Origin of the sequence: Marinobacter sp. (genome assembly GCF_044799475.1) — a bacterium.
Classification (GTDB): Bacteria; Pseudomonadota; Gammaproteobacteria; order Pseudomonadales; family Oleiphilaceae; genus Marinobacter.
In genome coordinates this window covers 1,426,474-1,483,877 of sequence record NZ_CP085217.1, presented here as the reverse complement: position 1 = coordinate 1,483,877, position 57,404 = coordinate 1,426,474, and the positions used below count along the sequence as shown (strand labels likewise).

The 57,404-nt window shown below is 60.0% G+C and carries 53 protein-coding genes (2 of these 53 only partly in view); 20 read left to right on the top strand and 33 right to left on the bottom strand.

Annotated features, from left to right (window positions below; genetic code table 11):
* A protein-coding gene (locus LG327_RS06915; RefSeq protein WP_404367650.1) for an ATP-binding protein crosses the window boundary here: on the bottom strand, positions 1-1,955 show its 5' portion. The gene continues 832 nt to the left of window position 1, outside the view; 1,955 of the gene's 2,787 nt are visible here — the first part of the coding sequence; it begins with the start codon at positions 1,953-1,955; the stop codon falls past the left edge of the window.
* A 95-nt stretch (positions 1,956-2,050) separates the two neighbouring features.
* On the opposite strand from LG327_RS06915, the gene LG327_RS06910 reads away from it, so the two are divergent.
* Entirely contained in the window at positions 2,051-2,284 is a 234-nt protein-coding gene (locus LG327_RS06910) for a DUF2789 domain-containing protein (protein WP_404367647.1), read from the top strand.
* On the opposite strand, the gene LG327_RS06905 is transcribed toward LG327_RS06910, so the two are convergent.
* The 7 genes from LG327_RS06905 to LG327_RS06875 all read right to left on the bottom strand — a co-directional run bounded on the left by LG327_RS06905 (position 2,278) and on the right by LG327_RS06875 (position 11,158).
* Positions 2,278-3,987: a diguanylate cyclase gene (locus LG327_RS06905; RefSeq protein ID WP_404367644.1), complete on the bottom strand. Its 1,710-nt coding sequence runs from the start codon at positions 3,985-3,987 to the stop codon at positions 2,278-2,280. The two genes, LG327_RS06910 and LG327_RS06905, sit on opposite strands and share 7 nt — an antisense overlap.
* Positions 3,988-4,053: 66 nt before the next feature.
* Positions 4,054-5,049: a tyrosine recombinase XerC gene (gene xerC, locus LG327_RS06900; RefSeq protein ID WP_404367642.1), complete on the bottom strand. Its 996-nt coding sequence runs from the start codon at positions 5,047-5,049 to the stop codon at positions 4,054-4,056.
* A 2-nt stretch (positions 5,050-5,051) separates the two neighbouring features.
* Positions 5,052-5,798, bottom strand: a complete 747-nt coding sequence (locus LG327_RS06895) for a DUF484 family protein (RefSeq protein WP_404367639.1) — start codon at positions 5,796-5,798, stop codon at positions 5,052-5,054.
* A gap of 45 nt (positions 5,799-5,843) precedes the next feature.
* Positions 5,844-6,758 (bottom strand): diaminopimelate epimerase, encoded by a 915-nt coding sequence (gene dapF / locus LG327_RS06890; RefSeq protein WP_404367636.1) that lies wholly within the window; start codon positions 6,756-6,758, stop codon positions 5,844-5,846.
* Complete coding sequence (lysA, locus tag LG327_RS06885; protein ID WP_404367633.1) at positions 6,755-8,020, bottom strand: diaminopimelate decarboxylase; 1,266 nt, start codon at positions 8,018-8,020, stop codon at positions 6,755-6,757. The genes dapF and lysA overlap by 4 nt, the downstream gene beginning before the upstream one ends.
* A 38-nt stretch (positions 8,021-8,058) precedes the next feature.
* A complete protein-coding gene (locus LG327_RS06880; protein ID WP_404367630.1) occupies positions 8,059-8,226 on the bottom strand; it encodes a lipoprotein in 168 nt (55 codons plus the stop codon).
* Between the two features lie 49 nt (positions 8,227-8,275).
* Positions 8,276-11,158, bottom strand: a complete 2,883-nt coding sequence (locus LG327_RS06875; RefSeq protein ID WP_404367627.1) for a class I adenylate cyclase — start codon at positions 11,156-11,158, stop codon at positions 8,276-8,278.
* A 96-nt stretch (positions 11,159-11,254) separates the two neighbouring features.
* Here LG327_RS06875 and LG327_RS06870 point away from each other — a divergent pair, with 96 nt between their 5' ends.
* Complete coding sequence (locus tag LG327_RS06870) at positions 11,255-13,708, top strand: EAL domain-containing protein (protein ID WP_404367624.1); 2,454 nt, start codon at positions 11,255-11,257, stop codon at positions 13,706-13,708.
* Here LG327_RS06870 and argH read toward each other — a convergent pair.
* Positions 13,705-15,102, bottom strand: a complete 1,398-nt coding sequence (argH, locus tag LG327_RS06865; protein WP_404367622.1) for an argininosuccinate lyase — start codon at positions 15,100-15,102, stop codon at positions 13,705-13,707. The genes LG327_RS06870 and argH overlap by 4 nt on opposite strands.
* A 94-nt stretch (positions 15,103-15,196) precedes the next feature.
* On the opposite strand from argH, the gene LG327_RS06860 reads away from it, so the two are divergent.
* The 6 genes from LG327_RS06860 (at position 15,197) to LG327_RS06835 (ending at position 21,287) form a co-directional block, all read left to right on the top strand.
* Positions 15,197-16,291, top strand: a complete 1,095-nt coding sequence (locus LG327_RS06860) for a sensor histidine kinase (RefSeq protein WP_404367620.1) — start codon at positions 15,197-15,199, stop codon at positions 16,289-16,291.
* Positions 16,288-17,034: a LytR/AlgR family response regulator transcription factor gene (locus LG327_RS06855; protein ID WP_404367617.1), complete on the top strand. Its 747-nt coding sequence runs from the start codon at positions 16,288-16,290 to the stop codon at positions 17,032-17,034. Before LG327_RS06860 ends, LG327_RS06855 begins: the two co-directional genes overlap by 4 nt.
* Before the next feature lie 93 nt (positions 17,035-17,127).
* Positions 17,128-18,069, top strand: coding sequence for a hydroxymethylbilane synthase (gene hemC / locus LG327_RS06850; RefSeq protein ID WP_404367615.1), 942 nt, complete (start codon positions 17,128-17,130; stop codon positions 18,067-18,069).
* Positions 18,050-18,865 carry a uroporphyrinogen-III synthase gene (locus LG327_RS06845; protein WP_404367612.1) on the top strand — a complete coding sequence of 272 codons (816 nt, stop codon included), beginning with the start codon at positions 18,050-18,052 and terminating at the stop codon, positions 18,863-18,865. The genes hemC and LG327_RS06845 overlap by 20 nt, the downstream gene beginning before the upstream one ends.
* 65 nt (positions 18,866-18,930) lie before the next feature.
* The gene (locus tag LG327_RS06840) at positions 18,931-20,055 is read left to right on the top strand and encodes a uroporphyrinogen-III C-methyltransferase (RefSeq protein ID WP_404367609.1); all 1,125 of its coding nucleotides are present in this window, start codon (positions 18,931-18,933) and stop codon (positions 20,053-20,055) included.
* Positions 20,052-21,287 (top strand): heme biosynthesis HemY N-terminal domain-containing protein, encoded by a 1,236-nt coding sequence (locus tag LG327_RS06835; protein WP_404367607.1) that lies wholly within the window; start codon positions 20,052-20,054, stop codon positions 21,285-21,287. Before LG327_RS06840 ends, LG327_RS06835 begins: the two co-directional genes overlap by 4 nt.
* Positions 21,288-21,313: 26 nt before the next feature.
* Here the strand turns inward: LG327_RS06835 and LG327_RS06830 are convergent, their stop codons facing one another.
* From LG327_RS06830 to rho, 3 genes are all read right to left on the bottom strand, one after another.
* Positions 21,314-22,348, bottom strand: a complete 1,035-nt coding sequence (locus LG327_RS06830; RefSeq protein WP_404367604.1) for a 2Fe-2S iron-sulfur cluster-binding protein — start codon at positions 22,346-22,348, stop codon at positions 21,314-21,316.
* A 12-nt stretch (positions 22,349-22,360) separates the two neighbouring features.
* On the bottom strand, positions 22,361-23,851 hold the full coding sequence (ubiD, locus tag LG327_RS06825; RefSeq protein ID WP_404367602.1) for a 4-hydroxy-3-polyprenylbenzoate decarboxylase: 1,491 nt from the start codon (positions 23,849-23,851) through the stop codon (positions 22,361-22,363).
* A gap of 112 nt (positions 23,852-23,963) precedes the next feature.
* Complete coding sequence (gene rho / locus LG327_RS06820; RefSeq protein WP_404367600.1) at positions 23,964-25,226, bottom strand: transcription termination factor Rho; 1,263 nt, start codon at positions 25,224-25,226, stop codon at positions 23,964-23,966.
* 346 nt (positions 25,227-25,572) lie between these two features.
* Here rho and moaB point away from each other — a divergent pair, with 346 nt between their 5' ends.
* From moaB to LG327_RS06800, 4 genes are read left to right on the top strand one after another with little or no spacing between them, the layout of a single operon-like run.
* Entirely contained in the window at positions 25,573-26,139 is a 567-nt protein-coding gene (gene moaB / locus LG327_RS06815) for a molybdenum cofactor biosynthesis protein B (RefSeq protein ID WP_404367597.1), read from the top strand.
* On the top strand, positions 26,139-27,356 hold the full coding sequence (gene glp, locus LG327_RS06810; RefSeq protein WP_404367594.1) for a gephyrin-like molybdotransferase Glp: 1,218 nt from the start codon (positions 26,139-26,141) through the stop codon (positions 27,354-27,356). Before moaB ends, glp begins: the two co-directional genes overlap by 1 nt.
* Before the next feature lie 8 nt (positions 27,357-27,364).
* On the top strand, positions 27,365-27,655 hold the full coding sequence (gene moaD, locus LG327_RS06805) for a molybdopterin converting factor subunit 1 (RefSeq protein WP_404367591.1): 291 nt from the start codon (positions 27,365-27,367) through the stop codon (positions 27,653-27,655).
* Positions 27,656-27,658: 3 nt separating this feature from the next.
* The gene (locus LG327_RS06800) at positions 27,659-28,153 is read left to right on the top strand and encodes a molybdenum cofactor biosynthesis protein MoaE (RefSeq protein WP_404367588.1); all 495 of its coding nucleotides are present in this window, start codon (positions 27,659-27,661) and stop codon (positions 28,151-28,153) included.
* Between the two features lie 59 nt (positions 28,154-28,212).
* Here the strand turns inward: LG327_RS06800 and mobA are convergent, their stop codons facing one another.
* The gene (gene mobA, locus LG327_RS06795) at positions 28,213-28,806 is read right to left on the bottom strand and encodes a molybdenum cofactor guanylyltransferase MobA (RefSeq protein WP_404367585.1); all 594 of its coding nucleotides are present in this window, start codon (positions 28,804-28,806) and stop codon (positions 28,213-28,215) included.
* A gap of 91 nt (positions 28,807-28,897) precedes the next feature.
* Positions 28,898-29,224, bottom strand: coding sequence for a thioredoxin TrxA (trxA, locus tag LG327_RS06790; RefSeq protein ID WP_404367583.1), 327 nt, complete (start codon positions 29,222-29,224; stop codon positions 28,898-28,900).
* 378 nt (positions 29,225-29,602) lie between these two features.
* On the opposite strand from trxA, the gene ppx reads away from it, so the two are divergent.
* On the top strand, positions 29,603-31,117 hold the full coding sequence (ppx, locus tag LG327_RS06785) for an exopolyphosphatase (protein ID WP_404367580.1): 1,515 nt from the start codon (positions 29,603-29,605) through the stop codon (positions 31,115-31,117).
* Here ppx and LG327_RS06780 read toward each other — a convergent pair whose 3' ends face one another.
* Complete coding sequence (locus tag LG327_RS06780; protein ID WP_404367577.1) at positions 31,118-33,067, bottom strand: ATP-binding cassette domain-containing protein; 1,950 nt, start codon at positions 33,065-33,067, stop codon at positions 31,118-31,120. It lies immediately after the preceding gene.
* Between the two features lie 151 nt (positions 33,068-33,218).
* On the opposite strand from LG327_RS06780, the gene LG327_RS06775 reads away from it, so the two are divergent.
* The 3 genes from LG327_RS06775 (at position 33,219) to LG327_RS06765 (ending at position 34,977) form a co-directional block, all read left to right on the top strand.
* Positions 33,219-33,779: a TIGR02444 family protein gene (locus LG327_RS06775; RefSeq protein WP_404367574.1), complete on the top strand. Its 561-nt coding sequence runs from the start codon at positions 33,219-33,221 to the stop codon at positions 33,777-33,779.
* A complete protein-coding gene (locus tag LG327_RS06770) occupies positions 33,776-34,159 on the top strand; it encodes a DUF4124 domain-containing protein (RefSeq protein WP_404367571.1) in 384 nt (127 codons plus the stop codon). The genes LG327_RS06775 and LG327_RS06770 overlap by 4 nt, the downstream gene beginning before the upstream one ends.
* A gap of 116 nt (positions 34,160-34,275) precedes the next feature.
* Positions 34,276-34,977 (top strand): FKBP-type peptidyl-prolyl cis-trans isomerase, encoded by a 702-nt coding sequence (locus LG327_RS06765; protein ID WP_404367568.1) that lies wholly within the window; start codon positions 34,276-34,278, stop codon positions 34,975-34,977.
* A 55-nt stretch (positions 34,978-35,032) separates the two neighbouring features.
* Here the strand turns inward: LG327_RS06765 and rsd are convergent, their stop codons facing one another.
* Positions 35,033-35,515: a sigma D regulator gene (rsd, locus tag LG327_RS06760; RefSeq protein ID WP_404367565.1), complete on the bottom strand. Its 483-nt coding sequence runs from the start codon at positions 35,513-35,515 to the stop codon at positions 35,033-35,035.
* Positions 35,516-35,609: 94 nt separating this feature from the next.
* Positions 35,610-36,119: a disulfide bond formation protein B gene (locus LG327_RS06755; protein ID WP_404367562.1), complete on the bottom strand. Its 510-nt coding sequence runs from the start codon at positions 36,117-36,119 to the stop codon at positions 35,610-35,612.
* Positions 36,120-36,253: 134 nt separating this feature from the next.
* Between LG327_RS06755 and LG327_RS06750 the strand changes: the two genes are divergently transcribed.
* On the top strand, positions 36,254-36,706 hold the full coding sequence (locus LG327_RS06750; RefSeq protein WP_404367559.1) for a flagellar basal body-associated FliL family protein: 453 nt from the start codon (positions 36,254-36,256) through the stop codon (positions 36,704-36,706).
* 36 nt (positions 36,707-36,742) lie between these two features.
* On the opposite strand, the gene rmf is transcribed toward LG327_RS06750, so the two are convergent.
* The 4 genes from rmf to LG327_RS06730 form a co-directional block, all read right to left on the bottom strand.
* Positions 36,743-36,955, bottom strand: coding sequence for a ribosome modulation factor (gene rmf, locus LG327_RS06745; protein WP_404367557.1), 213 nt, complete (start codon positions 36,953-36,955; stop codon positions 36,743-36,745).
* Between the two features lie 137 nt (positions 36,956-37,092).
* On the bottom strand, positions 37,093-38,646 hold the full coding sequence (gene gshA, locus LG327_RS06740) for a glutamate--cysteine ligase (protein ID WP_404367554.1): 1,554 nt from the start codon (positions 38,644-38,646) through the stop codon (positions 37,093-37,095).
* 75 nt (positions 38,647-38,721) lie between these two features.
* A complete protein-coding gene (locus LG327_RS06735) occupies positions 38,722-41,067 on the bottom strand; it encodes a Tex family protein (RefSeq protein WP_404367551.1) in 2,346 nt (781 codons plus the stop codon).
* A gap of 86 nt (positions 41,068-41,153) precedes the next feature.
* On the bottom strand, positions 41,154-42,869 hold the full coding sequence (locus tag LG327_RS06730) for an EAL domain-containing protein (protein WP_404367549.1): 1,716 nt from the start codon (positions 42,867-42,869) through the stop codon (positions 41,154-41,156).
* Between the two features lie 193 nt (positions 42,870-43,062).
* Here LG327_RS06730 and rep point away from each other — a divergent pair, with 193 nt between their 5' ends.
* Positions 43,063-45,081 carry a DNA helicase Rep gene (gene rep, locus LG327_RS06725; RefSeq protein WP_404367546.1) on the top strand — a complete coding sequence of 673 codons (2,019 nt, stop codon included), beginning with the start codon at positions 43,063-43,065 and terminating at the stop codon, positions 45,079-45,081.
* A gap of 83 nt (positions 45,082-45,164) precedes the next feature.
* Here the strand turns inward: rep and LG327_RS06720 are convergent, their stop codons facing one another.
* A complete protein-coding gene (locus LG327_RS06720; protein WP_404369270.1) occupies positions 45,165-45,578 on the bottom strand; it encodes a c-type cytochrome in 414 nt (137 codons plus the stop codon).
* A gap of 205 nt (positions 45,579-45,783) precedes the next feature.
* Here LG327_RS06720 and LG327_RS06715 point away from each other — a divergent pair, with 205 nt between their 5' ends.
* Together LG327_RS06715 and LG327_RS06710 are read left to right on the top strand one after the other, a co-directional pair.
* Positions 45,784-46,125: a hypothetical protein gene (locus LG327_RS06715; RefSeq protein ID WP_404367544.1), complete on the top strand. Its 342-nt coding sequence runs from the start codon at positions 45,784-45,786 to the stop codon at positions 46,123-46,125.
* 22 nt (positions 46,126-46,147) lie between these two features.
* Positions 46,148-47,275, top strand: a complete 1,128-nt coding sequence (locus LG327_RS06710) for a phospholipase A (RefSeq protein ID WP_404367541.1) — start codon at positions 46,148-46,150, stop codon at positions 47,273-47,275.
* A 53-nt stretch (positions 47,276-47,328) separates the two neighbouring features.
* On the opposite strand, the gene LG327_RS06705 is transcribed toward LG327_RS06710, so the two are convergent.
* The 11 genes from LG327_RS06705 to LG327_RS06655 all read right to left on the bottom strand — a co-directional run.
* On the bottom strand, positions 47,329-48,687 hold the full coding sequence (locus tag LG327_RS06705) for a phosphomannomutase (RefSeq protein WP_404367539.1): 1,359 nt from the start codon (positions 48,685-48,687) through the stop codon (positions 47,329-47,331).
* 176 nt (positions 48,688-48,863) lie between these two features.
* Positions 48,864-49,340: a bacterioferritin gene (bfr, locus tag LG327_RS06700; RefSeq protein ID WP_404367536.1), complete on the bottom strand. Its 477-nt coding sequence runs from the start codon at positions 49,338-49,340 to the stop codon at positions 48,864-48,866.
* Between the two features lie 158 nt (positions 49,341-49,498).
* Positions 49,499-49,705 (bottom strand): bacterioferritin-associated ferredoxin, encoded by a 207-nt coding sequence (locus LG327_RS06695; RefSeq protein ID WP_404367533.1) that lies wholly within the window; start codon positions 49,703-49,705, stop codon positions 49,499-49,501.
* A 119-nt stretch (positions 49,706-49,824) separates the two neighbouring features.
* Complete coding sequence (locus tag LG327_RS06690) at positions 49,825-50,862, bottom strand: threonine aldolase family protein (protein ID WP_404367531.1); 1,038 nt, start codon at positions 50,860-50,862, stop codon at positions 49,825-49,827.
* Between the two features lie 22 nt (positions 50,863-50,884).
* Entirely contained in the window at positions 50,885-52,177 is a 1,293-nt protein-coding gene (pepQ, locus tag LG327_RS06685) for a Xaa-Pro dipeptidase (protein WP_404367528.1), read from the bottom strand.
* Positions 52,170-53,084: a LysR family transcriptional regulator gene (locus LG327_RS06680; protein ID WP_404367525.1), complete on the bottom strand. Its 915-nt coding sequence runs from the start codon at positions 53,082-53,084 to the stop codon at positions 52,170-52,172. The genes pepQ and LG327_RS06680 overlap by 8 nt, the downstream gene beginning before the upstream one ends.
* A 48-nt stretch (positions 53,085-53,132) precedes the next feature.
* Entirely contained in the window at positions 53,133-54,152 is a 1,020-nt protein-coding gene (locus LG327_RS06675) for an ABC transporter ATP-binding protein (RefSeq protein WP_404367522.1), read from the bottom strand.
* Positions 54,149-55,147: an ABC transporter ATP-binding protein gene (locus LG327_RS06670; protein WP_404367520.1), complete on the bottom strand. Its 999-nt coding sequence runs from the start codon at positions 55,145-55,147 to the stop codon at positions 54,149-54,151. Before LG327_RS06670 ends, LG327_RS06675 begins: the two co-directional genes overlap by 4 nt.
* Positions 55,148-55,150: 3 nt before the next feature.
* Positions 55,151-56,083 carry an ABC transporter permease gene (locus LG327_RS06665; RefSeq protein WP_404367517.1) on the bottom strand — a complete coding sequence of 311 codons (933 nt, stop codon included), beginning with the start codon at positions 56,081-56,083 and terminating at the stop codon, positions 55,151-55,153.
* Entirely contained in the window at positions 56,080-57,129 is a 1,050-nt protein-coding gene (locus LG327_RS06660) for an ABC transporter permease (protein WP_404367514.1), read from the bottom strand. Before LG327_RS06660 ends, LG327_RS06665 begins: the two co-directional genes overlap by 4 nt.
* An 80-nt stretch (positions 57,130-57,209) precedes the next feature.
* Positions 57,210-57,404: the 3' portion of an ABC transporter substrate-binding protein gene (locus tag LG327_RS06655; protein ID WP_404367511.1), read on the bottom strand. 1,371 nt of this gene lie beyond the right edge of the window; the window shows 195 of its 1,566 coding nt (coding positions 1,372-1,566); its start codon lies off the right edge, out of view; the stop codon is at positions 57,210-57,212.

Below are 57,404 nucleotides of genomic sequence, written 5' to 3'. Positions count from 1 at the left end.
CCAGCCTCGATCCGGGACAGGTCGAGAATGTCGTTGATCAGCATGAGCAGGCTGCGACTTCCCGCCCGGATGGCGTCCAGATACTGCCGATGTCCGGGATCAGTCACCCGGCTGCTCAGCAGGTCGCTGTAGCCGATAACTGCATTCATGGGGGTGCGTATTTCATGGGACATGTTCGCCAGGAATTCACTTTTTGCCCGGTTGGCGCTGTCTGCCTGCCGGGCAAGCCGCTCCGCCTCGAGCTTCGCAACGCGAAGTTCGTCTTCACTTCTGCGCAGGGCATTCTCGGACCGGATACGCTCATCCACTTCCCGGGACAGCTTGCGGTTCCAGTACAGAAAAATAAGCACCACCACAACGGCGATCAGAACCACGCGTCTGACCGCGGTGTAGTCGGTATCCTGCTCAACGTCCAGATGAATCCAGCGGTTGTTGATGGCATCCGTGCCACTGGCCTCAAGGCCGGTCAATGCCTTGTTGATGATGCGCAGAAGTTCCGGGCGGTCCTTGTGCACGGCCAGCCGCAGCTCGTACTGATAAGGGGTGATACTGGTGATTCTGAGATTGGAAAGACCGAGCCTGGCCACGGTATAGCTCACCCCCGGAATATGGGTAACCATCACATCCAGATCCCCGTTGGAAAGGGCCAGCAGGCCATCGGCCAGTGAATCGACCGGATAAATGTTCAGATCCGGATGGTTGATCAGGAGAAAGTCGTGGCTTGCCTGGTGACGGACTACTCCCACCGGCTCATCACGCAGTTCGCGCAGGTCTCCGATGAAGCGTCCATCGTCCCTGATTGCGAGGGCAATGGGCAGGCTCAGATAGGTCCGGCTGAACAGGAACTTGTCTTCCCGCCGGGGGGAGCGGGGCACCGCCGGCAGGATATCCACCGAGCCGTCTTCCAGTGCCTGTTCGGCCTCCGGCCAGCTGTCGGTGGCCTGCCGGGAAAAGCTGGTACCAAGCTGCTCTTCCATGCGGCTGATGAGATCCGGTACCAGGCCCCGTATTTCGCCGCCTTCAACGAACTCGAAAGGTGGCCAGTCCGAGCGGAAAAGCACCCGGAGATTGGGATTGCGCTTGAGCCATTCCTGCTCCGAAGCTGTCAGGCGGATGTTGTTCTCCGATCCCGCCCTGGGAACACTGAACGGCACCCACGCCTCCCGGATAGCCCGGTGCTCAATGTGACTTATGGAGCGAACAGCCTTGCCCAGGACATCCGCCAGCATTGGTCTGTCTTCGGGCACCACGAGCACCACATCGATCGAATGCCCCCTGAGGAGGGTGGCCATGCCAATGCTGTTTATCAGCGCCGCCTGCAGATAATCCGCCACCACCGGAACCGGGGCAATAAAGGCATCGGCCTTACCGGAAAGCACAGTACTCACGGCTTCACTGACATTGGCCACCGACACGGGGGTAAACGAATCCACCGGTTCAAGCAGCCGGTACTGGTTGCTGTCGGCTCCCACCAGCGCAACCCGCCGGCCTTCAAGATCAGAGAGGCTCCGGATGCTGGCCTCACCGGAATCCACGAACAGGCCATAGGTCAGACTCATCAGAGGGTCGGTTGCGCTGAACCCGGCGGGCAGCGGATCATCGGGAGCACGGGACATGAGCAGGGCATCCAGTTCGCCCTGGACGAGCATGTCCGTATCCCCCGAGCGATCAACAGGCACCAGCTCCACCCGGGTATCCAGCTTGTCGCCCAGACGCTTCAGGTAATCCACGTAGGTGCCGGCGAGAGAACCCTCAGCTGTCGCGAAGGCCAGGGGGATCTGACCGGTACGGAGCCCCACCCGGAGGCTGCTCTGGGCCGCCAGCCATTCCAGCTCTGCAACATCCAGCACGGGATGCGGAGAAGGCAGGGGCGGGTCCGCCATGGTCACGCTGGAGACGGCCACCAGCAGCCAGAAAAGCAGCGCGCCTGGCACGACCGCAAAAAAAAGCCTCATTGGATAATCCAGCCTGTTTGGTTACAGTGACAGTATGACAATAACGGCATCAAATCACTGGTGTCTGCACCGTAACGAATGGGAGACAGCACTTTATGGATACAAGCATTCATACCATGCCCCGTCTTTTCGAGCAGCTGGGGCTGCCCTCCAGTGACGATGACATACAGAAATTTATTGCCGATCACGGGCCCCTTGCGCCCGAGGTCAAATTGCACGATGCGCCTTTCTGGAATGACAGTCAGTCACGGTTCCTGAAAGAAGGCATCGAGGAAAATGCGGACTGGGCAGAGGTCATTGATGATCTCGACGCCCAGCTCCGTCACTGATCGGCGGCCAGCACGATCTGGTTACGGCCGGCATCCTTTGCTCTGTATAGCGCCCTGTCGGCCTGATCGAAAACCGACTCCAGGTCGATGCCGGCCTGGAACGGAGCCAGGCCGGCTGAAAAAGTAATGGTCACGGGCCGGCCCTGGAAATGGAAGGGCAGCCCCGAAACATGCTGTCGCAGGGAGTCAATGACTTTCCGGGCAGTAACCAGATCCGTCTCCGGAAGCAGCAGCACAAACTCCTCACCACCATACCGGGCGATAAAATCTGTGGTTCTGAGCCGCTCCTGCAGGGCTTTCGCCAGCAGCTGGATAACCCTGTCACCAGCCTTGTGGCCGTAGCTGTCGTTTACACGCTTGAAGTGGTCTATATCCAGGATGCCGAGAGTGACTGGATGACCGTATCTCTGCCAGCGATCCCGCTCAAAAATCAGCCGCTCCTGCCAGGCTTCCCGATTGGGTAACTGGGTGAGAACATCCGTGAGGGCCCGGGAGCGCTCCAGACGCAACTGTTCCCGGGTCTGTTCGGACTGTATTTCCATGGCCGCCAGCTTTTCCTGCATGGCCGCCATCTGCTCGGCAGCCAGAGCTTCCCGCTCACTCTCCTGCTCCCGATAACCCTTTACCGACTGGATAATCGATTCCACATGGCGGGAAACTGACTGTTTCAGCTCAGTCACATCGTCCGTGTGTGCAAAGTTTTCCTGCAGCGCCCGGAGGTCCCGGTTCAGATTCGACTCCAGCGCTTCCGATGCGCTCTGCCGGCTTTCGCTGGCCTCGGACTGCTCGACAAAATGGGTCTGCAGCGCAAGCAGCCGATCATCCAGGCGCTTCAGGAAGGATTCAAATTCCTGCTGGCCCCGGCTGACCGCCGCCAGTACCAGTTCTGATGTCTCATTGAGCGCTTCCCTCAGGTCATTCCATTCATGGCGCTCGGCCAGCTGGCTGCGTATCAGACTGACTTTGGCATGGGCTTCCGGAGCCAGGCTGACCTGGGAGAGAAGATTTTCCAGCAGCTCACCCAGCCGATGGGCGAAGCGGGTGCGCTGATCAGCTTCTTCCCTGAACTCCGGTGCGCCCAGGTCCGTGGTCCTGACGGGCAGGCTATCCACCACATCGCCCCAGCCGGGCATGGGAGGCCCGGATTCGGCTTCGGCTTCAGCCCTGCGACTGCCAAAGAACCGGCTCAGGACTCCTTGCCTGCCGCCTTCTTTCCCAGTGTCACCGGCACCTGTTTCTCCACCGGCCAGAGCCCGGGATTCCAGCTCTGCCAACTGGGCCAGCCACCCGCCGAGGCCTGCCTGAAACGTTTCAGGATCCCCCAGGGCCCGGCTGAGCTTCTTGAGCTCTGCCTTCTCGTCAATAAACAGGGGGTGGCGTCGGATGGTAGCAAGAAGGTGGTCAAGGCTTGTTTTCAGGCGCTTGCCTGCCTGGCCCCGGCTTTCATCCAGGGACACCAGCTGCTGGTCCAGGGTTTCCTGGATCCGGCGAAGCTGTCTGATATCCCCATCATCCTGGCGGAGCTGATCCCGCAGCTCCCTGAGCAGGCGGTCCAGGTCCGGATGCTGGCCTTCCGATGCAAAGCTGGTGCGCACAAGCAGGCGCTCGAACGTATGCCGCTGTTCTTCCCATGCTTTCTCGCGGGCACTGGCGGCTTCAAGCTCCTCATTGTATCGCTTCTTCCAGGAGTCATCCGACGGCATTAATGTCTCCCCAAAAAACTTTGCAAGGAAATGTGGCCGGCGCTGACCAGGTTCCCCGCGCGGGATTCAGGCATCATCGGCAGCGCCTCCGCCCCGATTTCCGGTTGCGGGTCGTCCGCGTCGCCTCGCTCTCGGATGGCTTTCGTCATAGACCTGGGCCAGATGCTGGAAGTCCAGGTGGGTGTAGATCTGGGTAGTTGCTATGTCGGCATGGCCCAGAAGCTCCTGCACTGCCCGCAGGTCTCCACTGGATTCCAGCAGATGGCTGGCAAACGAATGTCGCATCAGGTGGGGATACAGGCGCTGATCCGCCCCTTTGAGCAACCCCCAGCGGCTGAGACGAAGCTGGACGCTTCTCGGGCCCAGTCGTCCACCCCGCTGGCTCACAAACAGGGCGGGCTCTGCCTCACCGGCAAGAGCCGGGCGGACACCCAGCCAGTCCTGGAGCGACAGCAATGCCTTTCGGCCCACCGGCAGCACCCTTTCCCGGCTGCCCTTGCCCAGCACACGCACCTCAGCGCCGCGCATGTCGAGAGAGGAAAGATTCAGGCCAACAAGTTCGGCAAGGCGCAGGCCCGAAGAGTAGAGCAGCTCGAACATGGCGCGGTCCCGGACTTCCAGTGGATCCTCCGGCTTCGCATCCAGCAGGTGATTGATCTGATCCACATCAGCAACAGCCGGCAGGCGGCGCCCGGCTTTTGGCGCCCGGATGTCCAGAGCGGGGTTGTCCCGGACAATTTTCTCCCGGAGCAGGTAGTCGTAAAAGCGGCGGATGGCGGACAGGTGCCGCGCGATGCTCCGGCCCCCGAGGCCAGCCCGGCTCAGCTCCGCCACGTAGCGGCGGAGATCGGAACCATGAAGATCCGCCCAGCCGGCATGGCCCTCTCTCTGAACATACTTCGCAAGCCGGCGTACGTCCCGCTCGTAATTACGACAGGTTTCCACGGCCTGGCGGCGCTCGGACGAAAGATGGGTTACAAAATCCTGCAGGGGCACGGCAAGGGCAGGAGCAGGACTGTCTGATTCTTTTTCCGCCTGCCCGTCGGCGACCGCCACCGCCATGATCAGCGTGACTCGGCCAGGGCGTCGGTCACAGCATCTTCTCCCGTGTGACGCTGCACCATCGGGGGCAGAAGCCTGCTCAGGGTATCGCTGATATAGGTCAGAAAAAGCGCTCCCATGCTCTGGTCAAAATAGCCCGACTCACAGCTACCCATGGCCAACACCCCCATCAGCTCCCCGTTTCGCAGGGGAACCAGGGCAACAGAAGCCACCGGCTTTTCCCTGTCGGGAAAAAGAAATGTTCGCTGTTTTTCACCAAACTGGCCACAGACCGCCCGGTCCCCTTCCAGCAGGCTGCCGAGCTGGCTCTGTGCCTCTTTCGGTGAAACCACCTTCAGAGCACCCTCAGGACTGACCGCGAGCGGGGTGTCGGTAAACAGAACAATCGCTGCGGCGTCCAGGCCAAAATCGCCCCGAATGCTGTCATCCACTGCAGCCGCCATCTCATTGAGAGTCGCAGCTTCGATAACCTGCAGCAGCATGCGCTTGCTCTTCTCGAACAGCCGGTCGTTATGGCGTGCAATGGATACCAGCTCCACCAGTTCGTGCCTCAGGGTATCCCGCTGCTCCCGGAACAGATGCACCTGGCGCTCGACAAGTGAAATGGCACGCCCGCTGTCATGGGGCAGAGTCAGGCTTCTGAGCAGTTCATCCTGATCAACAAAGAAGTCCGGGTTGTCCCGAAGATAGCTCGCTACCTGCTCACGGGTCGGCTCTCCGGCCTTCTGATGGGCCGTTTTTTCAGTCATGGGAATCTCCTTCAGTCGCCCCGGACAGCCCGGTGCGCAAAACACTTACGGGTTCTGGCGCGAATCTTTACCACGGCGGGAACGGCGCGGTGATGTCTCAGCCGGCAGCCGGAGCTGGCCCTCAAACACATGGGCAGTCGGCCCCTCCATCATAACAGCGGTCCCCTCACCCTGCCATTCGATCACCAGGTGACCACCGCGAAGCTCCACATCGACACGTTTGCCCAGCAGCCCGCGGATCTGGCCGGCCACCACTGCAGCGCAGGCCCCTGAGCCGCAAGCCAGGGTTTCACCGGACCCACGCTCAAAAACCCTCAGCCGGGCATGCCCGGCATCAATAATCTGAAGAAATCCTATATTGGCACGCGCTGGAAAACGGGGATGACGCTCAAGCTTCGGCCCCAGAGTCTCCACTGGAGCCGCATCCACATTGTCCACCACCAGCACCCCGTGGGGGTTACCCATGGACACGGCGCTGAGGGTAAAGATCTCCCCATCCATCTCCAGCGGATAGACCAGCTGGCGGGAATCGGCAGCAAACGGAATGGCCGCCGGATTCAGCTCCGGGACGCCCATGTTCACAGTCACCCAGCCATCTTTCCCAACCTTCAGCTCAAGCACGCCACCGGCGGTCTGCACACGGATGACCTTCCGGTTGGTAAGGCGCTGGTCCCGCACGAACCGGGCAAAGCAGCGGGCGCCGTTACCGCACTGCTCCACCTCGCTGCCATCGGCATTGAAGATCCGGTACCGGAAATCCACGTCCGGCAGGCCCGGTGGCTCAACCACCAGCAGCTGATCAAAGCCGATGCCAAAATGCCGGTCCGCCAAGGTGCGGATGGTTTCCGGCCGCAGCCGGAACGGCTGGCTGATGGCATCTACTACCATGAAGTCATTGCCGAGACCATGCATTTTGGTAAATGACAGCAGAGGTCCGGAAGAACGGCGGGAGTCGCTCATGAGCTGCCTGTTCCTTGTGGCAGGCAGGACTCGGGAGCCAGCTGGTCTTCGATGGTTTCCCGGCGGCGCACCAGATGCACCTGATTTCCGTCCACCATCAGCTCCGGCGGCCGGTTGCGGGTGTTGTAGTTGGAACTCATGACAAAACCATAGGCCCCTGCGGAGCGGACTGCCAGCAGATCACCCGGCGCCAGACTGAGCCTTCGGTCCTTGCCCAGGAAGTCGCCAGTCTCGCAGACAGGCCCTACCAGATCCCATGTCTTTTCCTGGGTATCGGTTCGGGGAATGGCAGGCACGATGGCCTGCCATGCACTGTAAAGAGCCGGTCGGATGAGGTCATTCATGGCGGCATCAATGATGGCGAAATTCCGGTGCTCCGTGCACTTCAGAAATTCCACACGGGTCAGCAGGATGCCTGCGTTGGCGGCAATGGAGCGGCCGGGCTCAAGCAGCAGCTCGAGATCCCGCTCGCCCAGCCGCTCTCTGAGGCTGGCCACGTAGTCCGAAGGCGACGGCGGCGTTTCCTGGTCATAGGTCACCCCAAGGCCACCGCCCATATCCAGATGCCGGATGGTGATACCATCACCGGCCAGCTCATCAATCAGCACCAGTACCCGCTCAAGGGCGTCGAGAAACGGCGAAACCGAGGTCAGCTGGGAGCCTATATGACAGTCCACACCTATGATCTCAAGGTTTGGCAGAGTGGCCGCCCGGGAATAAACCGCCCTCGCTTCGTTGATGTCGATGCCGAATTTGTTCTCTTTCAGTCCGGTGGAAATATAGGGATGGGTGCCCGCATCCACATCCGGATTGACCCGCAATGACACGGGTGCCTTCATCCCCAGCTCACCGGCCACCTGGTTGAGACGGTCCAGTTCGGTATCGGATTCCACATTGAAACAGCGCACCCCTGCCTCCAGCGCGCGCTGCATCTCCCAGAGCTGCTTGCCAACTCCGGAAAACACCACTCGCGAGGGGTCTCCGCCGGCCCGGAGGACGCGCTCAAGTTCCCCGGCAGAGACTATGTCGAACCCGGCGCCCAGCCGCGCAAGCACGTTGAGCACCGCCAGGTTGCTGTTGGCCTTGACCGCATAACACACCAGATGGGGGCGGCCGGACAGGGCTTCGTCATAGGCACGGTAATGGCGCTCAAGTGTTGCCCGGGAATAGACATAGGCTGGTGTCCCATGCTGGGCAGCAATATCGGCCACGGCGACATCCTCAGCATGAAGCTGCCCATCGCGGTAATTGAAGTGATCCATCGGCTTTCCTGTTTTGATGGGTGTGGCAGAGGCCGGTGTTAGCTGTCTTTGCCGTCTTCGGACTCGCCATCCCGGGCAGAGTCCTGCTGGATGGAGCCGGCCTCCTCCCGGGCTGGTGCGTCACGATAGAGCGGCCCTTTCTGGCCACAGCCACCCAGCGCGACGGCCGTGATGGCCAAAGCAAGCACGTAACAGGAAGCCCGCATCGTCTGCCCCTTTCCCGATTCATTTTAACGGGCAGTATACCCGAGTCCGTTACGTCCGGGGAGCCTGTGAAGGTGCGCGCTCAAGAGCGCTGTTCAGGGCCTGCTCAAGCTCATGGCGGTAGTAGAGATACTGGATCGTCTGAAGATCCTGCTGATAGATCCGGGGATCTATGTCATGGGGCAGATGGACATCGGTCAGATAGACCGGGTAGGGCTCCCCCTGCCGGCGAAGGGAGTGGATGTAGTGGGCCACGGCAGAAATCAGCTGGTCGCCGTATTCCTGAACGGTGAACTCCTGGTCTCCACAAAAAACGTCGAACCTCAGGTGGCTGCCCCCTTCCTGGATCCCCACAGCCTGGACCTCAAGTCCGCCCAGCGGCACATCGTCGCCACGGAAAACCCGGCGCTCAGCCTGCCAGGCACCATCTTTCATAACCAGTTCATGGCAGAGTGCCTCAGCGACGCCGCCACTCAGGCTTGTGCTTTCCCGCAACTGTCTGCGCTCCATGAGATTCTCCAGAAACTTCAGGAGAGGAGCCAGCAGATGGCGGCGGCTGGAAAAGCGTTGCTGCCAGGCAAAAATCGACCCTGTTTCATCCAGCACCCAGAGTCTGGCCCGTTCACCCTGCAACTGGTAAAAAACCTGGACCGCTTCAGGCTGGCCGGCACAACAGACTGCCCGGAAAGCCGGGTCCCCCACTAGCGCATGGCGATCCAGAACAACCGGGGCCCAGGCCGCCTGTGGCTTCCTCAGATAGTCGTTCAGGGCGGCACGGCTCTCCAGGCCCACGAACCCCGGCTGGTCACCGCTGAACTGCAGGACGAAGAAACGCCGGTCCATTTCAATGACATACCTCAACGGGTGAGGCCCGGCGCCGCCGGCAAAGAAGTGGCGATGAACATCCTGAAAAAGTTCTTCCACCCGTCGGGCGATGGCTCCTCCGTGGCCGCCAGAACTGTGGACTGACAGCTTCGGAGGCTGGGGCGGGAATTCGGCCACTGCAGCAAGGTAGTTCTTGAGACACTGGATCAGGGTGTCGCCGCTGGCGTAGTGCTGCAGGCTTACCTCATGCCAGCTGTTGAGGGTGACCTGATCAATGCCATGAACCAGATTTTCCCGACCCCCGCTGAAACCAAGAGAATCGTGATGGGCGCTCAGCTTGTGCAGTCCCCGTTCGGTCAGCCGCGCCTGGGGATCTATGGCGACATTGACAAACAGCAGGGTATTCACAAGCCGCGCCGGTGCCTGCAACTCCTCACGACCCGCCGGAGGCAGGGGCACGGGCAACCTGGCACTCAGTGCTTCCAGCATTTCCCTGAGCTCGGCAACACTGAGAACACTGGTGCCGGCACGGACATTGAGACGGGTCGCCCGGGTCAGCAGACCATTGCAGTAACACCAGACCAGCAGGTCTGTCACATTGCTTGAGCGCCGGATTACCGGCTGCCAGAAGGCGTCCGAGGGATTTTCCAGATCCCGGTACAGCAACCAGCCCTCAGACACCTCCCCGCCCCCATGGCTGGACTGATGATGAAATGACAGATTTTCTTCCGCCAGGGAAGGCGCAATGTTGGGGTTAATCAGCTCGATCTTTCCGGCCTTGCGCTGAAAGGCCGCGTAAAGCTTGCGCCCAAGCAGTCCCATATCCGCTCTGCTGATCGCGGCTTTCAGGGCGTGCGTGCGGGCCAGTCTGGAAAGCAGACGGTAACTATGGGTGAGCTCATTGACAATGGCCCGACGGATTTTGATGACCTCTTCGGCGCGCCACTGCTGACGGTTATCCAGATCCCTGAGCCTGGTGTCATTCCAGCCCCAGTCAGATACCAGACCATGCAGCAGACGGCCTCGCCAGAGATCCCCCACGGCTTCCGCCCGACTAAGGGGCAGACCGGCCTTGAAGTAAAAAGCCGTCCGCACCAGGTCCAGCCGCGCTGGCTCATCCAGGGCCGTAAGCCAGCTTTCCAGACGCTGATACAGCAGGACATAGGGATCCAGCTGGTCGGGATCCGTTTCGCCGGCATACACCGCCGCCTTGAACGCCAGCGACAGCGGACCATTTGCGCTATCACGGGCATAACACTCAGTCAGCATGAGTTTCAGCAGCGATTTCCAGGGGGAGTCGATCCCCTTGTAGAGCTGCCACACCCCTGCACCGAGAAACTCTTCCTCCGGTATCGCCGGCACCGCCCCGAAATCAATGTAGTCATCGCCGCGGATAAAACGGCAGTCAATCAGCTGTCGCGCCCGCGCCTCATACTCATTCTCATGGCACGCAGGAATCAGCCACCAGAGGGGGAAGCGGCCAGCCAGATGTATGCTTGTGCGATAGAACTCGTCCAGCAGCAGGTAATGCTGTGCGCTGCCGCAGTTCTCGCCGTTGACCTCAGCCCGCTGGCGGCCTCTGCGCCAGTCAGTGGCGGCAAACACAAATACGTGGAGTTCGAGTCCGAGCATCGCTGCCCAGTCTGACACCCTGCTGGCCTTGCGCTCCAGACAGCGCACGCCCCGTTCTGACAGGTCCGGGCGGTGGCAGAGCCAGACATCCAGATCGCTGGCAACAGAGTGTCCCAGAGAGCCGGGACTGCCCATCAGAAACAGGGCTTCGATGTCGGGCTGTCGCTTGCCGCTGTCCCGGAGGCTGAAGGACCGTGCTATCCGCTGGGCGGCACTGATTGCATCAGGACCCGGGGTGTAACGGCAAACGCCGAAGGGACAGTCATGATCCAGGTAGCCGGGGAGTGCGGGATGATTGAGATGAAAAACCAGGGGCAGAAGGTCCAGCACCGAGTGCTGGCGCCAGCTGAGGGATGAGCGCACCCTCCCCCACCGCGCCTCGTTGACCAGACAGAACCGCTCACGAAGCCGACGCAGGGTCTTGCGGTCAATGCCTTCCTCGAAATCGAGGGTGATCGGAATGGCGTGGACGGTCACAGTGACTCCGCTGAGAGGTTCTTTCCGAACTCATTATCAGTATGATGACCGCATCGTGGCAAACCGTGCAAAAAAAATAAAAGCAGGGCAATTTCCTTGAAAGAATTCTTCATTCGCCGCTACCGGATTGAAAGCACCCAGCCGGATGCCCGCCGGGCCATGATCAGGGTCGATGACAGTGGCCTGATCACCTACGTGGACAATCAGGTCGAGCATGTTCTTGGTTATGATCCGAGCGAACTGGTAGGCCAGCCGGTGATGCGCATTGTTGCCGATCGCGAAGACGACCCCCTCAGCCCTGGCAACCGCCAGCGATTTGATGAGGGAGAGTCAGTGCTGCTGACTCTGCGCCACCGTGACGGCTTCTTCTTTACCGCCCAGATGACACTGCGCCTGGCCGTCCGGGACGCTGACCAGGCGGCCAGCGCCTTCATAACTCTGCGGGACTCGACACCCCTGAGCCCCAGGCTGGCCCAGCTGGCCGAGGATACCGGCGAGCTGGGCATCTGGGAACTGGATATCCGCGATAACCGGATGATCTGGTCCGAAGGGGTATATCGCGTTCTGGAGCTTCGGCCGGGTGCCGAAATCACCCCGGAACAGGCAATATTCTACTGCCAGGGCGCCCAGGCTCGCCTGCGGGCCCTGTTCCGGCGCTGCATACGAACCGGTCAGCCCTTTGACCTGACACTGGACCTCATCACTGCGCGCCAGCATCATCGCCATGTCCAGCTTCAGGGCCGAGCCCTGAAAACCGGCCTCCAGGTTGTCGGTGTTGGCGGGGTCCTGGTGGACCACACTGCCCGCCAGGTCCTGGACAGGGCGCGAATCAGGGCGACCAACGTGTTGCACGGGGTCATGGCCGCCACCGACGATCTGGTGCTGGCGGTGGACCCCGACCTCAATCTGTTACATTTCAATGAGGCCTTCCGGGTCCAGGCACTTCACACCTATAACGTGGAACCGGTGGAAGGCGCCAATCTGAACGACCTGCTCGCGGATTTTCCCAATGAACGTCGACTGGCACAGGGCCTCTGGCAGAGAGCCCTGGAAAAGGACAGCTTCGTGGTGGAAATCCCGCTGGCCCAGCAGGACCGCGACCTGCCCATCTATGAGATCCACTACCGCCGGCTGCTCGACAGCAAAGGCGAGCTGCTGGGTGCAGTCCAGGTGGCAAAGGACATATCCGAGCGGGTCAAGGGCTCCGACAACCGGCATTACCTGAGCCGGCACGACCCGGTGACAGGATTGCTGAACCGTCGGGAATTCGCGGCCCGGCTGAAGCGGCTGCTGATCAACAGCCGCAGCACTCCGGGCAGCCATGCGCTGCTTTACTTTACGATGAACAAGGCCGCGGAAATAAACGAACACGAGAACAATGGCGGTTTCGACAGGTACCTCCGTGCCCTGGCCGGGGAGCTTACGCTGAAGGTACGCCAGCGTGACTCCCTGGCACGCCTGGGCAGCGACACCTTTGCCCTGCTGATCGAAAACTGCAACCGCCAGGAAGCCAGCAAGGTGGCAGACAATCTGCTGGCATTCGTTGCCGGTTTTGTTTTTGAGTGGAAGAACCAGCCCCTCCAGACCTCAACCAGCGCCGGGCTTCTGCGGCTGACAGAGGACACGCCGACCGACGCCGAACGTCTGCTTGCCCAGGCAGCGGACCTTTGTGAGACCGCAGCTGCTGCCAGCCGCTCGCGCCTGCATGCGGCCGATGCCGTTAGCGGCGGTCGCGAGGAGGGTCTGAGCCGCCAGAAGCTGGAAACACTCCGGGACTGCCTCGACAATGACAGGCTTAGCCTCTATTACCACTCCCTGAGACCGGTAGCCAGTATCACCTGGGGCGACCATATCGAGATTCTCGCCCGGCTGCAGCCGGAAGACCCGGCCAGTCCGCTGATGCAACCGGGGGAATTTCTGCCCGTGGCGGAACGCTTCGGCCTTGCCGGCGACATTGACCGGGCGGTCATCCGCAAGACAATGGCCTGGTTCGGTCGCCACAGCCTGCTTGAACCCAGGCTGAAATACTGCGGCTTCAACCTTTCCCTGGCCAGCGTACTGGATGACAGTTTTCCGGATTTCGTCGGGGAACTGCTGAAGACCTCTTCCTACGCACCTGAGTGCTTCTGTTTCGAAGTGCAGGAGAAAACTGCCACCCAGTATCCGGATGAGGTGGCTGTCCTTTGCAATGCCCTGCACAGAATTGGCTGTCGGGTCGCCCTGGATGGCGCCGGCGCTTCGATCCAGAGCTACAGCCTGGCGGCGCGGCTACCGGTGGACATCATCAAACTGGACGAAGCCATGATGGCCCACCTCCACGATGACCCGGTGCAGCAGGTGATGGTGGAAGCTCTCCACCGGATTGCTGAAGCCGCCGGCAAGCACACCGTCGCGACGTTTATCGAAAACGACGACGCACTGCGGAAGGTGCGGGGCCTGGCTATTCACTACGGCCAGGGGTTCCGCCTGTCCAGACCCCGGCCGTTGAAAGATCTACGGCCCGTTGCCGTGGAGCTGGATACCGGCCGCATTGGCGGCCTGCAGGACTAGCCGGCAAGACCCGCCCGGGCCCGGGCAACCGCTGCCCGGACCTGGTCAGGGGCGGTTCCACCCAGGTGATTGCGGGCCTGGACCGAACCTTCAAGGGTCAGCACATCAAACACATCCTCACGGATCACATCGGAGAAGCAGACAAGCTCCGCCAGCGTCATATCGGACAGGTCCCGCCCCTCGGCAACGCCAAACGCAACCGCCTTGCCCACGATTTCATGGGCATCCCGGAAGGCCACACCCTTCTTGACCAGATAGTCCGCCAGATCAGTGGCCGTGGAAAAACCCCTCTTGGCCGCCGTGCGCATATTGTCAGCCTGGGCCCGGATGGCCGGCACCATGTCGGCATAGGCTTTTAGGCAGCCTTTCACCGTATCCACGGTGTCGAACAGGGGCTCCTTGTCTTCCTGGTTGTCCTTGTTGTAGGCCAGCGGCTGGCCTTTCATCAGAGTCAGGAGGCTTACGAGGTGGCCGTTCACCCGGCCGGTTTTGCCCCGTACAAGTTCCGGCACGTCCGGATTCTTCTTCTGGGGCATGATGGAGGAGCCGGTACAGAAGCGGTCCGGAAGGTCGATGAAGTCAAACTGGGCCGAAGTCCAGAGCACCAGTTCTTCGCTGAATCGGGAGAGATGGGTCATCAACAGCGCAGCGAAGCTGCAGAATTCAATGGCGAAATCCCGGTCGCTGACGGAATCCAGGGAGTTCTCGCTGGCTCGGTCAAAACCCAGCAGGCGGGCCGTCATGGCACGGTCAATGGGGTAAGTAGTGCCGGCCAGGGCAGCGGAGCCCAGGGGCATTACGTTCACCCGCTTGCGGCAGTCCTGCAGCCGCTCGGCATCCCGCACCAGCATTTCATACCAGGCCAGCAGGTGATGCCCGAATGTCACAGGCTGTGCCGTCTGCAAGTGGGTGAAACCGGGCATGATGGTGTCCGCCTCGCGCTCCGCCAGATCCAGCAGACCCGACTGCAGCCGTGCCAGCTCTTCGGCAATCACGTCAATCTCATCCCGCAGGTAAAGGCGGATGTCCGTCGCCACCTGATCGTTGCGGCTGCGGCCGGTGTGGAGCTTCTTGCCGGTGATGCCAATGCGGTCGGTCAGGCGGGCCTCGATGTTCATATGCACATCTTCAAGGCTCACGGACCACTCAAAGGTTCCGCTCTCGATGTCGGCTCTGACTTCGCCGAGGCCTTTAATGATCTGGTCTTTCTCCGCGGCGGTCAGCACCCCCACTTCGGCCAGCATGGTCGCATGGGCAATGGAGCCGATAATATCATGATGATAAAGCCGCTGATCAAATCCGACCGACGCTGTGAACCGCTCCACAAATGCATCCGTCGGTTCAGTGAACCGACCGCCCCAGGGTTTCTCGGCGCTCTTGTTCTGATCAGTCATGGTCTATCTTTCCTGCTGACAGCCCGGCATTATCTTGCGGACCTGAATGAAGTGAAGTCGGGATTATAACACTCTCTGGGAGACTCTCACCTGCATGAGCACAGCCAGCAGGAAAAACCGCCAGCCATCTGCTGAAGAGCCGGGCCGTGAAGAGTTCTTCGTACCCGACCTCTGCCGGGTGCGTGCTGTCTTCATGCTGGTCATCACCAGCGAACTGATGGTGCTGCTGGTATCCCTGATCCGGACCACTTCCGGATGGATAGACTGGAGCTACTTTGGGCTGCTGTCCCTCTTTACCCAGTGGACAGTGCTCACCAGCGCGGCCATCATCTGCGGCCTACGCCGCTACATGGAGCATCTGGGGGTCGGGTCGGCCAGTCTGGTCATCACGCTGATCGTGATGGCTGACGTACTGGTGTTCAGCCTGTTTGCCGAACAGGTCCTGGGCCCCGAAACCGGCTCCGACCGCTGGCAGGCAATCGGACGAAACCTGCTGATGGCGCTGATCATCACTCTGATGGTGTTGCGCTATTTCTACCTCCAGCACCAGTGGCAGCAGCAACGCCAGGCGGAAATGCAGGCCCGACTGACCGCTCTGCAGGCCCGTATTCACCCCCACTTTCTGTTCAACAGCATGAATACCATTGCCAGCCTCATTGCCACCCGGCCGGACCAGGCAGAAGAGGCCGTACTGGACCTTTCAGAGCTTTTCCGGGCCAGCCTCAGAGCCCAGGACCGGCTGATTCCCCTGCATGAAGAGCTGACCCTCTGCCGCCATTATCTTATGATTGAAGGGCTCCGGCTCGGGGAGCGACTCACGGTAAACTGGGACGTCGACGACAGCCTCAATTACCAGGCTGTGCCTCCACTGTCCCTTCAACCGCTGGTGGAAAACGCCATCTATCATGGCATCCAGCCGCGGCCAGAGGGTGGGAGCGTGAGCATTCTGGGTTATCGCAAGGGGGAATCTGTCTATCTGATGGTCCAGAACCCGAGGCCCGAGAAGGATCAGAAAAACCACGAGGGGAACCGCATGGCGCTGGACAACATCCAGGCGCGGCTGAGCGCCCTGTTTGGCGAGCCAGGCGTACTCAAGCACAGCCAGCAGAACGACACCTATACGGTAACCCTGCGCCTGCCCTGGCAGCCCCTGCGCACAGGCGCCCCAGCACCGGAGCCCACGCCATGACGGACGCCGGCATCCAGAGCATCCTGATCGCCGATGACGAACCGCTTGCCCGGGAGCGCATCCGCAGACTCGTGGACGACATACCCGGCTACCAGGCATGCGGCGAAGCCAGCGATGGCGACAGCACCCTTCGCGGCGTGGCGGAACTCCAGCCGGACATAGTACTGCTGGATATCCGCATGCCTGGCAGAGACGGAATGGAAGTGGCAGAAAGGCTCAATGATCTGACCCACCCGCCGGCCATCATTTTCTGCACTGCCTACGACCATTACGCCATCAACGCATTCCAGGTCCAGGCCATCGCCTATCTCCTCAAGCCGGTACGCCGGGAAGCCCTGGCCGATGCCCTCGGCCGGGCCGGACGGGTAAACCGGGTTCAGCTGCAGGCCATGCAGGCCAGAAATGAAAATCCGGAGACCCAGCTTGCGGTCCGCACTCACCGGGGCACAGAGTTGATCGAGCTGGCCGGCATCCGATACTGCGAGGCCGATCAGAAGTACGTCACTATCCATCACGCCCAGGGTGACACAGTGACCGACTTTACTCTGAAGGAGCTGGAAAGCAGTCATCCCGAACAGCTGATGCGCATCCACCGCCACACCCTGGTTGGCATCCGGCACATCCAGGCCCTGCATCGGTCGGAGGACGGCCAGTACCGGATCCGCCTGAGGGACGACAATACAGCCCTGGCCGTGAGCCGGCGGCATGTGAGTGACGTTCGCAACCGGCTCAGTGAAGCCTGAGATGTGGACAGCACCCGCGGCTTCAGGCGGGACTTTTGTGCCTTCACAGGTTACGCTTGGGCCACACTTTTCCAATCTGGCAAATCACTGAACATGTCAAAACGTACCCTTCGAATTGCGACCCGTAACAGCGCCCTTGCCCTCTGGCAGGCGGAATTCATCAAGTCCGAGCTTGAGCGCATGCACAGCCATGTCACCGTGGAACTGGTAGGCATCAAAACCCAGGGCGACAAGATCCTCGACGTGCCCCTGGCCAAGATCGGCGGCAAGGGACTGTTCGTCAAGGAACTGGAAGAAGCCATGCTGGAAGGCCGAGCCGATCTGGCCGTACATTCCATGAAAGATGTACCCATGAACCTGCCGGAAGGTCTGGGACTGGTGGCCATCTGCGAGCGGGAAGACCCCACGGACGCCTTTGTAAGCAACCACTTCAACACCGTTGACGAACTTCCGGACGGGGCGGTGGTTGGCACCGCAAGCATGCGCCGGGAATCCCAGCTGAGGGCCTACCGGCCGGATCTGCAGATTCACACCCTGCGGGGCAATGTGAACACCCGGCTGGGAAAACTGGATGCGGGGGAATTCGACGCCATAGTGCTGGCCAGTTCCGGCCTCAAGCGCCTGGGTTTTCATGACCGTATACGCTACTGCCTGCCCGACACCATTTCCCTGCCCGCGGTCGGCCAGGGTGCGCTGGGCATTGAATGCCGGCTTGACGATCAGGAACTCATCCGGCTGCTTGCGCCGCTCGACCACCGGGACTCGGCTGACCGTGTCCGGGCCGAACGCGCGCTGAATCGCCGCCTTGAAGGGGGCTGCCAGGTGCCCATAGCCGCTTACGCCCTGCTGGAATCGGAAGACACGCTCTGGCTTCGTGGCCTGGTGGGGGCGGTGGACGGCACAGAGATTTTCCGGGTGGAAGGTCGTGCCCCACGTGCCGAGGGCGAACGCCTTGGACGGGAGCTGGCGGAGGACCTGCTGGCACTGGGCGCAGACCGGGTACTCGCTGAGATTTATGGCCACACACCTACCTGAGGCGCCATTGAAGGGTAAACGGGTGCTGGTGTGCCGCCCCCGTCCCGAAGGTGAACGTCTGGCAGAGCACCTCACCCAGGCGGGAGCCAGGGTCAGACTTCTCCCTCTTCTGGACCGGGAGGAGCTTCCGGAAACGCCCGCCCAGCGCAGTCTGGTGCAGAATCTGGACCTTTTCCGGCATGTGATTGCGGTCAGTCCTCATGCCGCCCGCCTGTTACTTGCCCGGGTGGATACCTGGTGGCCACAGCTTCCGGTTGGCCTGCACTGGTACGGCGTGGGGGCCGGCACGGCCGCGGTACTCGAGTCTGCGGGTCTGACTCCCGGGGTCCCTGCCGGCGGATTCACCAGCGAGCACCTGCTGGAGCTCCCCGGACTGCAATTGCCAGAGGGCGAGCGGGTGCTCATTGCCCGGGGTGAAGGCGGCCGGGAACTGATCCGTGACACCCTTCTGCAGCGAGGGGCCGACGTCTCCGAGCTGCTCCTTTACCGCCGCCAGTGTCCGGCCTGGTCGGCCGATGACATCAGCAGCCATCTGGATGTGTTTGCTCCGGATGCCATTGTCGTGCTGTCCGGAGAAACATTGAACAATCTCATCGCACTAGGTAAGAATAGCGATCATAATCTGCAACAGCGACTGCTGGTAGTGCCGGTGGAACGGGTGGCGAAGCAGGCCAGAGCAGCAGGCTTCCAGTTCGTAAAAACACCCGACAGCCTGGACGACCGCGCCATTGCCCGGTGCATCGCCGGGCATCTGGCCTGCAGCAGGCAGAACAAGCAGAATAACCAGACTAAATAAACAAAGAACAAAAACAGCAAAAGATCATACAGGACCCTGCGGTCTCACCCACAGCCCAGCTAAGGATGCCCGTGACTGACTCAGACAAGCAACTGCCCGCCCGGACGGACCAGACTTCTCACGCTCACCCCCGAACCTGGCCCCTGTGGCTAGTGGTCATCCTGGCTCTGATACTCACCCTTGCCCTGGCATTCTGGAGCTGGATGCAGTGGCAGAAACAGCAGTCGCTGCAGCAGAGCCTCAGCGAAGTGAGCGCAGCCACCGATCGCCTTGACCGGGATTACAGTCAGACCGACAACCAGCAGAGCGAACGGCTACAGGCACTGGAAAACCGGCTGAGCGAAATGCGGGAGAAAATTGCCACCCAGCAGCGCCAGATCGACCACAACGCCCGCGAGCTGCTGGAAAAGGGAAGCCGTACCCGCACCGACTGGCTGCTGGCAGAGGCAGAATACCTGCTACGGCTCGCCAACCAGCGCCTGCTGATCGAAAAAGACTTCGAGGGCTCCCTTACGCTTCTCAAGACCGCTGATGAAGTGCTCGCGGAAACGGACGATATCGGGGTCTACCCGGTGCGACAGCAACTGGCCCGGGAAATAATGGCCCTGAAAAGCATTTCCGGCGTGGACCGGACGGGGCTCTATCTGCAACTGGAAGCGGCCATCGAAACAGTCCAGAAGCTGACCGATGCCGCCCTCAGTGGCCAGGGGAAAGCTCCGGAACCTGAAGCCATCGCTCCACTGGATGAATCCGAGAGTGGTGAGAGCAAGTGGCAGCGGGCCTGGCAGCAGATAAAGGAAACCCTCAGCAGCATGGTTGCCGTCCGCCGGCTCGACGAACCCGTTCAGCCGCCCATGTCTGCGGAACAGAGCGCCTATGCCCGACTCAACCTCCAACTGATGCTGGAAGAGGCTGAGCTGGCTCTGCTGGAGCGCAACCAGGTGCTTTATGACAGAGCCCTGACCAAGGCAACTGATTTCCTGTCCCGCTGGTACGACACCAGCGAAAATAGGGTCCAGGCCCTTCAGTCGACTCTTGCGGAACTGAAGGACAGGACCATCGATCCGGAGCTCCCGGACATCAGCAAATCCCTGGAACTGCTCAAGGGCAGGATTGCCGGGCGCATGGAAACGACCGAAAACGGATCCGGCAGTGACGACAGCAGCGACAGCGGGGATGGCGAATCATGATAAAACTGCTGATCATCATACTGGTTGCACTGTTGATTGGCGCCGGCCTGAGTCTGGGCCCCCAGTACGACATGGGCTATATCCGGATAAACCTTGGCCACTGGCTGATTGAAACCAACTTCTGGGTGGGCCTTGGCCTGATCATCCTGCTGGTGGCTGCGGTTCTGTTCGTGTTCGGGCTGATTCGCAGGGCCGGCAGAGGCGCGGGCGCAATCACCGGCTGGGTGGCAAAAGGCAGTGAACGCCGGGCCCGCCGCAGAACCACCCAGGGGCTTCTGGCCCTGGCGGAAGGCAACTGGCCCCGGGCCCGAAAGCTGCTGGAGGCTTCTGCCGACCAGGCAGACACACCTCTGATCAATTACCTGGCCGCCGCCCAGGCCGCCTTTGAGTCCGGCGATCACGAAGCCGTGGACGAACTGCTGCGCAAAGCCTTTGAGAGCACACCCGGCTCGGACCTTGCGGTGGGTATCACCCAGGCCCAGCTGCAGCTTGCAGGCAACCGTCTGGAGCAGGCTCTGGCCACACTGATCCGCCTGCGCAAACAGGCCCCACAGCACCCATTTGTGCTCAAACTGCTGAAAAATGCCTATGTAAGGCTGGAAGACTGGCGGGAACTGTCAAAGCTGCTGCCAGAACTGCGAAAACGGGACCTGCTGGAAGCCACGGAACTTGACGAACTGGAACGCAGGACCTGGCAAAATCTCCTTCAACGGGCGGCAGAGGAATGCCGGCGTCAGTCTGTTGGAGGCCAGTCCCTGGAGCCCCTGAACCGTCTGTGGGATGAAATGCCTGGTTTCCTTCGTAAAGATGAGCAGATCGTTTACGAATATGCCCGCCTGCTGGCGGATCTGGGCGATGAAGCCCAGGCTGAGGCACTGGTCCGCAAGATCCTTCGCAATCACTGGAGCGACGAGCTGATTAACCTGTACGGCCGACTGGAAGGCAGAAAAACCGATGAGCAGTTACTGGCAGCCGAGCGCTGGCTGCAGGACCGGCCCAACAATGCTGAACTCCTGCTGGCACTGGGTCGGATCAGCCTGCGGAACGAGCTCTGGGGCAAAGCCAGGGAATATTTCGAAACCAGTCTGCGGCTTCGCCGCAGCCGCGAGGCGATGGCGGAACTCAGCCGGCTTAACGCTCACATGGGGGAAGATAACGCCAGCATCAAATTGCTGATGCAGGGGCTGGTAAAAGACAGCCGACTGCCCGACCTGCCCATGCCGAAAGCCTGAGGGCAGAACCTGGAATGCCGCGCGGCTCAGGCCGGATTCTGGGGCGTGTTCCGGGGAGCATATTCCAGTACATCGGAATGAAATTCCGCCTCCGGAAGCCCGGCCGCCACAAGCGCATCCATCAGCGTGTACACCATGGTGGGAGAGCCGCTGGCCATGACCCGGACATTGCTCCAGTCGTCGCCTGAGGCCAGCACTGTGCGCACCAGCTGGTCATGATGTCCGGACCAGTCATTGTCTTCGCTGTCACCCACCACCGGCACAAAAGTGAACTCTGGCCACTCCTCCTCCCAACGCTGGGCGAGACTCCGGAGGTACATGTCCTCATGGCGCCTCACGCCCCAGAACAGACGGACAGGTTGATCAGATCCGGTTTCCCTCAGGTAATCCACCATACTTTTCATCTGGGCAAAGCCCGTACCCGCTGCCACCATCAGCAGGGGTTTTTCCGGGGCGGCAGCCAGACAGGCCCGACCATGGGGCAACTCCAGGGTGACAGGACGCCCCGATCGCAGCGCATCAATGACCCGCTGGGCTGAAACCCAGTCGGGAGTCGCCTGTATATGCAGCTCAAGCTTTTCGGCCCTGGGGCTGCTGGCAATGGAGAAGTAGCAGGGATCGGCCTCCGGCAGCACCACGGAGAGGTACTGCCCGGCATGAAAAGTCAGCTCCCTGCGGCGCGGCAACTGAAGTTCCACCCGGTATACGTCGTGGCTGATCGACTTTACCTCCGCAACCTTTGCCTGAAATTTCCGGGGGGTGATTTCTCCAACTGCCATAACGGCCTCTATCTCCAGTTCAAGGTGGCCGGCCGCCTGAGTGCGACAAAGCATCAGGCGGCCGGCATTGGGTACCAATGCATGCGTACGGTTGTTCAGGGCCCTGCCCCCGATCAGCAGGGCCTCGCAGAGCTCGCAGACACCGTTGCGACAGGCAGACGGCACCGCTATGCCCGCCTGATGGGCGGCAGTCAGCAGATCTGCCTCTCCCGAGGCCAAAAAAGAAAGCCCTGACGGCCTCAGTGTCACCCGGTGCCGGACCGGCTGCGCCCCCTCCGCCATGGAATCTGGCCTCTATGACTCGGGGCTGGACGGTGGAACTTCAAGGCCGAGCTGATCCCAGATGTCATCCACCCGCTGCCTGACCTCATCCGTCATGGTAATGGGGGTTCCCCACTCCCGGCTGGTTTCACCAGGCCATTTGTTAGTGGCATCCAGTCCCATCTTGGAGCCCAGACCGGCAACCGGCGAAGCAAAATCCAGATAGTCGATGGGGGTGTTTTCCACGATCAGGGTGTCCCGCACAGGGTCCATCCGGGTAGTCATGGCCCAGATCACATCCTTCCAGTCCCGGGCATTGATGTCATCATCTGTGACAATCACGAACTTGGTGTACATGAACTGGCGCAGAAATGACCACACCCCCATCATCACCCGCTTGGCATGGCCGGGATACTGCTTTTTCATGGTGACAATGGCCAGCCGGTAGGAACAACCTTCCGGCGGCAGATAGAAATCGGTGATTTCAGGGAACTGTTTCTGAAGGATGGGCACGAAGACTTCGTTCAGCGCCACCCCGAGAATGGCAGGTTCGTCCGGCGGGCGTCCGGTGTAGGTGCTGTGATAGATGGGATCCTGCCGGTGGGTCATGCGCTCAACAGTGAACACCGGGAACTGCTCCACCTCGTTGTAATAGCCGGTATGGTCACCAAAGGGCCCCTCGGGAGCAGTGTCACCCGGGTAGATAAATCCTTCGAGGACGATCTCCGCACTGGCCGGAACCTGCAGATCGCTGAGACCGGCTTTGACAAGCTCGGTGCGTGCGCCCCGGAGAAGACCGGCAAAGGCATACTCGGAAAGGGAATCCGGCACCGGCGTCACGGCGCCAAGGATGGTCGCCGGGTCCGCGCCGAGAGCCACGGCGACCGGAAAGGGTTCTCCCGGATGGGCTTTCTGCCATTCCTGGAAATCCAGGGCGCCCCCGCGATGACTGAGCCACCGCATGATGAGCCGGTTGCGACCAATGCGCTGCTGGCGGTAAATGCCCAGGTTCTGCCGTTCCTTGTGTGGCCCCCGGGTGATGACCAGTGGCCAGGTCACCAGCGGGCCTGCATCGCCCGGCCAGCAGTGCTGCACGGGAATTTTGGTCAGATCCACGTCGTCTTTGCCAATAACCACATCCTGGCAGGGTGCGGAACGCAGCACTTTCGGGCTCATTTTCATGACCTTCCGGAACACCGGGAATTTCTCCAGGGCATCACGGAAGCCCTTGGGCGGATCCGGCTCCTTGAGAAAAGCCAGCAGCTTTCCCACGTCCCGCAGGCTGGCAACATCATCCTGCCCCATTCCGAGGGCCACCCGCTTCGGGGTACCGAACAGATTGGCCAGCACCGGCATGTCATAGCCTTTCGGCCGTTCAAACAGCAGTGCAGGGCCACCGGCACGCAAGGTGCGGTCACAGATTTCGGTCATTTCCAGATACGGATCCACTTCCACGGTGATGCGTTTCAGCTCGCCCTGCTTTTCAAGCTGGCTGATGAAATCGCGCAGGTCGCTGTAATTCATGGCATGCCCTGTGTTGGGGTGTCAGGGATACGATACGGGGAACCCGGCAAAGCGGATGTCGGCGGAGCGCTGGTGCGCTCCGCCGGAGACGGTGATCCTCCGATCCGCGCCCTTAACGGCGCTTCATGGACTGGAAGAACTCGTCGTTGGTCTTGCTCTCGCGCAGCTTGTCCAGCAGGAACTCAAGAGCCGCGGTATCATCATCCATGGAGTGAAGCAGCTTGCGCAGGATCCAGACACGCTGGATGTCGGCCTCTGCCATCAGCAGGTCCTCCCGGCGGGTGCCGGAGCGACGGATGTTGATCGCCGGATAGACCCGCTTTTCTGCAATCTTGCGGTCCAGATGCACTTCCATGTTGCCGGTGCCCTTGAACTCCTCGTAAATCACTTCGTCCATTTTGGAGCCGGTGTCTACAAGGGCTGTGGCCAGAATGGTCAGGCTGCCGCCCTCTTCCACATTACGGGCAGCACCAAAAAAGCGCTTGGGTTTTTCCAGAGCATGGGCATCCACACCACCGGTCAGCACCTTGCCCGATGAAGGGATCACGGTGTTGTAGGCACGGGCCAGACGGGTGATGGAATCCAGCAAAATCACCACATCTTTTTTGTGCTCAACCAGCCGCTTGGCCTTCTCGATCACCATTTCGGCCACCTGTACGTGGCGGGCCGGTGGCTCATCAAAGGTGGAGGCAATGACTTCGCCACGCACGGTGCGCTGCATTTCCGTCACTTCCTCGGGCCGCTCGTCAATCAGCAGCACCATGACGTGACATTCCGGGCTGTTCCGGGTGATGGCCTGGGCAATAGTCTGCATCAGCAGGGTCTTACCTGCTTTCGGCGGAGACACTATGAGGCCGCGCTGACCCTTGCCGATAGGCGCAACCAGATCCAGCACCCGGGAAGACAGATCCTCGGTGCTACCGTTGCCGGCTTCGAGAGTGAGTCGCTCATCAGGGAACAGCGGCGTCAGGTTCTCAAACAGGATCTTGTTGCGGGCATTTTCCGGCTTGTCGAAGTTTATTTCGTTGACCTTCAGCAGCGCGAAGTAGCGCTCGCCGTCCTTCGGCGGCCGGATCTTGCCCGCCACTGTATCCCCGGTGCGCAGATTAAATCGGCGAATCTGACTGGGAGACACATAAATGTCGTCAGGACCGGCGAGGTAAGAGGCGTCGGCGGACCGCAGAAAGCCGAAGCCGTCCTGCAGTATTTCCAGCACCCCGTCACCAGAGATGTCTTCACCGCTTTTCGCGTGTTTTTTCAGGATGGAAAAGATCACATCCTGTTTACGGGAGCGGGCGAGGTTCTCAAGACCCATTTCCTGCGCGGTATCGAGCAGTTCGGGCACGGATTTCTGCTTCAGTTCAGTAAGATTCATAAGTTGTTAGATAATCAGGGATGGAAGTAAACAGGGTTTGAGTGGACAGGGGCAACCCCCGAGTATGTAGTGCAAAAGACGCTTGCTTCACGCTGGGAAAGGAACCGCCGGGCGGGCGCCAGGCAGAACACTCAGGCCAGAGGCTGGGGAACTTCAGCTTCTGCTAACACGACGATCTTTCCTCAAGACATTGGTAAATGTCAAGTACCTGAAAGACCTCATCGGGGATCATTATAACAACAACGGCGGGCAATACCAGCCCTTCCAAAATTCGCCCTCCAACGGGATACTGTTGGTTCCGGCACGCCGGCAGGCAAAACCAGACAATACGGAGCATCCAGTCGAAATGACAACCAGCATTCAGACCAGATCACTCAACCTCGCAATTCTCACTGTGTCCGACTCCCGGGGCGCCGGCGAGGACACGTCGGGCCAGTATCTTGAGGATTCCGTGCTCGCTGCGGGTCATCAGGTAATCTCCCGCAGGATACTCCCGGATGATGTCTATCTTGTGCGGGCGCTGATTTCCCGCTGGATTGCCGAGCCAGACGTCCATGGGGTTCTCATTACCGGCGGCACCGGCTTTCACGAACGGGACAGCACACCCGAGGCTGTCACTCCCCTACTGGACAAGATCATTGAAGGCTTTGGCGAGGAATTCCGGCGGCTGTCCGCGGAAGAAATCGGATCCTCCACAGTGCAGTCCCGGGCCTTCGGCGGCCTCGCCAACCACACGGTGATATTCTGCCTGCCTGGTTCTACCGGCGCCTGCCGGACGGGATGGGAGGGTATACTGCAATACCAGCTCAGCGGAACCCAGAAGCCCTGCAACTTCGTCGCCCTGGTCAGCCGCAAGCCGGAAAGTCCGGTTGGTCGCCTCAATGAAATCATCGGTTCGAAGGCCATACGCTGATGTCACTGGCAAACCTGACCTCCGTCGACACTGCCCTGCAGCATCTTCTGGAAAGCGCGAAACCGCTATCTGAAACCGAAATGGTGCCCCTCGGAGATGCCCTGGGGCGGGTTCTGGCCGAGGACCTGTCCGCACCCATGGACGTGCCCCAGTCGGACAACAGCGCGGTGGACGGCTACGCTTTTCGCTGTGCCGATCCGGGTGCCGATCGACGTCTGCCCGTATCGGGCCGGGTTGCCGCGGGTGACAATCCGCCGCCCCTGCAGGCAGGCACCGCCGCTCGCATCTTTACCGGCGCCCCCATTCCCGAGGGGGCTGATACTGTGATCATGCAGGAAAACACCACTCTGGACGACGGCCATGTCTCTTTTGAGAGCACGCCCCCGCCGGGGCAGAACATCCGGCGTCGGGGTCAGGACCTGCAAAAGGGCACCGTCGCCCTGAGCAGCGGAACCCGCCTAAGGCCCCAGGAGCTGGGTCTGATCGCTTCGCTGGGTTGTGACCGGGTTCCGGTCTGGCGGCGGCTACGGGTCGCGATACTGACCACGGGAGACGAACTGGTGGAACCGGGGCACAGCCTCACTCCCGGCCAGATCTACAACACCAATCGTTATACTCTGCAGGGCCTTCTTCAGCAGCTGGACTGCAAGGTGGTCGCCTGCCAGACAGTTCCGGACCGGCACGAGGCCACGGTGACAGCTCTGAAGGAAGCAGCAGCCAGCGCCGACCTGATCATCACCAGCGGCGGCGTATCCGTGGGCGAAGAAGATCATCTGCGGGCAGCGCTTGAGGAAATCGGCGAACTGTCACTCTGGCGGCTGGCAATCAAACCGGGAAAACCTCTGGCTTTTGGCCAGATTTCTGGCACTCCGGTACTGGGACTGCCCGGTAATCCCGCTGCCGTGCTGGTGACCACCCTGGTTATAGCGGCTCCCTTTATCCGCCGGTGCCAGGGCAACACAGGCCTGCCACCAAAGCCGGCCCAGCTGCCAGCGGGCTTTACTCTGGACAAGGCCTCCATTCGCCGGGAATTCGTCCGCGCGCGGAGGGAATTGCATAACGGGCAGATCGTTGCCATCGCTTACCCCAACCAGAGCTCGGGCATGCTCAGCTCCGCATGCTGGGCGGATGGTCTTGCCGTCATTCCCGAAAACACCACGGTCAAGCCAGGCGACATGGTGAGTTTTTATGCTTTTTCCGACCTGACGGGCGCCTGAAGGTGAACATGAATTCTGCAGACATCAGCAATAAAGGTACTCAAACCATCACCGTCCATGTCCGGTTTTTTGCCCGGCTCAGGGAAACACTGGATACGGACATTCTCACCCTGGAGCTGCCCTCTGGCAGCACCGCGGGTGACCTGTTCGAACAGCTGGCGGACCAGGGCGGACCCTGGGCAGAACTTCGTGACGGCAAGCCGGTGATGATTGCGATCAACCAGAGCATGGCGCGCCCGGCCAGGACGCTGGATGACGGGGACGAAGTTGCCCTGTTTCCACCGGTAACGGGGGGCTGAACGATGAACAGAACCGAGTCGAAGGCCGGAAAGGTCACCGTGCAGGAGGCCGATTTCGATCAGGCTCTGGAATACCGGTTACTTCGTGACAGTGGGACCTGCACCGGCGCCATCGCCACCTTTACTGGCCTGGTCCGGGACTTCGGCGACCAGGCCGGAGTTGAAGGCCTGTACCTTGAGCATTATCCCGGCATGACGGAAAAAGTCATTGAGGATCTGGTGACGGATGCCAGCAAACGCTGGGACATAGGTGCCGCGCGCATCGTCCACAGGGTCGGACACCTGCGCCTCGGTGACCAGATTGTCTTCGTGGGCATCAGCAGCAGCCACCGGAGCGACGCCTTCGCTGCCTGTGAATTCATCATGGATGCCCTGAAAACCTCAGCGCCCTTCTGGAAAAAGGAAATCACCTCTGAAGGCGAACACTGGGTGGAACAGAAAGCCTCTGACCGGGAGCGCAGTTCCCAGTGGCAGGGGGAAGACCAGGAGCGCCCCTGACCCGGCACACCGGAGCAGACTTTCGTCCCCGGCGGAGGACAAGTCCGGGCTCCCGGCCTTCAGCCCGCGGAATCCGGAAAATCTTCAGGGCGGTTCCGGTTGGCGAAGGCCTCCGGAAAGCCGTTGCAGTCGACCTCCAGCGCACACTGGGCGCGGGTAAATCCCTGCACTCGTCGTTCGCCGGATACGAGATAGTCCCTGAGCTCTGCCTCAAGTACCACGGGATAGATCCCGTGAAGGGGGTGGAGCCTGTCATCCATGCGGGCCAGCACCGGCGAGGCCGGGCTTCCCCCCGCCGCCTCCAGAAGATGCCTGAAAAGTTCCGGTGATACCCCGGGAGTGTCGCAGGGCGAGACCAGAACAGCCTCGAAACCCAGCTTTCGTGCCCGCACAAGACCCGCGAGAAGGCCGGCAAGAGGTCCCTGCCATGCCAGCTCCGGCGGATCCGACAGGACTTCATCAGTCCAGCAGGCATACTGGTCCAGTGACCGATTGGCACTGATCATCACCCTGGGCACTACCGCACCCAGGGCATCTGCCACGCTTGCGGCCATGGGACGCCCTTTCCATTGCACCAGCCCCTTGTCAAGGCCGCCCAGCCGGCGCCCCTCTCCGCCAGCAAGAATCAGCCCTGCGACCCGTTCAGCCTGCACCTGATCGCCTCCCCGCGTTTAGCCCCCATAAAAAAACCGCCGGTGAACCTGGTTCACCGGCGGTTTCGCACTGATCAACCTGGAGGTCGAATCAGAGGTTGCTGTCGAGGAAAGCAGCCAGCTGAGACTTTGACAGGGCCCCCACCTTGGTAGCATCCACATTGCCGTTCTTGAACAGCATCAGAGTGGGAATGCCACGAATATTGAACTTGGGCGGAGTCTGCTCGTTTTCATCGATGTTCAGCTTGCAGATCTTCAGCTTGCCTTCGTATTCATCGGCAATCTCTTCCAGTACCGGCGCAATCATCTTGCAGGGTCCACACCACTCAGCCCAGTAATCCACCAGTACCGGAGTGCTCGCCTGCAGAACTTCCTCGTCGAAGGATGCATCAGTTACGTTTACGATATTTCCGCTCATTGCTTTTCCCTGATTCTGGCGCCTGCCTGACATTCCGGATGCCGGACAGCGCGTTCATTCTGTTGACCGGTGCCGTTTGTGCCTGCGGGCCACCATGAAAGCTTCATTACATTAACCAATACTTTACGCGATTGCTCTGCGTTCTGTGAAGCAATTCCCCGAAATCCCTGTGAGTCGATCTTCGAGCCCGACGGCAACGCCACCCCGCCGGCCTCTCCTGCGGCGCTACTGACAGCCCGATGATGTTTGGCTTATAGTACCGCTGACAACATCGCCAGGTACCCGGTAACTGTACCCGTTAACCCAGGATCGCCGGCCCATCAACACTATCGCCAGCCCATCAACACTATAGGGCCCGACAAGAGGATTTCAACACACGTGACGGCCGTATCGAACGCCTCCCCGCCAGCACTCCTGGCAGCCATCGACATGGGTTCCAACAGTTTCCACATGGTGGTTGCACGGCTGGTCGGCAGTGAAATCCGCACCCTCGAAAGAATGGGCGAAAAGGTACAGCTCGGCGCCGGACTGGATACCAACAACAACCTCACCGAAGAAGCCCAGCAGCGCGCCCTCGACTGCCTGAGCCGGTTTGCCCAGAGGCTTGGCGGCATGCCACCGGAGGCAGTTCAGGTAGTGGGCACCAACGCTCTGCGGGTCGCGCGCAACTCCCACCGTTTCCTGGCGCGGGCAGAAGAGCTGCTCGGTTACCCGGTTGAAATCATTGCTGGCAGAGAGGAAGCCAGGCTGATTTATCTCGGCGTCTCCCACACTCTTTCCGACGACGTTGGCCGGCGCCTGGTTATCGATATTGGCGGAGGCAGCACCGAGTTCATCATCGGGGAACGTTTCGAGGCGCTGGAGCTGGATAGCCTGCATATGGGCTGCGTGTCATTTCGCAACCTGTATTTCAGTGAGGGCAAAATAACGCGACGGCAGATGGACCGGGCCGTGACTCACGGGGCCCAGGAACTGCTGAACATCCGCCAACGCTTCCGCTCTCTGGGGTGGCAGAGTGCTGTGGGCTCCTCCGGCTCCATCAAGGCCATCTCGATGGTGCTTGCAACACTCAAGCTTACCAACGGCAGTATCACGCTGGTGGCCATGCGGGAACTCCGGCGTCGCCTGGTAGACATGGGCAGCACTGAAAAGCTGGGGGAACTGGGCGTGCGGGCAGACCGCCAGAGCATCTTCCCTGCAGGGTTTGCCATTCTGATGGCTGCCTTCGAATCCCTGGGCATCGAAGACATGACCTATGCCGACGGCGCCCTGAGAGAGGGTCTGCTGTACGATATCGCCGGACGCATCCAGCATGAGGATGTCCGGGACCGGACTATCCAGGGTCTGCAGGAGCGCTATCAGGTTGACCAGGACCACGCCCGGGCGGTGGAAGAAACTGCCGTAGCGGCCTTTGAACAGGTCGCGGACAGCTGGAACCTGAGAACACTGGCAGACGAAGAGGTTCTGCGCTGGGCCTGCCGCCTCCACGAAATCGGCCTGAGTATTTCCCACAGCCAGTATCACAAGCATGGCGCTTACCTGCTGCGCTACTCCGACCTGCCGGGTTTCAGCCAGCAGTTCCAGCGGGAACTGGCCACTCTGGTCAGGGGCCACAGGCGAAAGTTCTCTCCCGCCATCTTCGAGGCCATCGACAACCCGGAGGACATCCGCAGACTGAGATACCTCTGCATTCTGATCCGGCTGGCGGTTCTGCTTCAACACCCCCGCAATCAGGAGGCACCGCCGGATTTCCGCCTGGAAGCCCAGGGCGACAGGCTCACTGTCCACTTTCCGAAAAACTGGCTTGACCACCGCCCCCTGACACGCGCCGACCTGGATAACGAAAGGGACTATCTGGCCCGCCAGAACATCGAATTTTCCGTGGTCACCTGATCATGAGGCCATGACACCTTCTGATTCCAGAGCCTCCATCTCTTCCACCACCGCAAGCCACTCTTCCTCGGTATCCGCAATACCGGTCTTGAGGCCTGTCTGCTGATCCAGAAGATCCCGGAGCGCCGATTTGTTGGCGTCGTCGTAAATCGAGGGCGAAGCCAGTGCTGACTCCACTTCCACAAGCTTGTGCTGGAGGGTATCAAGCTGAGCCTCAAGGGCCGCCTGGCGCTTGCGCAAAGGACTGAGTCTTTTTCGAAGGTCGGCTTCTGCCCGCTTGCGGGATTTGCGGTCATCCGCGTTTTCGCCCACCGGCTCGGCTTCACTCGGGCGGGTCTGGGGCCCACCCGGCTCCCTGCGCGGGGCTTCGCTATCGTCCCGCCGGCGATCCGCCAGCCAGCGCTCATAGTCCTCCAGGTCACCCTCGTAGTCTTTCACGCGGCCATCATTGACCAGCCAGAAGCCATCGACTGTGTTGCGAAGCAGGTGACGGTCGTGAGAGACCACCACAATGGCCCCGTCAAAATCCTGCAGGGCCATGGTCAGAGCCTGGCGCATTTCAAGATCGAGGTGGTTGGTGGGTTCATCGAGCAGCAGCAGATTGGGCTTTTGCCAGGCAATTATTGCCAGCGCCACCCGGGCTTTTTCACCGCCGGAGAACTGGCGGATGGCGGTGAGTGCCTCATTGCCATGGAAGTTAAACCCGCCCAGGAAATTGCGCACCTTCTGCTCCGATGCCCGCGGATCCAGACGCTGCAGGTGCAGGAAAGGGCTCGCATCCAGGTCCAGAGACTCCAGCTGATGCTGCGCAAAGTAGCCGATCTTCAGGTGTTCGCCGGCAGTCCGTTCACCGGACATCAGAGTGCCTGCGCCCCGGAGGGCATCCATCAGGGTCGACTTGCCGGCGCCATTGGGCCCCAGCAGGCCGACCCGGCTGCCGGGCATGAGGCTCAGGTTAAGGCCCCGCAACAGCACCACATCGCCGTGACCCGCCTCCCCGTGGCGGATCGAAAGAAGAGGGCTTGAAACCTTGTCCGCTACCGGAAACCGGAAATTGAAGGGAGAGTCAACGTGAGCGGGAGCGATGCGCTCCATGCGCTCCAGGGCTTTTACCCGGCTCTGGGCCTGACGGGCCTTGGTCGCCTGGGCCCGAAACCTGTCTATGAAACGCTGAATCTGCTCAATCTCCGCCTGCTGTCGCTCGTAACCCGCCTGCTGCTGGGCCAGACGTTCACTGCGCTGGCTTTCGAAATCTGTAAAGTTGCCGGTGTAGGAGACCAGCCGGCGCTGGTCGAAATGCACCACCTGTGTTGCCACGCGATCCATGAAATCCCGGTCATGGGAAATGAAAAGCAGAGTGCCAGGATAGCGGCCCAGCCAGTTTTCAAGCCAGAGACAGGCATCCAGATCCAGGTGGTTGGTGGGCTCATCCAGCAGCAGCAGGTCGGATGGCCGCATCAGGGCCTGGGCCAGATTGAGGCGGATCCGCCAGCCTCCGGAGAAGGATGACACGGGGCGATCGGCATCCTCATCGGAAAAGCCGAGCCCTCTGATCAGGGCTTCGGCGCGACGGGCAGCTGACCAGGCCTCGTGAATATCCAGTTCGCCATGGACCCGCGCCATGGCATGGTCGTCTCCCGCAGCTTCAGCCCGGGCAAGTTCCCGCTCAAGGCGACGGAGTTCGATATCCCCGTCAAGCACAAAGTCCCGGGCGCTGCGGCTGGAGGCAGCCACTTCCTGTGCCATGTGGGCGATGCGGCAGCCTCCCGGCAGGGACACACTCCCGTGCTCGGGTGACAGCTGCCCCAGGAGGAGCTGGAAAAGACTCGACTTTCCCGCCCCGTTGGCGCCGACGATAGCGGCACGCTGGCCCGGCTGTATGGTAAGGCTCGTGTGTTCTAGCAACCACACGCCACCCCGTTGTAGACTGAGTTCGTTTATTGAGAGCATGTCGGCATTCTATCAGGGAACCTTCCGCGCCTGTTATCGTCCTATGGGTATCGGTCATTGCCTGCCGGAAGATCGGGGTGGCCCGTTCACTCTGACAATAGTGAATTTACCCATTATCTGAAACCCAGGCCCCGGCCGGACCAGGAATGTCATGACAGCGGCAGAATTGCTGAGCAAACAGGAGCTTCAACCGGACTCGCCCCTGTGGCGGTTTGCGATCCGCCTCTGGCAACACGGGGAAATCAGTGAACTGTGCCTGAGGCTTCAGGACCGGGGCTGGCGTGTCACAGCAGTACTCTGTGCCAGCTGGCTTGCAAGCCGGGGTCAGGCCTTCGACGAGGAACCCTCCGAGGTTCCTGAGTGGCGGCGGCAGATCACCAGCCCACTCAGGGCAATGCGTAAGGCCCTGCCCAAAGATTCTGGTGCCGGGGCGGAACTGAGGGCCAGCCTGGCGCAGGCCGAACTTGAGGCTGAAAAACTCGAACTGGCGCTGGCCTTCGCCGCACTGACTCACCCAGCGCCAGGCAACATCCGGAATACGGAGACCCTGGCGGCACTGCTGGAGCGGAATATCAGGCGAGCAGCGCCTGAGGACAATAACAATGAGGCAGGCAGGGATTATGAGACGGACAGAACCACGGAAGATCTGGTGAACGCACTCTGCCATGCCATGGAACAGCATCTGACCACTGCGCGGGACTCAGCCGGATGATCATGCGCTGGCTGTTCCGTCTCGCCTTCCCTGCACTGGGCTTGCTGCTGGTGCTGATTTTTTTCGGGATCAATGATTCCGATGTAAGCAGCCCTTCTGATGGCACAAGTGCGGATGCTGTCATTCCGTCCTTCGAGGGAGAAGTACCCCCGCCGCTTCCGGATGAGGGGCCGGAGATAGTATTTAAATGGCGCGATACTGAGGGCAACTGGCATTACGCCGACCGGCCGCCGGATCAGGGAACGTGGAATGCCCTTGCCATAGAGCCGGCCCCGGGCAAAGACGGCCCCTTTGCCAGGAGAGCTGAAGACGACGACTGGACGTCTCCCTACTCGGCGCCCTTCCACCTGGACACCCCCGATTCCCGCAACGATTCCTGAAGGCTCGGCCGGTTCCGGGCATCATATCCTTACGGCTTCTTTAGTGGCGTCCGCAGGCCAAACCGGTTAACGTTTCCAACTCCAATGACAATGCAAACTGAGTGAAGGACGTTTTCATGAAAAAGACCTTAATCGCCCTGGCCGTGACCGGTGTCATAGGCGGCGGCATCCTGAGCACCCTGGCCATGGCCGAACCCGCCCTCAAGACGGACGATGAAAAAGTGAGCTATGGCATGGGTCTTGTGTTGGGCGAGCGGATGCGGAATGACCTGCCGGACCTCGAGATCGAACAGTTCATTCAGGGCATCCGACATGCCAACGCTGGCGGCGAAGAGGCGCGGATGACCACGGAGGAAATCCAGGCAGCCCTGCAGAGCTACCAGAAGAAGCTGCAGGCTGAACAGATGAAGGAAATGGAGAATCTGGCAGAAAAGAACAGGGCAGCTGGCAGGGCCTACCTTGAGGAAAATGCCGAGCGGGACGAAGTGAAAACCACCGCCTCGGGACTGCAGTATGAAATCATTGAAAAAGGCGACGGCCCGCAGCCCACAGCCGAAGACCAGGTACAAGTGCATTACACAGGAAAACTGCTGGGTGGCGAGGTTTTCGACAGCTCCCGCGAACGCGGCGAGCCGGTAACCTTCGGTCTGTCACAGGTGATTCCAGGCTGGACAGAGGGGCTGCAGCTGATGAAGGAAGGGGCGCGCTACAAGCTCTACATTCCTTCAGATCTCGCTTATGGCCCGGGCGGCAACCGCTCGATCGGGCCCAATGAAACCCTGATATTCGACGTGGAGCTGCTCAAGGTCAATCCCTGAAGCATGACCCTCTTTCCGGGTTCCCTGCGAGACACAGGACCCGGAAAGCTTTCGGTCAGGCGGAGGACATCACCTCATCAGCGTGCACGTTGTGCAGGTGCTCTATCAGGAAGTCCTCCATCTCAAAACGGCTTTCCAGACTTTCCCCAAGCTTCGAAAGGCTTTCAAACAGCGGCGCAGAGTCCTTTTCGTCAAGCCCTGCCTGCTCGGCCAGATCGTTGAACGCCAGAGCCGTTTCCGTGGTCCGCTCGATACGTGGATAGACCCGCGCTGCCAGTTCCAGGCCGCCGTCATCAAACTCCTTGGCCTCCTGGATCAGCTGTTCATAGATCTCGAAATGACCCGCCGAAACATAGTCCAGCAGGACCTCGCAAAGCTGGTCGAACCCGGTTTTCAGGGCTTCACTGCCAATCCCGGCATCGGCACCGGTGAGATCACAGTAGTGCACAATCAACTGCTGACGCTCCTTCAGCCAGCGGTCAATCAGTTCGCTGACGCCACCCCAACGTTCTCTGGCATTGCGGCAATTATCTAACATGAAGCCTCCCGGTCTCGCACAAAGCATTTCTTCTTTTGAACTGCCACAAAGTTACCCTGGCCCAGGGTATGGCGGCAAGAAACATGTGACCCGTTTACCATTCTTTACGGCGACGTGAACCACTGAAGAACCCGAACATCAGCGCCAGCCCCGTCACCAGAACCACTGCGAAGAACAGGGCGCTCCAGCCAGCTATGCTGAGCCCCATGAACTGCCAGAGAACCTTTGCACAGTCTCCGGTTCCGCGCAGCGCTGTCGCCAGCACTTCAAACAGCGGCAGCACGTCGAGCAGATACTCTACGGAGGGCCCACAGGCGGGCACCTGGTCTTCCGGCAGGCTCTGCAACCAGAGCTGACGCCCGGCGATACCCAGCCCGGCGCCGGCAAACAGAACCGTGAACAGACCGTAGACCCGGTTGCCCCAGCCATGGGGGCCGTGGAGAGCCCCCAGCAGGCTGATCAGACCCACCCCGATGAATGCATAGCGCTGCAGCCAGCAGAGCGGACAGGGCTCCAGCCCCATGACGTACTCCATGTAAAAAGCGACGGACAGCAGTCCGGCACAGAGCATGAAAATCAGGGAAAAAATCAGTCTACTGCTCAAGAAGACACCTCATATCCGGGCGGGACGGCCGTGTCATGGCTGCAACAGCCGCGCTGGCCTGCTATTCTCTGGATAGTCGGCAGATACCGACAACGTTCGATACTTAACCGCAAACCTCAAAGAACTGCAAGCTTATGATCCCAAAAGCGAATAGCTTTTTCTGGCTGTTTTTCGCCATGCTTTTCACGGCCCTGGCAGGCATCGCCCATGCCGATGAAAACAAAGAAGAAACTGCTGAAGACGAAGAGGCCGCACCGAAAACAACCCTGTACATAAACATGGAACCTGCTTTCGTGACCCATGTAGGCCCACCGGGAGAGAAGCTGACCTACCTCAAGGCGGACGTAACCCTGCGAGCATCGTCTCCAGAAGCAGAGGACGCCGTAGAGGCACACATGCCAAGGCTGAGGCACGAATTTATCACCATGGTAGGCAATCAGACAGACGTGGATTTTCTGACGTCCAGCGAAGGCAAGCAGGCATTGCGGGAGATGGCGCTACAGCGGATCAACAGCGTTCTCGAGGAGCAGCAGACAGGCGTTCAGATTGATGACGTGCTGTTCACGTCATTTGTGGTCCAGCGCTGAGGCAGTTCCACCAGCTTTCGGTGGCGGGCACAGGTGTCAAGCTATGCGCCCGATCACATCGAGCTCGGCTGTTTTCCGGGCCTGGGCTTCGCGCCCATCCTCCCAGCCGGCTTCCCAGGCTGCAATCACCACCTCACCCCGATAGGGGCAGCGGTCCCGCGCCATGTTCATCGATGCCGCCATCAGCCCCTGGCGATAGGCCTTGTTGAGAGAGTCAACGTCCCAACCCAATTTGATGTCTCTGGCCATGACAGCCTCCGTTATCGCCACTAAAGCGCGGGTGCGGGATGCACCCTGTAACAAAAGCTAACAGTGGCTACACAGAGTAACAACCAGCTATCGCGGAACTGTGCGTCAGGTCCGGTTCACCCGTGAACCAGACCGCGTCATGACGCCAGATAGTGTTCGAGAAAGTCCTCAAAAGACAGGGTGTCAGAGTCTTCCATTGCCTGCTGCTCACTCACCGACTGGCGGGCCATCTGCTCGAAGACCTGGCGGGTCTGCTCGCTCAGCAGATCACTCCGCAACGTCTCCTGATGCTGGCGGGCCATGCCCCTACTCCACTCCAGATGTCCCTGGCCTGCTTCCGCCATGGCCCCTAGCACCCGTGCAGACGGCAACAGGGATGGATCATCCAGCTTCGCCTTCTGGGCGGTGAGCGCTCGTTCATATTTGCTGCCGCCTTCCCACTCATCCAGCAGCTGCGCCAGCGGTGCCAACTGCTCCACGAGGCTTCCCGCTTCTTCGAGGACCGTGGCCCTGTGTCCGTCAAAGCCCAGGGTCAGACCGGCTTCCCGTCCGCGGCTGATCACTTCCTTGTAATTGCAGTCCAGGGTTCTGCACTCGGAATCGGAAATCACGTCACTTTCTGAAAGCAGGCAGTCGAGCAGGAACAGGTCAAGAAAGTCCACCTGGGTTTCGCTGATGCCCGTGGCTGAAAAGGGATCAAGGTCAAGGCAGCGAACTTCGATGTACTCGACGCCTCTGGCAGAGAGCGCCTGTATTGGCTTCTCTTCCCGTTCAGTGTTGCGCTTCGGTCGCACAGCGCTGTAATACTCATTCTCAATCTGCAGAATGTTGGTGTTTATCTGAATAAACTGGCCATTCCGCTTGGTCCCAATAGCCTCGTAAGGCGGCCATGGGGTATGGATCGCCCGGTCCAGAGTGTTGATATAGGTGTCCAGCTGGTTGAAACAGATATCCAGCGAAGACTGGGCATTATTGTGATAACCCAGGTCCCCCATGCGCAGGGAGGTGGCATGCTCGCCCTGCAGGGAATCCTTGCCAAACGGGGAGAGATCATGGGAGACCCCTTTAACAAAACTTGCATCCAGAGCCGGTGAAGCACCGAACAGCAACATCAGCAGCCAGCTCCGGCGCCGGAAGTTGCGAATCAGCCAGAAATACTGCTGGGATTTGAAGTCTCGCAGCTTCTGATCATCCCCCATGGCCTGCTGCCAGAATTCCCAGAAAGTATCCGGGAGGGACAGATTGTAATGGGTGCCAGCAATGCTCTGCATCATTCGGCCATACCGGACGGCGAGACCCTGGCGATATACGTGCTTGAGCCGACCGATATTGGAGCTGCCGTATTCAGCAATGGGGATGCTGGCATCACCGTCCAGCCGGCAGGGCATGCTGGCAGGCCATAACAGCTCGTCGCCAAGGTGGGACTGCACAAATCGGTGGATGTCCGCCAGCGAGCCCAGAAGCTCTTCTGTATTGCTGCACACAGGCGTGATGAGCTCCAGCAGCGCCTCTGAATAGTCCGTGGTGATCCGGGGGTTGGTCAGGGCTGAGCCCAGCCCCTCCGGATGCGGGGTCTGGGCGATAAAGCCATCCTGATCGACCCGAAGACCTTCCTTTTCAACACCTTTCAGGAAGCCGTCCCATTGCTGTGATGAAAGCTGCTGGAACAGTTGCTGACGGGATACGCCCATGAATGACTCCTGTAAAACCCTGCCGGGACAAGCGCCGGCGACACAGGCCTTTGCTATCAGGCTGCTGGATTGAGATTAATGCTTCTCTTTGCGGGCCGATGCCAGTGCCTGGGCAAGTGCGCCCGCCATGGCACCCTGTCCGGCGCTGGCATCGCTGCCCGGCCGGCCTTTTCGGTCCGCCGGGCGGCGCTCCTGCTGCCCGCGCGGGCGTGCCTCAGGGCGCGTACTGCCGGCTTCCGGGGCGGCAGGCTGATCATCCAGCCGCATGGTCAAAGCGATACGCTTGCGGGGTATGTCCACATCCATGACCTTCACTTTGACGATATCACCCGCCTTGACCACTTCCCGGGGATCCTTCACAAAGCTGTGAGAAAGCGCCGAAATGTGCACAAGACCGTCCTGATGCACGCCGATGTCCACGAAGGCGCCAAAGTTGGTCACGTTGGTGACAGTGCCCTCCAGAGTCATACCCTGCTCCAGATCCTTCAGGGTTTCCACGCCTTCCTGGAAGGTGGCGAACCTGAATTCCGGCCGCGGATCCCGTCCCGGCTTTTCAAGTTCGGCCAGAATATCCTTTATGGTGGGCAGCCCGAACTTTTCGGTCACGTAATCATTCGGATTCAGGGATCTGAGGAAGCTGGCATCGCCAACAATCCGGGCAATATCCCGGCCGCTGCGCGCAGCAATGGCCTGCACCACCCCATAGGCTTCCGGATGAACCGACGACCGGTCAAGGGGATTCTCGCCCCCGGCAATCCGCAGGAACCCCGCCGCCTGCTCAAAGGTGCGGGCGCCCAGGCGGGCAACATCCATCAGCTGCCTGCGGGTGCGGAAAACGCCGTTGCGGTTGCGGAATTCAACAATATTCTCCGCCGTGGTCTGATTCAGACCGGACACCCTGGCCAGCAGCGGAATGGATGCCGTATTCAGATCCACGCCTACGGCGTTTACACAGTCCTCCACCACCGCGTCAAGGCTGCGGGCCAGCTGGACCTGGGACACGTCGTGCTGATACTGGCCCACGCCAATGGACTTGGGCTCGATCTTGACCATTTCCGCCAGCGGATCCTGCAGCCTGCGGGCGATGGAGACAGCACCACGGATGGTCACATCCAGATCCGGCAGTTCCCGGGAGGCAAACTCGGAGGCGGAGTAGATAGAGGCGCCGGACTCACTGACCACAATCTTTGCCAGATTGAGCTCGGGATAGCGCTTCATCAGGTCTGCGGCAAGCTTGTCCGTCTCCCGTGAAGCGGTCCCATTGCCTATGGCGATGAGTTCGATTCTGTGCTCCCGGCACCATTTCGCCAGCTGCTCAATGGATTGATCCCATTTGTTCTGGGGGGCGTGCGGGAAAATGGCCCCATGGCCGCTGACCTGCCCGGTACCGTCGATAACAGCCACCTTGACGCCGGTGCGCAGCCCCGGGTCAAGACCCAGGGTTGGCCGCGGACCCGCTGGTGCAAGCAGCAACAGATCCTTGAGATTGGTGGCAAATACGTTGATGGCCTCGGTTTCCGCGGCCTCGCGTACCTGTGCCATCAGATCGGTTTCAATCTGCGTGGAAAGCTTTACCCGCCAGGTCCAGCGGACCACCTCCGTCAGCCAGCGATCTGCGGCCCGGCCGCTGTCACGGATCTTCCAGCGGGCAGCAATACGCTGCTCGGCAGGATGGGGCTGACGCCGGTCATCATCAGCATCGCCCACCACCAGGGTGTAGCTCAGTATGCCTTCGTTGCGACCGCGAAGAATCGCCAGTGCGCGATGCGAGGGCACCTTTTTCAGTGGTTCCACATGATCAAAATAATCCCGGAACTTGGCCCCTTCGGTTTCCTTGCCCCCGATCACACTGACCTTGAGCCGCCCTTCCTGCCAGATGAAACTGCGCAGGTCTCCCAGCAGTTCCGCATCTTCTGCGAAGCGTTCCATCAGGATGTGACGGGCGCCTTCAAGGGCTGCCTTGATGTCAGCGACACCGGCCTCCTCATTGAGATAACCGGCGGCCAAGGTCTCCGGATCCTGAGTGGGGTCGTCATAAAGCGTATCGGCAAGAGGCTCAAGACCCGCTTCCCGGGCGATCTGGGCCTTGGTGCGGCGCTTTGGCTTGTAGGGCAGGTAAAGATCTTCAAGGCGGTTTTTGGTATCCGCCATTGCAATGGAGTGGCGCAGCTCTTCCGTCAGCTTGCCCTGCTCATCAATGCTTCTGAGGACAGTGGCGCGGCGGTCTTCCAGTTCCCGCAGGTAACGCAGGCGTTCTTCCAGCATTCGCAGCTGGCTGTCATCCAGTGAACCGGTGACCTCCTTCCGATAGCGTGCAATGAAGGGCACAGTGGCGCCCCCATCCAGCATCTCGACGGTCGCCGTAACCTGCTGCTCCCGAACACCCAATTCATCCGCAATTCGCCTGGCAATACTGTTCATGCAACCTCATCTGTGATGCTGTCAGGAAAACACCGGGCAGGAAGAGTCCTGCGCTTCGCTAACTTAATGCGCAAAGGTACAGCGGCTTATTGCTGCAGGCAAGCGAGGCGGTTGCGGGCTTCGAGGAATTCAAGGAGATCCTTCCAGGGCATGGGGCGGGCATAGTAGTAACCCTGGACCTCGTCACACTGGTGCTGGCGCAGGAAATCAAGCTGACCTTCGGTTTCCACACCTTCCGCCACGGCACTCATCTGCAGACTGTGGGCCAGGCTGATAATGGCCCTGATAATGTGTTCTGCATCGGCAGAAACCCCCAGGGCCTGTACGAATGACTTGTCGATCTTGACCTGGGAAATGGGCAGATGCTGCAGATTGCTCAGGGAGGAAAAGCCCGTACCAAAGTCGTCAAGGGCAAAGCTGATGCCCAACTGGCTGAGCTCCCGCAGACAGCGCTGGGCGTATTCGGGATCATGCATCATGGCACTTTCGGTAAGTTCCAGCTCCAGCAGGCTGGTGTCCACATTGGCGTTGTAGATAATCCGGAAAATGGTCTCGGTCATCCGACGGTCATGGAACTGTCTGAAGGAGAGGTTCACGGCAAACACCAGCCCCGGATGCCCCATCTCTGCTGCGTCTTTCAGGCGTTCACATGCCTGCTCAATCACCCAGTAGCCGATGGGCACGATCAGGCCGCTGCGCTCGGCCGCGGGAATGAACTCGTCCGGCGGCACCAGAGTACCGTCGGGGTGGTTCCAGCGTAGCAGGCACTCCACCCCCCGGACCTCCCCTGTTATCAGATCGATCCGGGGCTGATAGTAGAGCTCCAGCTCGCCACCCCTGAGGGCTGTTCGCAGGTCGGCTTCCAGCCTGATCTGGCGACCGGCAGAGATGTGGAGCTGACGGCTGTAGAAACGGTAGCTGGTACCGGATTCCTGCTTGGCCTCGAACATGGCCCGATTGGCCCGGCGCAGCAGACTTTCCGGCGAATCACCGGCTTCCGGGAAGGTGGCCACCCCGAGGCTGGCACTGACGGCCACCTGCTGACCATCCACAGAGACAGGGTCATCCAGCGCCGCCACCACCTGCCGGATAACCTGCGTGATATCGGCGGAACCCTCAATACCCTCCAGAATGATGGCAAACTCATCGCCGCCGATCCGCATGAGGGAATCCTGCCGGCGGAGCACCTTTCTCAGACGCGCAGCCAGGGTAAGCATGAGCTGGTCCCCCAGCCGGTAGCCCAGGCTTTCATTGACAGCACGAAAGTCGTCAAGGTTTATGTGGAACAGCGCCAGGCGCTCACCCCTGCGTTCGGCCTGCAGCAGTGCTTCCTGCAGCCGGGCATAGAACAGGTCCCGATTGATGAAGCCGCTGGCTACCTCGGTCCGGGCCTGGCCCTGGGTGGACTCAATGACCTGTTGACGGTACCAGGCGCAGTGAACGGCCCGGCTCAGGCCCCACTCATCCAGCCGGCTTTTGCACAGATAATCCGCGGCGCCGTTGACCAGCATTTCCGGCGTCTTCCGGGACTCGGATTCGGCGCCCACTGCTACAACCGGCCTGTCATGGCTGGAAACGGCCAGATAGCGCAGAAAATCCAGCTCGGACCCCCCGTGAAGCCCACAATCCCAGATAATCACGTCGAAACGGGCGTGTCTGATCAGATCTTCACAGTCTGTCACCTCCGGGCACCAGGTAAGGTCCGGCAGAATCTCACGGCTGTTCCGCAGCAGGGACTCATACCAGAGAAACTCGGTCTCTTCGGGGGTCAGGACGAGGATTCGAACACTGCTGGGATCCATGGGGTCAGATTCTCGCTTGTGATTAACAGTCCGTGTCTCTGAAAAATCTGCTGGTCTGCATTCCACCCGCAAGCTGCGGAAATGACAATATTTTACAGGCACACGACAAGCATAGCTGATTGATGGTTGAGGTACAGGGCTGTCTCTGTCATGTAGAATCATATCCCTTCGATAATTCAGCAGCAGGCCATTTGTGACCCGACTCAACCCCCGCCAGCGCGAAGCCGTCCGCTATGTGGAAGGCCCACTGCTGGTCCTGGCAGGTGCTGGCAGCGGCAAAACCAGCGTGATCACCCGCAAGATGGCTTACCTTATCGAGCAGATAGGCATTCCCGGTCGTCATATTGCCGCCCTCACTTTTACGAACAAGGCCGCAAGAGAAATGAAGGAGCGGGTCACCCGCCTGGTGGACCGCAAGCTCGCCCGGGGTCTCACTGTATCCACGTTTCACAATCTGGGTCTGAACATTATCCGGGAAGAGCACAGTCACATTGGCTACCACCCGGGATTCTCGATATTCGATGCGGACGACGCGAAAGCCCTGCTGCAGGACCTGATGATGCGGGAAGCGAGCGCCGACGCCGGCGACGAGCTTTCCGACATCCAGATGACGATTTCCAGCTGGAAAAATGCCATGCGGGGACCATCCGACGCTCTCAGCAGGGCGGCGGATGAAAGGGAGCAGCGCATTGCCCTGGTCTACGCCCGCTATGTGGAATATCTCAAGGCCTACAATGCGGTGGATTTTGATGACCTGATCCTGCTGCCCGTGCAGCTGTTCCGCAACAACCCCGAGGTGCTGCAGAAATGGCGCCGCAAGATCCGTTATCTGCTGGTGGACGAGTACCAGGATACCAACCTGTGCCAGTACGAGCTGGTCAAGCTGATTGTGGCGGAACGCTCGGCGTTCACCGTGGTGGGCGATGACGACCAGTCCATCTACGCCTGGCGCGGTGCCCGGCCGGAAAACCTGGCCCAGCTCAAGACCGACTTCCCGAGCCTGAACATCATCAAACTGGAGCAGAACTACCGTTCCACCGGCCGCATCCTGCGCAGTGCCAACCTGGTGATTGCCAACAACCCCCATGTGTTTGAAAAGGCCCTGTGGAGCGACCACACCATCGGTGAGGAAATCCGCATCGTGCGATGCCGCAATGAGGATGCAGAGGCGGAGCGGATTGCCACGGAAATTCTCGACCAGAAACTGAAAAAGGGCCTCGGCTTCCGGGACTTTGCGGTGCTTTACCGGGGCAATCATCAGGCGCGGCTGCTGGAAATGAAGCTGCAGGGCTACAAGATTCCCTATCGCATATCCGGCGGTCAGTCATTTTTTTCCCGCAACGAGATCAAGGATGCCATGGGCTACCTGCGGCTTCTGGTCAATCCCAACGACGATGCCGCCTTTCTGCGGGTGGTGAATGTGCCCCGGCGGGAAATCGGCCCCCGTACCCTGGAGCAGCTCAGCCACTATGCACGCTCCCGCGATGTCAGCCTGTTCCGTGCCCTGGGTGATATGGGGGCCGAGTCCCATGTGGCTGAAAAGGGAATGGAGCGTCTCCGCCGTTTTTCCGACTGGGTGGACCGCACCTGCCAGCGCCTGCATCAGGAAGATCCGGTGCCGGTTATCAAGCAGCTGTTCACCGACATAGAGTACGAGGAATGGCTGCACCAGCATGCCGGCTCCCCCAAACAGGCAGAGCGGCGCATGGAGAACATCTGGTATCTGGTGGAGTCCATCAGAAAGATGCTGGACGACGGCAAGGGCACGGCAGATGAACTGGGCATCGAGGACGCCATCAGCCGGCTCATCCTGCGGGACCTGATGGAACAGAGGGAAGAAGAGGACGACAGCGACAAGGTTCAGCTGCTCACCCTCCATGCCTCCAAGGGCCTGGAATTCCCCCATGTGTTCATCATGGGCCTGGAGGAGGAAATTCTGCCGCACCGCAGCAGCATCGAGGAAGACAACGTAGAAGAAGAGCGGCGCCTGATGTACGTGGGGATTACCCGGGCCAGGGAAACCCTGACGCTCAGCTTCGCCGCCCAGCGGAGGCAGTATGGAGAAAAACTGGAAACCATTCCCAGCCGCTTCCTCGACGAACTGCCGGAAGACGACGTGAAGTGGGAAGGCATGGGCGACCTGGATGTTGAGGCCAACCAGAAAAAAGGCAAGGCCACCCTGAGCGCACTGCTTGGGGACCTGGGGGTCTGAACCGGAATACCGGAAATTACGGACACAAAAAAACCGGCAGCCAGGCCGGTTTTTTTGTGTCATCAGCCCAGTGGGGCTTTACATCACTCCAGCTCGGCCATCATGTACTCAACGGCCTTCTCGACTTCCTCATCGGAGCAGTTGCCACAACCACCTTTTGCCGGCATGGCGTTAAAACCATTGATGGCGTGGCTGACCAGGGTTTCCATGCCCTTGTCCATCCGGCCTTCCCACTCGGACTGGTTGCCGAGTTTCGGGGCGCCGGCAGCGCCGGTGTTATGACAGGCCTGACAGGCTGCTGCGTAGACTTCCTCACCGGAGCGGGGCTCCTCGTCTGCAGCCGCCGGTGCAGCAGACGCACCCTCCGCGCAGTCCTCACCCTCAAGACACACCTCGCCGACGGGAGCGATACGCGCCCGGACCTCATCTTCCACCGCCGCCAGCGCCACACCCGCGGTCAGGCTGATACCAAACAGTACAGCCGCCAGGATTTTCATTGTCTTCACAGTACACCTCTCATCAGAGCGTTATAAATTCTGTTGCCGCATTATAGCGACTGGAGTGGGCCAAAAAAACCAAAGTACCGGTTAGCATCCATTTTCCGCCTCTCCCAAGCCTTTCGGCCGCATTAATTCGGAGCCATGGACTAACGGTAACCTGCCGAAACCGTTACCATAATGCCCAAACCGAAGGAACTAAGCCATGGCTGTACAAAAAACCGGAGATCGCCCACCCCACCATCGCTGGCGAAAGCGCCTTCTCGTCGTGGAATTTGGTTCCCTGGCGGCGCTTCTGGCGTCCATGGTGATGCTGGCCGGCGCCGGCCAGGAGGGCTCTGCGCCCTCCCGCGGCTGGCTGCTGGTACCGGCCATTGCGAGCCTGCTGGTATTTCTGAGCTTTCTCGGCCTGATGTACCTGCGCTGGGTCCATGAGACAGGAGGCCATAGCCAATGGCGCCACAGGGTTACCTTTGGGCTGCTGACCCTGACACTTCTGGGGATCTGGATTTTTGGTATTGCCCGCACCTGGATCAGCATGGTGTGACCGATTTTCGCGGAGTTACCGGATGAAACCGATTGCAAAATATCTGGCGCTGGCGGTGGCCCTTGCAACCTCGCTGGCATCAGCACAGGGCAGGAACCTTGAAGGAAATGAACCCGACCTGGAAGATTGCGCCCTGATCTCCAGCGGTGTCCGTCGTCTGGCCTGCTACGACCATCTGACCGAGCCGCAGGAAGCCCGGGAGAATGCGAGTGAAAAGGAAATCGAGGCTGCCGAAGAAGCCACGGCCAACCTCGGCATCAATCAGGACGGCGAGGTTGATGAAACCGCAGACGTGAAATCAGACGAGGAAGACAGTCAGGACGAAGATGCCGGCGTGATGAAGGCATTCATGGAACGCTACGTGGCAACCGAGAAGGCGCTTTTTTCCTTTTCAGGCAGCTTTGTAACCCACCGTCCAACCTACATTCTGCCCGTCACCCACGCCCACGAGCCTAACCAGACTCCCAGCAGCCCCACCCTGGGCACCACAACCTTTGATGAACGACTGGACGACGAAGAAGCCAAATATCAGATCAGCTTCAAGATCCCATTGCTGACCGGCGTGCTTGATGACCGAACCACCCTGTGGTTCGGCTACACCCAGCTGTCTTTCTGGCAGGTATACAACAACGACAGCTCCAAGCCGTTTCGCGAAACCAATTACGACGTAGAGATCTTTGCCCGCTATCAGGCCAACATGGATTTTGGGCCCATCACACTTAGTGGCGCCTCGCTTGGAATCAGTCATCAGTCCAACGGCCGCTCTGAGCCGCAATCGAGAAGCTGGAACCGTCTTACCGGGTCGTTCGTATCAAGCTATGACCGCTGGCTGTTCATGCTGAACCCCTGGTACCGGATTCCCGAAGACAGCAAAGACGATGACAACCCGGATATCGAAAAATACCTGGGCCACGGCGATTTCTGGGCAGTTTACAAATGGAGCGAGAGCAAAACCCTTTCCCTCAAGCTGCGCAACAACCTGCGAACCGGAGATAACAAGACTTCGATCCAGCTTGGCTACAGCTTTCCCATGGGCGGCGACCTGAAGGGCTATGTGCAGTACTACGATGGCTACGGCGAGAGCCTGATCGACTACAATGAGCGCATCCAGCGCATCGGCGTAGGCGTCATGCTCAACGACTGGTTGTGAACGAACAGGCCCGGCCTTGTGCCGGGCCTGTGAATCACCTCCTGCGGTGCTGGCTAGCCGGCCCTGTCCAGGCGTTCCATTTCTTCCAGCAGTTCCTGTGTCTTTCTTTTCATCAGCGGGATATCGCCCCGGGATTCCACGTTCAGGCGCACAACCGGTTCTGTGTTGGACATACGCAGGTTAAAGCGCCAGTCGGCATATTCGATGCTCACCCCGTCCACGTGGCTGACGGAAATCGCCTCCGGCCCGTAGCGCTTCTCTATCGCCGAAATCACCGCAGGCGGGTCCTGGATGGTACGATTGATTTCGCCACTGGCGGGATAGGCTTCAATGCGGGCATCAATCAGTGACGACAGGGTCTGGCCCGACTGGCACAACCGCTCTGCCACCAGCAGCCAGGGAATCATTCCGCTGTCGCAGTAGGCAAAGTCACGAAAATAGTGATGGGCGCTCATTTCGCCGCCGTAGAGCGCGTCTTCATCCCGCATACGCTGCTTGATAAAGGCGTGGCCGGTTTTGCTTTCAATGGCCTCGCCACCGGCCGCTTTCACCAGATCCAGAGTGTTCCAGGTCAGCCGGGGGTCATGGATGATCTTGCCGCCGCCGGCCTTGCGCAGAAACTGGTCTGCCAGCAGGCCCACAATATAATAGCCCTCGATAAACCGGCCGTTTTCGTCAAAGAAAAAACAGCGGTCGTAATCGCCGTCCCAGGCGATGCCCATGGCAGCCCCACTTGCAATCACAGCCTGGGACGTCACAGCCCGGTTCTCCTCCACGATTGGATTGGGTACGCCATTGGGGAAATTGCCATCCGCTTCATGGTGCACCCGTTCAAAACTGAAAGGCAGATGGGGTTCCAGCGCATCCACCACCACGCCAGCCCCGCCATTGCCGGCGTTGACCACGATCTTCATTGGCTTCAGGGAGCTAGGGTCAATGTAACCCAGCAGATGGTCAATATAGGCCGCTTCAATCTCCAGGGGTTCAAATCTGCCTTGGCTGGGAGCGTCGGCAAAGGGCTCCAGTACCCTGTCCCGGATGGCATTCAGGCCGTTGTCCGAACTGATAGGTCTGGATTCGGGCCCTACCAGTTTCATGCCGTTGTGATCACGGGGATTGTGGCTGGCCGTCACCATGATGCCGCCATCCATCCGGTAATGGCTGGTGGCAAAATACACCTGCTCGGTGCCACAGAGGCCGATATCAAACACGTCGGCGCCGGCTGCCATCAGTCCGGAACTGAGGGCGCCCGCAATTTCCGGACTGGAGAGGCGGATGTCGTAGCCCACGATGACCTTTCTGGCCCCGGTAATGGCCACATAGGCCCGGCCGATCAGCTCGGCCAGCTTCGGGTTCAACTGATCCGGCACGCGGCCGCGCAGATCGTAAGCCTTGAAACAGGACAGATCCATTGCAGTCTCCTTGAGTCGTCCCTGGGGACAGTGAAAATAACGGCCGTAATTGTAACCCGTCATTCCGGCGGGTACAGCAGGGACAGAGGCAGAGTACTTCTGTAAAAATGCGCCAGGACGGCGGCAATGGGCTCTGGGGAAGGATGACGGCCCATGAAGGGCCGCCGGTCTGCCATCTAGCCGGCTGCGGAAGACTGCAGCTGGATATAATTCTGGATGCCCATTTTTCCGATCATGTCTAACTGGGTCTCAAGCCAGTCGATGTGCTCCTCCTCACTGTCGAGGATGTGCCGGAAAAGGGCGCGGCTGGTATAATCCTTCACTTCCTCGCAGTAGAGGATGGCGTCCTTGAGATCCTTGTGGGCAATAAGCTCGAGCTTGAGGTCACACTCGATCATTTCCTTGACGTTCTCACCGATCAGAAGCTTGTTGAGATCCTGCAGGTTGGGCAGCCCCTCGAGGAACAGAATGCGCTCAATCAGCTGGTCCGCATGCTTCATCTCATCGATGGATTCCTCGTACTCCTTCGCCGACAGATGAGTAATGCCCCAGTCCCGGTACATGCGCGAGTGGAGAAAGTACTGGTTGATTGCCGTCAGCTCATTTCCCAGCACCTTGTTGAGATGCTGTATAACCTTCTTGTCACCTTTCATGGCCTCTGGCCTCCTTTTCCTGTCCTGTTAATCCACCAAGGATAGGCCGATTGACCGTGATAAAAAACCGCAACAGTGAATGATTCCCACCGGAGGAATGGCGCAAAACATACAGCCAATGACTCCGGCGCGGCTGCGCCGGAAGAAAGCGTCAGGAATCAGGCTGGTTGAGCGAGCATATTGGCCAGATTGAAATAATCCCGGGACTGGGATTCACGGAGGATCTCCCGTGCCATGCAGGCACAGCGGCCACACTGGCGACCGACCCCAAGCTCTTTGCCGAGCTGGCGCATGGAAGTGCAACCATCTTCCGCAGCGGCGCGGATCTGATGGTCAGTAACACCTGTGCAGAGGCAGACGTACATAGGATTTTCTCACTCATCGATTAACCTGAGTGATAATTATTGTTATTCGCATGCCTTAATGCAAGTGCTCTGACGTAATTTTGTGCAATTCGTAGCATCCGGCTCCCACGTGACGCCCATCAGGCCCCGATAACGGCGGCTATATCCGCCACCAACGCGTCGACCCGCTCAGGCGTACTGGACCAGGAACAGACAAAACGGGCCGAATCCCCTCCGATGAAGGTGTAAAAGTTCCACCCTCTGCTCCGGAGCGCTTCCTGGGCGTCGGCAGCCAGCGCCACGAAAACCGCGTTGGCCTGACGGGGAAAGGTCAGCCGGACGCCCTCAATGTTTTTCAGGCCGGCTTCGAGGCGCTCAGCACAGGCATTGGCGTGGGCGGCATTTTTTAGCCAGACATCATTCTTCAGCAGGCCGCACCAGGGCGCGGATATGAATCGCATTTTCGAAGCCAGCTGCCCCGCCTGCTTGCAGCGCCACTCGAAATCTTCCGCCAGCGCACGGTTGAAAAACAGGATGGCCTCGCCCATCGCCATGCCGTTCTTGGTGCCGGACAGGCAGAGCACGTCAATGCCTGCGCGCCAGGTAATGTCCGCAGGCTCCACGTCCATCGCAGCCACTGCATTGGCAAAGCGTGCGCCATCCATGTGAATACGCAGATTATGGCGGTCGGCCACCTCACGAATGGCCTTCAGCTCTGCCAGGCTGTACAGCGTGCCCACTTCCGTGGCCTGGGTCAGGGTGACGACCCGGGGCTTGGGGTAATGGATATCCGTGCGCCGGGTCACCAGCTTCTCGATGCTTTGGGGTGTCAGTTTGCCATTGTCGCCGGTGCCCACCAGAAGCTTGGAGCCGTTGGAGGCATATTCCGGGCCCCCGCACTCGTCGGTCTCAACATGGGCCAGCTCGTGACAGATCACGCTGTGGAAGGACTGGGCCATGGCCGCCAGCGAGAGGGAGTTGGCGGCGGTGCCGTTGAACACGAAAAACACCTCACAGTCGCTGTCAAACCGCTCCCGCAACTGGTCCGCTGCCTCCTGGGTCCAGGCGTCCTCGCCATAGGCGCGGGCGTCCCGCTGGTTGGCGAGAGCCAGGTTTTCCCAGGCCTCGGGGCAAATGCCGGAGTAGTTGTCGCTTGCGAACTGTTCATCATGGGGCATGGAAAATCTCCGGTGTGGCCAGTTACGGCAGCCAGGGGCGGGTGAGATTGCGGGCGGAGGTTTCCGTCACCGCCAGATTGTCCTCAATGCGAATACCACCACAGCCGCGGAGTTCGTCTATCAGACCGGCATTCAGGTGGTGCTTCATGTCCCCTGCCAGCAGGGGACCCAGCAGGAAGGGAATGAAATACAGGCCGGGTTCGATGGTCAGCACCATGGCCGGCTCAAGAGTATGAGTCAGCCGCAGCATGGGGGCGTGAGCCGGTGAAGGCCGGGGCTTGCCACCCACATCATGCACCTGGACACCAAGAAAATGCCCCAGCCCATGGGGAAAGAAGGCGCTGGTGACCCCCTGCTCCACCGCAGCCTCATCGCTGATGCCCCGGATAATTCCCGCTGCCGACAGCAGGGCGGCAATCCCCTGATGCGTGGTCATGTGCAGTTTTACGTAATCCACACCCGGAGCCACTGCTTTGCACAGGCGCTGCTGCAGGGCCTCGAGTCCGGCAATGAGGCCCATAAAGTGTCTTTCGTCAGGCGCTGCCGTGGTGCGGGTAATATCCGAACAGTAACCACGGTACCGGCAGCCGGCATCAATCAACAGGCTTCGCGGCTGTGCCGGGAGCCGGGTGTCGTAATGCTGGTAATGTAGCGTGGCGGCATGCTCATTGAGGCCAATGATGCTGTGGTAGGGCGCATCCACTTCACGCTGAAAAGTGGCTGCCTGATACGCCAGACTGATGTCGAATTCGCTGGCTCCGGCCAGAAAGGCCGCCTTCGCCGCCTCATGTCCCCTGGACGCCATCTCATTGGCCTTCCCGATGCAGGCCATCTCATAGCTGGTCTTGTGGATCCGGGTCTGATCCATCGCAGCCAGAAGCGCCGGGGGATTCTGTTCGCCGGCAACACCGGAGATCAGAGCCGGGTCCCCCACCACCGCCAGCCGCGCCTCTCCGGGTAGGTCCGGAGCGGACTTCTGGTGGCTGCCGTGAACATCAAAGGCCGTGGCCAGGGGCTCAGCCGGCAGATCCGGAGTCGCGTGCCAGAAATCCACTGGGGTATAAAGCCATAGAACCGGTTTGCGCCCGGGGCGGATCAGCAGCCAGCCATGCTCGACACCGGCCAGACCCGTCCAGTGCAGAAAGGGTCCGTAACCCTGATGGTGGTGTGCCTGGTCATCGGCATAGCGCATGGGCGCAGCGCCGGAGCTCACAAGCAGGGCATCGTACTGCTGCTCCTGCAGAACCTGTTCATACCGCTGCTGCAGGGTTTCCAGGTGCTCTTTCTGCAGGTGATCTGGGTGGTTGTCAGTCATAATCAGGGTCCAGCTGGTTCCAGAGATCGGAAATGTCGTTTGACCGGGGGGTTCGCAGCCGGATCAGGCGTATGTTTACGGCGACGTCCCATCTGCCGTCCCCAGCACGCACCAGATGACCGAACTGCTCACTCTTTTCACTCATCCGGCCGGGCAGCCAGCCCATGCCGAAGCCCTGTTTGACCAGAGCCTTGACGCTGGATGACTGGGTGTTCTCGTTCAGTGGCGCCAGGTAAGCCTGGGGGCGGACCCGTTCCAGATGGGCCGCAATGGCTGAAGCCAGAAAGCCCCGGGGATGATAGGCAATCAGCGGTATTGGCTGGTCAGGACTGCCGGGCAGCTCAAACCTTGGCTGGCCGCCATCCTGGCCAATGCTTAAAGGAACCAGGGTCTCCCCGGCAAGATCGAGCCACTGATAGCGGGCCGGATCAAGCCTGTTACGCCAGGGCAGGTGCTCATGCCAGTAACACAGCACCAGGTCACATTCACCGTTATCCAGCCCGTCAAGAAAGTCCTCACCCACCCAGTTGGTGGCGTTCAGGTTGAGCTGAAGCCTCTCCGTGAGACCCGCACCGGCCACCCACTGCGAATAAAAGTGGGAAAACAGCCCCTCGGTGGCGCCGACGCTGATGCGCATGGCAGCGTCTGCCTCCAGCGCGGCAATCCGGTCCCGCGTGTCCCTGACATCCCGGGTAATCCGCTCGCACATATCGAGAAACACCCTGCCTGCCGGTGTCAGCGACAGGGGCAGGGTCTGGCGATTGATCAGGATGGTACCCATGGCGTCCTCCAGCAACCGGATCCGCCGGCTGAAGGTGGGCTGGCTGACGTGCTGAAGCTCCGCGGCACGGGAAAAATGCTGCGTCCTCGCCAGGGCAATAAAATCTTCCAGCCAGCGAACTTCCATGCCTACCTCATTTCCGGACCGTGCCCGCAGGATAGCCTAAAAGAGGCACTAAAGACGCCCCTCTTCGACGGCATGGCAGGCTACCTGGCTACCGCTGTCCGATGCGATCAGCCCTGGCACTTCGCGCCGGCAGCGCTCATTGGCGTAGGGGCAGCGGCCATGGAAAACACAGCCGGAAGGAAGATCAACAGGAGTGGACACCTCACCACTCAGACGGATATGGCTGGCCCCGGAGTCCTCAAGCCGCGGAATTGCCGACATCAGTGCCTGGGTGTAGGGATGCCGTGGGCTGTCGAACAGGGTCTGGGTGTCAGACAGCTCACATACGGTACCCAGATACATGACGGCAACCCTGGTACCAAAATGCTCTACCACTGACAGATCGTGGGTAATGAACAGATAGGTCAGGCCCCGGGACTCCTGGGCATCCATGAGGAGATTGAGCACCTGGGCCTGGATCGATACATCCAGCGCAGAAATGGGCTCATCGGCAACAATGAATTCCGGGTCCACCGCCAGCGCCCGGGCAATGGCGATCCGTTGCCGCTGCCCGCCGGAGAACTCGTGGCCGTAACGGCCACCCCAGTCCGGGTTGATGCCCACAGAATGCATGACCTCATGAATCTTGTCCCGGACCTCTGTGTTTGACATGGCTGGCTGATGGAACCGGATCGGCTCCTCCAGGGTCTGCTGGATGGTCATCCTTGGGTTCAGTGAAGCGTAGGGGTTCTGAAAGATCATCTGCATCTTGCGGCGGTAGGGCAGCAGGGCCTTGCCGTCCAGCTGGTCAATGCGCTCACCCCCGTAGTGGATTTCTCCGCTGGTAGGCGTCAACAGACCCATGACCGTGCGGGCCACCGTTGATTTGCCACAACCGGACTCCCCCACTACGCACAGCGCCTCGCCTTTCTGTACGCCCAGACTGACCCCGTTGATGGCATGAACGTATTCCTGATGCCTCACAATGCGGCCTTTACGAAACCGCAGCTGCTCCAGGAAGTTGCCGGACAGGTCGAAGCGTTTTTCCAGATTGCGGATTTCCAGCAACGGAGCCTTGTGGGCTGTCATGATTTCACCTCCTGCATCTGCCGCTCCTCATCAATAAGCTTGCGCACCTCGTGGCAGGCGACGTTCACGTTGCCGGATGTCACATAATCCGGCATATCCTGGCCGCAGATATCCGTCGCAAACTCGCAGCGGGGATGAAACGGACAGCCGGTGGGAATGTTGCGCAGTGACGGCATGGAGCCGGGGATCTGGTACAGGCGACGGCCCCGCTCCCCCATCTGGGGCAGAGCGTTGATCAGACCCTGGGTGTAGGGATGCTGGGCGTCATTGATGATCTCCCGGGTGGGGCCCTGTTCGATGATGCGGCCGGAATACATCACCAGCATCCGCTGGGTGACCTGGGAAACAATGCCAAGATCGTGGGTGATCAGCATCAGGGCCACACCTTCGCCTTCACAGAGTTCCAGCAGCAGGGCCATGATTTCGGCCTGAATTGTCACATCAAGCGCAGTGGTGGGCTCATCCGCAATGATGATTTCCGGGTCCAGCAGCAGCGCGATGGCAATAATCACCCGCTGGCGCATGCCGCCAGACAGCTCATGGGGATACTGATCCAGACGGGTTTCCGGTGATGGAATATAGACTTTACGCAGCTTCGCCAGAGCGATTTCCCGGGCCGCCTGGGTCGTTATGCTGCGGTGGGCTTTCAGCGCCTCGACCATCTGGGTGCCTATGGTGAGCACCGGATTCAGGGTCATCATCGGATCCTGGAATATCATGGCAATGCGGTTGCCCCGGATCTGACGCAGCTCCCTCTCGCTCATGGCTGCCAGGTTCCGGCCCTCAAACAGGATTTCACCGCCAGCGATGTAGCCTGGCTGGGCAATCAGCTTGAGAATCGAGAAGGCCGCCACCGATTTACCCGCGCCAGACTCACCCACAAGGCCGAGACGCTCTCCCCGATCAAGGGAAAAGCTGATTCCCTGCAGGGCATGGAGATCCCCGCCACGCACGGCGAAGCGCACATCAAGATTTCTTACTTCCAGCAGTGCCATGGCTCAGCCCTTGTAAAGTCTTGGGTTCATTACATCACGCAGCCAGTCGCCCAGCAGGTTGATCACCAGTACCAGCAAAACAAGAACCAGACCCGGGATCAGGGTGATCCACCAGGAGCCGCTCTGGATATAGTCGAACCCGGACTTGATCAGCGACCCCAGGGAGGGCTGGGTTTCCGGCATGCCGAGTCCGAGAAACGACAGTGCCGCCTCGGAAATGATGGCATTGCCGATCTGTACCGTGGAGATGACGAAGATCGGCGACAGGGTATTGGGCAGAATGTGGCGGAACATGATGCGTTTTGTGCGAAACCCCATGACCCTGGCCGCATCCACATACTCCTTTTTCTTCTCCGCCAGCACCGAGGCCCGGACAGTGCGGGCAATCTGGGGCCATTCGGCCACGCCGATGATCAGAATCAGCATGTAGATCGCAATTTCCCCGAACATCAGGCTGCCAAAGCTGGCCTTGAAGACCGCCCCGACGATGATCGCCACCATGAGAGTGGAGAAGGAAAGCTGCACATCGGCGATCCGCATCAGAACCGAATCCACCCGGCCGCCCAGGTACCCTGCCAGCAGGCCAAACAGGATTCCCAGGGTCGCCTGGAGGATCACAGCACCAAAGCCGATCAGCAGAGAGACCCGCGTGCCATAGAGAATGGTCGAAAGAAGATCCCGCCCCTGGGCATCCGTGCCCAGCGGGAATTCAGGATCTCCTCCGGCCATCCAGGCGGGTGGAAGCTCCGAATTCATGATGTCGATCTGGGTCAGATCGTAGGGATCCGCCGGCGCCAGCAACGGAGACATGAAGGCCGCCACCGTGATCAGCGCAAATACCAGGAAGCTGACAACGGCGACCCTGTCGCGCCAGAAGCTGTACCAGAGAAAGGACTCGCGAAAACGGGCCCAGCGGGAAACGGTCGCTGTGGTCATGCCTTCTTCCCCGTCAGTTTGACAGTGGGGTTGACCAGTCCGTAGATCAGGTCCACCAGCGTATTGGTAATGACGAAAATCAGGCCCACCACCATCAGGTAGGACACGATCAGAGGTATGTCGCTGCGGGTGATGGCCTCCAGGAACATCAGTCCAACGCCCGGCCACTGGAATACGGTCTCAGTCAGGATGGTGTAGGCCACCATGACACCGATCTGCACGCCGCCCACGGTAATCACCGGCAACATGGTGTTCTTCAGGGCATGAAGAAAATGGATGCGGCGTGGCGCCAGCCCCTTGGCGTGGGCATAGCGGACATAGTCGCTCTGCAGCACTTCCATCATCTCGGCTCGGATCAGCCGGATAAACAGAGGCAGCATGATGGACGCCAGGGAAACCGCGGGCAGCACCAGGTGCATCAGCCCGTCCTGACTGAAAAAGCCCGAACGCCAGCTGCCAAACAGGTGCACCAGCTCATCACCCCGGCCATAGGAAGGCATGCCGCCATCAGTGGAGAAAAAGTCATTGAGCCACCGGCCCCAGTCGGTGCCGGAGGGAAACCAGCTAACTGTGACGCCAATGGAAAACAGCTGAATCAGCATGATGGCCGTCAGAAAGACCGGAATGGAAATGCCGACCGTGCTTATCCCCATGAAAAACCTGGACAGCCAGGCCCTGGGCCGAATGGCAGCATAGACCCCGATGGGAACCGAGAGCAGTCCAATGATGAGACTGGCCGCAATCACCAGTTCCAGGGTAGCCGGCAGGTGATCGAGGATTACTTCCAGGGTCGGCTTGCCAAAGGAATAGGAAGTTCCCAGGTCGCCCTGTAGAGCGTTGCCGGCGAACCGCAGATACTGAATCGGCAGGGGGTCATCAAGGCCCAGCTCCTCCCGGAGCTTTTCCCGCTCCGCTTCAGATACCGACTGGCCGACCATCTGCTGGAGTGGGTCGCCCAGCCCTTCCTGGATGGAAAAACTGATCACACTGATGACAAACATCACCAGCGCAGCCTGACCTATCCGCTGCACCAAAAAGGCTAACATGAATGAATTCCGGAAATTGGGGTTGGTTGGAACAGAACACGGACCCGGCGGGGATGCCGGGCCGTGACATCAGCGCACTTTCAGTCTTCGATAACCAGGTCACCCAGGTAAGGGAAGTTCATGACATTGAGCACCGGCTCGATAATCACATTCTTCCTGGACGCCCAGGCCAGATCCTGCCAGTGCAGGGGTGCAAAAGCCGCATCATCGTACAGACGCTTCTCGATTTCCTGCAGCATGGCCGTGCGTTTCACCGGATCGGTTTCCGAGTTGGC

Excerpts from the sequence above, each read along its gene's own strand:
- LG327_RS06910 (WP_404367647.1), top strand. The coding sequence starts at position 2,051 with ATGGATACAAGCATTCATACCATGCCCCGTCTTTTCGAGCAGCTGGGG.
- LG327_RS06905 (WP_404367644.1), bottom strand. The coding sequence starts at position 3,987 with ATGCCGTCGGATGACTCCTGGAAGAAGCGATACAATGAGGAGCTTGAA.
- xerC (WP_404367642.1), bottom strand. The coding sequence starts at position 5,049 with ATGGCGGTGGCGGTCGCCGACGGGCAGGCGGAAAAAGAATCAGACAGT.
- LG327_RS06895 (WP_404367639.1), bottom strand. The coding sequence starts at position 5,798 with ATGACTGAAAAAACGGCCCATCAGAAGGCCGGAGAGCCGACCCGTGAG.
- dapF (WP_404367636.1), bottom strand. The coding sequence starts at position 6,758 with ATGAGCGACTCCCGCCGTTCTTCCGGACCTCTGCTGTCATTTACCAAA.
- lysA (WP_404367633.1), bottom strand. The coding sequence starts at position 8,020 with ATGGATCACTTCAATTACCGCGATGGGCAGCTTCATGCTGAGGATGTC.
- LG327_RS06880 (WP_404367630.1), bottom strand. The coding sequence starts at position 8,226 with ATGCGGGCTTCCTGTTACGTGCTTGCTTTGGCCATCACGGCCGTCGCG.
- argH (WP_404367622.1), bottom strand. The coding sequence starts at position 15,102 with ATGACTGATCAGAACAAGAGCGCCGAGAAACCCTGGGGCGGTCGGTTC.
- LG327_RS06860 (WP_404367620.1), top strand. The coding sequence starts at position 15,197 with ATGAGCACAGCCAGCAGGAAAAACCGCCAGCCATCTGCTGAAGAGCCG.
- LG327_RS06855 (WP_404367617.1), top strand. The coding sequence starts at position 16,288 with ATGACGGACGCCGGCATCCAGAGCATCCTGATCGCCGATGACGAACCG.
- hemC (WP_404367615.1), top strand. The coding sequence starts at position 17,128 with ATGTCAAAACGTACCCTTCGAATTGCGACCCGTAACAGCGCCCTTGCC.
- LG327_RS06845 (WP_404367612.1), top strand. The coding sequence starts at position 18,050 with ATGGCCACACACCTACCTGAGGCGCCATTGAAGGGTAAACGGGTGCTG.
- LG327_RS06840 (WP_404367609.1), top strand. The coding sequence starts at position 18,931 with ATGCCCGTGACTGACTCAGACAAGCAACTGCCCGCCCGGACGGACCAG.
- LG327_RS06835 (WP_404367607.1), top strand. The coding sequence starts at position 20,052 with ATGATAAAACTGCTGATCATCATACTGGTTGCACTGTTGATTGGCGCC.
- LG327_RS06830 (WP_404367604.1), bottom strand. The coding sequence starts at position 22,348 with ATGGCGGAGGGGGCGCAGCCGGTCCGGCACCGGGTGACACTGAGGCCG.
- ubiD (WP_404367602.1), bottom strand. The coding sequence starts at position 23,851 with ATGAATTACAGCGACCTGCGCGATTTCATCAGCCAGCTTGAAAAGCAG.
- rho (WP_404367600.1), bottom strand. The coding sequence starts at position 25,226 with ATGAATCTTACTGAACTGAAGCAGAAATCCGTGCCCGAACTGCTCGAT.
- moaB (WP_404367597.1), top strand. The coding sequence starts at position 25,573 with ATGACAACCAGCATTCAGACCAGATCACTCAACCTCGCAATTCTCACT.
- glp (WP_404367594.1), top strand. The coding sequence starts at position 26,139 with ATGTCACTGGCAAACCTGACCTCCGTCGACACTGCCCTGCAGCATCTT.
- moaD (WP_404367591.1), top strand. The coding sequence starts at position 27,365 with ATGAATTCTGCAGACATCAGCAATAAAGGTACTCAAACCATCACCGTC.
- LG327_RS06800 (WP_404367588.1), top strand. The coding sequence starts at position 27,659 with ATGAACAGAACCGAGTCGAAGGCCGGAAAGGTCACCGTGCAGGAGGCC.
- trxA (WP_404367583.1), bottom strand. The coding sequence starts at position 29,224 with ATGAGCGGAAATATCGTAAACGTAACTGATGCATCCTTCGACGAGGAA.
- LG327_RS06780 (WP_404367577.1), bottom strand. The coding sequence starts at position 33,067 with ATGCTCTCAATAAACGAACTCAGTCTACAACGGGGTGGCGTGTGGTTG.
- LG327_RS06775 (WP_404367574.1), top strand. The coding sequence starts at position 33,219 with ATGACAGCGGCAGAATTGCTGAGCAAACAGGAGCTTCAACCGGACTCG.
- LG327_RS06770 (WP_404367571.1), top strand. The coding sequence starts at position 33,776 with ATGATCATGCGCTGGCTGTTCCGTCTCGCCTTCCCTGCACTGGGCTTG.
- LG327_RS06765 (WP_404367568.1), top strand. The coding sequence starts at position 34,276 with ATGAAAAAGACCTTAATCGCCCTGGCCGTGACCGGTGTCATAGGCGGC.
- rsd (WP_404367565.1), bottom strand. The coding sequence starts at position 35,515 with ATGTTAGATAATTGCCGCAATGCCAGAGAACGTTGGGGTGGCGTCAGC.
- LG327_RS06750 (WP_404367559.1), top strand. The coding sequence starts at position 36,254 with ATGATCCCAAAAGCGAATAGCTTTTTCTGGCTGTTTTTCGCCATGCTT.
- rmf (WP_404367557.1), bottom strand. The coding sequence starts at position 36,955 with ATGGCCAGAGACATCAAATTGGGTTGGGACGTTGACTCTCTCAACAAG.
- gshA (WP_404367554.1), bottom strand. The coding sequence starts at position 38,646 with ATGGGCGTATCCCGTCAGCAACTGTTCCAGCAGCTTTCATCACAGCAA.
- LG327_RS06735 (WP_404367551.1), bottom strand. The coding sequence starts at position 41,067 with ATGAACAGTATTGCCAGGCGAATTGCGGATGAATTGGGTGTTCGGGAG.
- LG327_RS06730 (WP_404367549.1), bottom strand. The coding sequence starts at position 42,869 with ATGGATCCCAGCAGTGTTCGAATCCTCGTCCTGACCCCCGAAGAGACC.
- LG327_RS06720 (WP_404369270.1), bottom strand. The coding sequence starts at position 45,578 with ATGAAAATCCTGGCGGCTGTACTGTTTGGTATCAGCCTGACCGCGGGT.
- LG327_RS06715 (WP_404367544.1), top strand. The coding sequence starts at position 45,784 with ATGGCTGTACAAAAAACCGGAGATCGCCCACCCCACCATCGCTGGCGA.
- LG327_RS06710 (WP_404367541.1), top strand. The coding sequence starts at position 46,148 with ATGAAACCGATTGCAAAATATCTGGCGCTGGCGGTGGCCCTTGCAACC.
- LG327_RS06705 (WP_404367539.1), bottom strand. The coding sequence starts at position 48,687 with ATGGATCTGTCCTGTTTCAAGGCTTACGATCTGCGCGGCCGCGTGCCG.
- bfr (WP_404367536.1), bottom strand. The coding sequence starts at position 49,340 with ATGAAAGGTGACAAGAAGGTTATACAGCATCTCAACAAGGTGCTGGGA.
- LG327_RS06695 (WP_404367533.1), bottom strand. The coding sequence starts at position 49,705 with ATGTACGTCTGCCTCTGCACAGGTGTTACTGACCATCAGATCCGCGCC.
- LG327_RS06690 (WP_404367531.1), bottom strand. The coding sequence starts at position 50,862 with ATGCCCCATGATGAACAGTTCGCAAGCGACAACTACTCCGGCATTTGC.
- pepQ (WP_404367528.1), bottom strand. The coding sequence starts at position 52,177 with ATGACTGACAACCACCCAGATCACCTGCAGAAAGAGCACCTGGAAACC.
- LG327_RS06680 (WP_404367525.1), bottom strand. The coding sequence starts at position 53,084 with ATGGAAGTTCGCTGGCTGGAAGATTTTATTGCCCTGGCGAGGACGCAG.
- LG327_RS06675 (WP_404367522.1), bottom strand. The coding sequence starts at position 54,152 with ATGACAGCCCACAAGGCTCCGTTGCTGGAAATCCGCAATCTGGAAAAA.
- LG327_RS06670 (WP_404367520.1), bottom strand. The coding sequence starts at position 55,147 with ATGGCACTGCTGGAAGTAAGAAATCTTGATGTGCGCTTCGCCGTGCGT.
- LG327_RS06665 (WP_404367517.1), bottom strand. The coding sequence starts at position 56,083 with ATGACCACAGCGACCGTTTCCCGCTGGGCCCGTTTTCGCGAGTCCTTT.
- LG327_RS06660 (WP_404367514.1), bottom strand. The coding sequence starts at position 57,129 with ATGTTAGCCTTTTTGGTGCAGCGGATAGGTCAGGCTGCGCTGGTGATG.